Annotated in this window: 42 protein-coding genes; 22 read left to right on the top strand and 20 right to left on the bottom strand. The window is 71.2% G+C overall.

What is annotated here, in order from left to right:
• The first annotated feature begins 46 nt into the window (after positions 1-46).
• From IPI43_07880 to IPI43_07865, 4 genes are all read left to right on the top strand, one after another.
• On the top strand, positions 47-1,141 hold the full coding sequence (locus IPI43_07880) for a hypothetical protein (protein ID MBK7774048.1): 1,095 nt from the start codon (positions 47-49) through the stop codon (positions 1,139-1,141).
• A 221-nt stretch (positions 1,142-1,362) separates the two neighbouring features.
• Entirely contained in the window at positions 1,363-2,610 is a 1,248-nt protein-coding gene (locus IPI43_07875; GenBank protein ID MBK7774047.1) for a hypothetical protein, read from the top strand.
• A 41-nt stretch (positions 2,611-2,651) separates the two neighbouring features.
• Positions 2,652-3,824, top strand: a complete 1,173-nt coding sequence (locus IPI43_07870; protein ID MBK7774046.1) for a hypothetical protein — start codon at positions 2,652-2,654, stop codon at positions 3,822-3,824.
• 63 nt (positions 3,825-3,887) lie between these two features.
• A complete protein-coding gene (locus IPI43_07865; protein MBK7774045.1) occupies positions 3,888-4,382 on the top strand; it encodes a peptidylprolyl isomerase in 495 nt (164 codons plus the stop codon).
• Positions 4,383-4,394: 12 nt separating this feature from the next.
• On the opposite strand, the gene IPI43_07860 is transcribed toward IPI43_07865, so the two are convergent.
• The 4 genes from IPI43_07860 to IPI43_07845 form a co-directional block, all read right to left on the bottom strand.
• A complete protein-coding gene (locus IPI43_07860; GenBank protein ID MBK7774044.1) occupies positions 4,395-5,735 on the bottom strand; it encodes a hypothetical protein in 1,341 nt (446 codons plus the stop codon).
• Between the two features lie 181 nt (positions 5,736-5,916).
• Positions 5,917-7,152 carry a hypothetical protein gene (locus IPI43_07855; protein MBK7774043.1) on the bottom strand — a complete coding sequence of 412 codons (1,236 nt, stop codon included), beginning with the start codon at positions 7,150-7,152 and terminating at the stop codon, positions 5,917-5,919.
• Between the two features lie 87 nt (positions 7,153-7,239).
• A complete protein-coding gene (locus tag IPI43_07850) occupies positions 7,240-8,772 on the bottom strand; it encodes an HTTM domain-containing protein (protein MBK7774042.1) in 1,533 nt (510 codons plus the stop codon).
• A complete protein-coding gene (locus tag IPI43_07845) occupies positions 8,769-9,212 on the bottom strand; it encodes a hypothetical protein (GenBank protein MBK7774041.1) in 444 nt (147 codons plus the stop codon). Before IPI43_07845 ends, IPI43_07850 begins: the two co-directional genes overlap by 4 nt.
• A 103-nt stretch (positions 9,213-9,315) precedes the next feature.
• On the opposite strand from IPI43_07845, the gene IPI43_07840 reads away from it, so the two are divergent.
• On the top strand, positions 9,316-10,737 hold the full coding sequence (locus IPI43_07840; protein ID MBK7774040.1) for an OmpA family protein: 1,422 nt from the start codon (positions 9,316-9,318) through the stop codon (positions 10,735-10,737).
• A gap of 17 nt (positions 10,738-10,754) precedes the next feature.
• Here IPI43_07840 and IPI43_07835 read toward each other — a convergent pair whose 3' ends face one another.
• Both IPI43_07835 and IPI43_07830 read right to left on the bottom strand, forming a co-directional pair.
• On the bottom strand, positions 10,755-11,651 hold the full coding sequence (locus tag IPI43_07835; protein ID MBK7774039.1) for a serine/threonine protein kinase: 897 nt from the start codon (positions 11,649-11,651) through the stop codon (positions 10,755-10,757).
• Complete coding sequence (locus IPI43_07830) at positions 11,648-13,003, bottom strand: sigma 54-interacting transcriptional regulator (GenBank protein MBK7774038.1); 1,356 nt, start codon at positions 13,001-13,003, stop codon at positions 11,648-11,650. Before IPI43_07830 ends, IPI43_07835 begins: the two co-directional genes overlap by 4 nt.
• Positions 13,004-13,148: 145 nt before the next feature.
• Between IPI43_07830 and IPI43_07825 the strand changes: the two genes are divergently transcribed.
• From IPI43_07825 to IPI43_07795, 7 genes are all read left to right on the top strand, one after another.
• A complete protein-coding gene (locus IPI43_07825; GenBank protein MBK7774037.1) occupies positions 13,149-14,087 on the top strand; it encodes a hypothetical protein in 939 nt (312 codons plus the stop codon).
• Entirely contained in the window at positions 14,084-15,934 is a 1,851-nt protein-coding gene (locus IPI43_07820; protein MBK7774036.1) for a hypothetical protein, read from the top strand. Before IPI43_07825 ends, IPI43_07820 begins: the two co-directional genes overlap by 4 nt.
• The gene (locus tag IPI43_07815; protein ID MBK7774035.1) at positions 15,931-17,256 is read left to right on the top strand and encodes a serine/threonine protein kinase; all 1,326 of its coding nucleotides are present in this window, start codon (positions 15,931-15,933) and stop codon (positions 17,254-17,256) included. Before IPI43_07820 ends, IPI43_07815 begins: the two co-directional genes overlap by 4 nt.
• Before the next feature lie 41 nt (positions 17,257-17,297).
• Entirely contained in the window at positions 17,298-19,760 is a 2,463-nt protein-coding gene (locus IPI43_07810; protein MBK7774034.1) for a LysM peptidoglycan-binding domain-containing protein, read from the top strand.
• Positions 19,761-19,824: 64 nt separating this feature from the next.
• Positions 19,825-20,445 (top strand): signal peptidase I, encoded by a 621-nt coding sequence (lepB, locus tag IPI43_07805; GenBank protein MBK7774033.1) that lies wholly within the window; start codon positions 19,825-19,827, stop codon positions 20,443-20,445.
• Between the two features lie 9 nt (positions 20,446-20,454).
• Positions 20,455-20,994, top strand: a complete 540-nt coding sequence (gene cobU, locus IPI43_07800) for a bifunctional adenosylcobinamide kinase/adenosylcobinamide-phosphate guanylyltransferase (GenBank protein MBK7774032.1) — start codon at positions 20,455-20,457, stop codon at positions 20,992-20,994.
• Positions 20,995-21,040: 46 nt separating this feature from the next.
• On the top strand, positions 21,041-21,907 hold the full coding sequence (locus tag IPI43_07795) for a rhomboid family intramembrane serine protease (protein MBK7774031.1): 867 nt from the start codon (positions 21,041-21,043) through the stop codon (positions 21,905-21,907).
• 17 nt (positions 21,908-21,924) lie between these two features.
• Here the strand turns inward: IPI43_07795 and IPI43_07790 are convergent, their stop codons facing one another.
• Positions 21,925-22,620 (bottom strand): DUF1415 family protein, encoded by a 696-nt coding sequence (locus IPI43_07790; protein ID MBK7774030.1) that lies wholly within the window; start codon positions 22,618-22,620, stop codon positions 21,925-21,927.
• A gap of 170 nt (positions 22,621-22,790) precedes the next feature.
• On the opposite strand from IPI43_07790, the gene IPI43_07785 reads away from it, so the two are divergent.
• Positions 22,791-24,491, top strand: a complete 1,701-nt coding sequence (locus IPI43_07785; GenBank protein ID MBK7774029.1) for a protein kinase — start codon at positions 22,791-22,793, stop codon at positions 24,489-24,491.
• 1 nt (position 24,492) lies between these two features.
• Here the strand turns inward: IPI43_07785 and IPI43_07780 are convergent, their stop codons facing one another.
• Positions 24,493-25,428 (bottom strand): NAD-dependent epimerase/dehydratase family protein, encoded by a 936-nt coding sequence (locus IPI43_07780; GenBank protein ID MBK7774028.1) that lies wholly within the window; start codon positions 25,426-25,428, stop codon positions 24,493-24,495.
• 142 nt (positions 25,429-25,570) lie between these two features.
• On the opposite strand from IPI43_07780, the gene IPI43_07775 reads away from it, so the two are divergent.
• The 5 genes from IPI43_07775 to IPI43_07755 are packed head-to-tail and all read left to right on the top strand — an operon-like array spanning position 25,571 to position 31,161.
• Positions 25,571-27,049: a ferredoxin--NADP reductase gene (locus tag IPI43_07775; protein MBK7774027.1), complete on the top strand. Its 1,479-nt coding sequence runs from the start codon at positions 25,571-25,573 to the stop codon at positions 27,047-27,049.
• Positions 27,046-27,792 (top strand): MerR family transcriptional regulator, encoded by a 747-nt coding sequence (locus IPI43_07770; GenBank protein ID MBK7774026.1) that lies wholly within the window; start codon positions 27,046-27,048, stop codon positions 27,790-27,792. Before IPI43_07775 ends, IPI43_07770 begins: the two co-directional genes overlap by 4 nt.
• A 30-nt stretch (positions 27,793-27,822) precedes the next feature.
• Complete coding sequence (locus IPI43_07765) at positions 27,823-29,010, top strand: ferritin-like domain-containing protein (protein ID MBK7774025.1); 1,188 nt, start codon at positions 27,823-27,825, stop codon at positions 29,008-29,010.
• Between the two features lie 19 nt (positions 29,011-29,029).
• Positions 29,030-29,716 (top strand): response regulator transcription factor, encoded by a 687-nt coding sequence (locus IPI43_07760; GenBank protein ID MBK7774024.1) that lies wholly within the window; start codon positions 29,030-29,032, stop codon positions 29,714-29,716.
• A complete protein-coding gene (locus IPI43_07755) occupies positions 29,713-31,161 on the top strand; it encodes a sensor histidine kinase (GenBank protein ID MBK7774023.1) in 1,449 nt (482 codons plus the stop codon). The genes IPI43_07760 and IPI43_07755 overlap by 4 nt, the downstream gene beginning before the upstream one ends.
• A 52-nt stretch (positions 31,162-31,213) precedes the next feature.
• Here the strand turns inward: IPI43_07755 and IPI43_07750 are convergent, their stop codons facing one another.
• From IPI43_07750 to IPI43_07740, 3 genes are all read right to left on the bottom strand, one after another.
• Positions 31,214-33,001, bottom strand: a complete 1,788-nt coding sequence (locus IPI43_07750; GenBank protein ID MBK7774022.1) for a hypothetical protein — start codon at positions 32,999-33,001, stop codon at positions 31,214-31,216.
• Positions 33,002-33,069: 68 nt separating this feature from the next.
• Positions 33,070-35,655, bottom strand: a complete 2,586-nt coding sequence (locus tag IPI43_07745) for a thrombospondin type 3 repeat-containing protein (protein ID MBK7774021.1) — start codon at positions 35,653-35,655, stop codon at positions 33,070-33,072.
• Between the two features lie 54 nt (positions 35,656-35,709).
• Positions 35,710-36,792: a hypothetical protein gene (locus IPI43_07740; protein MBK7774020.1), complete on the bottom strand. Its 1,083-nt coding sequence runs from the start codon at positions 36,790-36,792 to the stop codon at positions 35,710-35,712.
• Between the two features lie 111 nt (positions 36,793-36,903).
• On the opposite strand from IPI43_07740, the gene IPI43_07735 reads away from it, so the two are divergent.
• Positions 36,904-37,809 carry an FHA domain-containing protein gene (locus tag IPI43_07735; GenBank protein MBK7774019.1) on the top strand — a complete coding sequence of 302 codons (906 nt, stop codon included), beginning with the start codon at positions 36,904-36,906 and terminating at the stop codon, positions 37,807-37,809.
• A gap of 8 nt (positions 37,810-37,817) precedes the next feature.
• Here IPI43_07735 and IPI43_07730 read toward each other — a convergent pair whose 3' ends face one another.
• The 3 genes from IPI43_07730 to IPI43_07720 all read right to left on the bottom strand — a co-directional run bounded on the left by IPI43_07730 (position 37,818) and on the right by IPI43_07720 (position 41,076).
• Positions 37,818-39,332 carry a serine/threonine protein kinase gene (locus IPI43_07730; protein MBK7774018.1) on the bottom strand — a complete coding sequence of 505 codons (1,515 nt, stop codon included), beginning with the start codon at positions 39,330-39,332 and terminating at the stop codon, positions 37,818-37,820.
• Positions 39,333-39,407: 75 nt separating this feature from the next.
• Positions 39,408-39,911, bottom strand: coding sequence for an endonuclease V (locus IPI43_07725; protein ID MBK7774017.1), 504 nt, complete (start codon positions 39,909-39,911; stop codon positions 39,408-39,410).
• 58 nt (positions 39,912-39,969) lie between these two features.
• Complete coding sequence (locus IPI43_07720) at positions 39,970-41,076, bottom strand: tetratricopeptide repeat protein (GenBank protein MBK7774016.1); 1,107 nt, start codon at positions 41,074-41,076, stop codon at positions 39,970-39,972.
• A 178-nt stretch (positions 41,077-41,254) separates the two neighbouring features.
• Here IPI43_07720 and IPI43_07715 point away from each other — a divergent pair, with 178 nt between their 5' ends.
• From IPI43_07715 to IPI43_07705, 3 genes are all read left to right on the top strand, one after another.
• Positions 41,255-41,593: a Rieske 2Fe-2S domain-containing protein gene (locus IPI43_07715; protein MBK7774015.1), complete on the top strand. Its 339-nt coding sequence runs from the start codon at positions 41,255-41,257 to the stop codon at positions 41,591-41,593.
• Positions 41,563-41,985 (top strand): hypothetical protein, encoded by a 423-nt coding sequence (locus tag IPI43_07710; protein MBK7774014.1) that lies wholly within the window; start codon positions 41,563-41,565, stop codon positions 41,983-41,985. The genes IPI43_07715 and IPI43_07710 overlap by 31 nt, the downstream gene beginning before the upstream one ends.
• A 625-nt stretch (positions 41,986-42,610) precedes the next feature.
• Positions 42,611-43,003, top strand: coding sequence for a hypothetical protein (locus IPI43_07705; protein MBK7774013.1), 393 nt, complete (start codon positions 42,611-42,613; stop codon positions 43,001-43,003).
• 17 nt (positions 43,004-43,020) lie between these two features.
• Here IPI43_07705 and IPI43_07700 read toward each other — a convergent pair whose 3' ends face one another.
• The 6 genes from IPI43_07700 to IPI43_07675 form a co-directional block, all read right to left on the bottom strand.
• A complete protein-coding gene (locus IPI43_07700) occupies positions 43,021-43,221 on the bottom strand; it encodes a hypothetical protein (GenBank protein MBK7774012.1) in 201 nt (66 codons plus the stop codon).
• Positions 43,222-43,487: 266 nt separating this feature from the next.
• Positions 43,488-45,320 (bottom strand): glutamine--fructose-6-phosphate transaminase (isomerizing), encoded by a 1,833-nt coding sequence (gene glmS, locus IPI43_07695; GenBank protein MBK7774011.1) that lies wholly within the window; start codon positions 45,318-45,320, stop codon positions 43,488-43,490.
• A 74-nt stretch (positions 45,321-45,394) separates the two neighbouring features.
• Positions 45,395-45,844 carry a hypothetical protein gene (locus IPI43_07690; protein ID MBK7774010.1) on the bottom strand — a complete coding sequence of 150 codons (450 nt, stop codon included), beginning with the start codon at positions 45,842-45,844 and terminating at the stop codon, positions 45,395-45,397.
• A 4-nt stretch (positions 45,845-45,848) separates the two neighbouring features.
• Positions 45,849-46,625: a methyltransferase domain-containing protein gene (locus tag IPI43_07685; protein MBK7774009.1), complete on the bottom strand. Its 777-nt coding sequence runs from the start codon at positions 46,623-46,625 to the stop codon at positions 45,849-45,851.
• 36 nt (positions 46,626-46,661) lie between these two features.
• Complete coding sequence (locus tag IPI43_07680; GenBank protein MBK7774008.1) at positions 46,662-47,078, bottom strand: hypothetical protein; 417 nt, start codon at positions 47,076-47,078, stop codon at positions 46,662-46,664.
• Positions 47,079-47,117: 39 nt separating this feature from the next.
• Positions 47,118-47,417, bottom strand: coding sequence for a hypothetical protein (locus IPI43_07675; GenBank protein ID MBK7774007.1), 300 nt, complete (start codon positions 47,415-47,417; stop codon positions 47,118-47,120).
• Between the last annotated feature and the right edge of the window lie 72 nt (positions 47,418-47,489).

Raw genomic sequence — 47,489 nt, 5'->3', positions numbered from 1 at the left:
GCCGAGCGTGCGCGTCACGCGTGGCGCATGTCGCGGCACGTATCCGATGCTGGCAGACCCCGCGTGCCAGACCAGCGACGGGCTGTGTGAGGCGGCGGAGGTGGCCAGCTACGAGAGCGCTGCCGCGGACTGCGTGCAGGTGGGGGAGCAGCGCGGCGGCGTCTTGCTGTACCGCACGGGCCCGTCCACGGCGGGGCTCCCACTGCGCGTGTCGGTCGACGAGGCGGGGCAGGTGACCGTCACGCGCGCGACGGCCGCGCCCGAAGGCGAGGCGCCGCCATCGGCAGGCTGGGTCATGCGCATCACGCGTGGCGACACGCGCTTGCTCACTCGGGTGCAGATCGTCCCGCTCGGGGCCGACGGGTCTGCGAGTGTCCCGCCTGCCGAGACTGTCGCGCCGGGCGCTGACGCGGGCCGCGCGCACCTGCGGGATGCGCTCACCGCTGCAGGCCTCGATGACGCCGAGCGCGACGCGTTCCTGACCGCTTGGGACGAAGCGCTCTTCGGTGAGGACCCGCTGGGCCGCGGCGCGGGTGGCCTCGACGGGACCCTTGGAGTCGGCCCCGGTGGCAGCGCCATCCCGCCCGGTGGGGCCGGCTATGCGCCGCCGCATCTGCGCCCCCCGCCGCGTGGGGTCGGCTCGGGCGAGGCTGGTCTGGTGGGCACCATCGGGGGTGGCGGTGGGCTCGGCTTTCACCACGCGCTCGGGTCCGTGGCTGACGCGCTCGTCTTCCTGGTGCCACGAGCCGACGTGGACGCGCTGCTGCCGCTGGACCTCGATCCCCCGCCCCGCCTCGTGCGCCGCGTCTTTTTGGCACGTGTCGAGATCGTGCCCGCGCGTCTGAACTTGAGGGTCCCAGCCGTCACGGTTCGGGGAGGCCTCGACGCCCAAGTGACGCGCCGGATGATGCTCCGCTCCACGCCCCTCGTCCGTCAGTGCCTGTCCCCGACGGGGCCTGTGGGCGTGCTCACCGTGGAGTTGCGCATCCTGACCACCGGCGCCGTGGAGCGTGCGTCGATCACCGGGCTCGAGCTCGACCCGCAGCAGACCGCCTGCGTGCTCGAGCATCTGCGCGCCATTCGGTTCCCCGAGCACGACTCGGTCACGGAGCTGACTGCCCCCATCATGGTGAGCCGATGACCCTTCGCGCCGGTACATCCCCATCCCCGTCCGACCTTCACGTCGTGCGAGTCACGCTCGCGTCCATGCTGCTCCTCGGAGCATGTGGGAGCAGTACCGCGCCTGCGCCACAGGAGAGGCAGAACTCGCGGACGGCCGACCCCGCGTCTCAACCCAGCCCGGCGGCCGGTACGTACACTCTCCACGAGTGGGGCTTCATTGCGGCCGGCGATGACGGCAGCGTGCGCGCAGTCTCGGGGCCCCACGGGCTGTCGTCCATCTCGCCCTCCTCGCTGGGTATGGGCTCCGTGCATGCCGTGGGCGCCGGCGGCAAGCCCGTGCTGTACTTCCACCTCGATGAAGGTGTGACCGAGCTCGCGCTGAACGTGGGTGTGCGGCCAGCCGGCGAGGGCCAGCTGCTCGAGCACTTTCCGCCCGGCGAGCTGAGCGACGATCACCGCACCCTGCGCTGGCCCAGCGTGCGCATCACGCGCGGAAGCTGCCGTGGCACCTATCCGGGGCTCACCGATGCGCGGTGCCAGACCAGCGACGGCCTCTGCGAGCTGGCCGAGCTCGCGGGATACGAGAGCGCGGGCGCGGACTGCGTGAACGTGGGCGAGCAGCGCACCGGCGTGTTGTTCTACCGCTCGGGTCCTGCGCAGGCGACGCTGCCGTTGACGGTGACGCGCGATGCGGAGGATGTGGTGCAGGTGGCCCACGCAGGCGCCGCGGATTCGGCACGCGTGACGGGTTGGGTGATGCGCATCGCCCGCGGCGCCGATCGGACCCAGACGCGCGTGCGCGTGGTGCCGCTCGCGGCCCAGGAGCCCATGCGGGTGGGGCCAGCCCGTGGTGACGGGAGTGTTGCTGCCGACGAAGGCATCGCACAGCTGCGAGCCGCCGTCCTCGCGGGCGGCCTCGACGAGCCCGAGGCGAACGCTTTCATGACGGCTTGGACCGATGCGCTCTTCGGCGCCGAGCCACCACCGCCGCCCCCACCCCAGCCGCCCGGCACCATCGGCTTGGGCATGCTCGGCGGTCGCCGGCACCCGCTCGGGTCGGTGGCCGACGCCGTCGTCTACTTGCTGCCACAGCCCAGCGTGGACGCGCTCTTGCCGCTCGAGCTGAGCCCTGCGCCACGCAGCGTGCGGCGTGTGTTCCTGGCGCGCGTCTCGGTGTCCATCGAGGGGCTGCGCGTGCGTCTCCAGGCGCCCACCGTGCAGGGGCCGCTGTCGCTCGAGGTGAGTCGACGAGTCTTGCGGAGACACTTCAACGCGCTGCGCCATTGCATCGCGGCCGACGTGGCCCTCGGCCAGTTCACCCTCAACGTGCGGGTGCTACCGGCCGGTACCGTGGAGCGCGTGTCCTTCGAGGGCCTCGACATGGGGGACGACGCGCGTGCGTGCTTGTCGGCTGCGGTGCAACGCATCACGTTCCCAGCGGCCGACGCGTCCACGAGCATCGCTCAGCCGATCACGATCAGCCCCTGATCCCGGCCGCGAACGTCACTGACGATGCTACGCTCGTGCGGATGGTGCATCGTCTCGAACGGTTGGCTCTCGCGCTCTCCGGCGTCACGCTCGCGTCCTGTGCACTGGGCGCGCCGCCGGAGCCCGTGGCTGGAAACGGCTCGCAAGCGCGGCAGGCCGCGCTCGAGGCGCCCGTCGATGAGCCCCAGGCCGCCGAGCTTCGTATGGCGGAGCCCGCTACCAACCCCGCCGAGGGTCGCTTTCGCGTGCACGAGTGGGGCCTGGTGGTCACGGAGGCCAGCGGCGCGCTCGCCATTGCCACGGGCTCCCCACAGGCTCCCACGCCGGAGCAGCGCCCGGTGCTGCCCAACGGTCGCGAAGGCATCGCGGCCCCAGCCAAGCCGGTCTTCTACGTGCACCTCGACGACGGCCTCGACGAGGCGCGGTTTACCCTGGGCGTGCGCTCGGTGTCGCGCGGTCGGGTCATCGAGCACTTCCCCATCGCGGTTCGGCAGGAGCGCAACACCGCCATCGTGTGGGAGGACGTCATCGCGCGCCGTGGGTCGTGCCAGGGCGTGTATCCCGGCCTCGCGGATCCGCTCTGCGCCACGCCCGACGGCCTCTGTGAGCTGGCCGAGCTGAGCGACTACGAGACTCGAGAGGCAGCCTGCCTGAGCTTCGGCGAGCAGCGCGTGGGGCTGCTCTTCTATCGCATGGACGGTGCCCGCGACACGCTGCCCATCGACGTGCGGCGCGGGGCGGCCGACACGGTGCGGCTGCGCAGCGTGGGAGCGCCGCCGGGGGGTCTGGTCATGCGCATCCACCGCGAGCCCACCTTCTCCATGACCCGCGTGCGTACCGTCACGCTGGACGCCGATGGGCGCGCCGTGATCCCGGCTCGCGCGCAAGCGAGTGGGCTCTTGCCCGCCACCACGGGCCTCACGCTGCTGTCGGCGGCGCTCGATGGTGCGGGCCTCACCGAGCAGGAGCGCGACGCCTTCCTGCGTGCCTGGCGTGTCCCTCTCTTCGGCGTGGGCGACGAGCGGACGCTGGGCGCCGCCACCCCTCCGCCCGTGAATCATCCGCTGGGCCCGGTGGCGGACGCGCTGGTCTATTTCTGGCCCGCCGAGAACGTGGATGCCGCGCTGCCGCTGACCATCTCGCCCACCCCGCGCGAGGTGCGGCGCGTCTTCGTGGTGCGCGTGGACCTCGGTCCCCTGCCGGTCACCGAGTGAGGCCCACCGCTGCTGGGCGGTGCCAACTTTACGCGGGCGCGGTTCCGCGTCACCCTCCGGCCGATGAGCGACACCATCCAGAACGACACGGTCGTCCACCTCCACTACGTGCTCACGGACGGCGACGGCAAAGAGCTCGACCGCTCGCACGGCGACGAGCCGCTCACCTATCTCCACGGCCACGGAAACATCGTGCCGGGCCTCGAAGAGGCGCTGCTCGGCAAGCAGGTGGGTGACGCCCTCGACGTGGTGGTGCCGCCCGAGAAGGCCTACGGCCCGCGCAACGGCAAGCAGCAGAAGGTGCCGCGCTCGGCGTTCTCGGCGGGCGCCGATCTGCGCGTGGGCATGCAGGTCATGAGCCGCGACGAGCAGGGCCGCTCGTTCCCCATGTGGATCGCCAAGCTGCAGGGCAGCACCGTGGTGCTGGACGCGAACCACCCGCTGGCCGGCGTGACGCTGCACTTCAGCGTGAAGGTCGACGGCATGCGTGAGGCCACCGAGGACGAGAAGAAGCACGGTCACGCGCATGGCCGTGACGGCCACGGCCACCACCACTGAGGCGGGCGGCCTCTAGGGCTCGCTGGCCGCCTCTCGCTGCTCACGCCTCTCGGCCACGAAGCCACCGAGGCGGAACGAGAGCGTGAGGCTCAGCGTGGTCAGCTCGTTCCACACCACGTGGTCGCGCGCCCCGTCGAAGTCGGGGTGATAGGCCAACGTCACGTAAGCCAACGTGAGCGTCAGGTAGTCGCGAAAGTCGTAGCCCACGCTGGCGCTGAACTCGGTGAGCGTGCGGATGTGGTTGCGCGCCGCGTCGCCGAAGCACACGGGCTCGGGGCTGGTGTCCACCGTGACGCAGGCCTCGGACAGGCGGTGCGCGTGGCTGACGTCGAGTGCGAGCGCCAGCGTGAGCGTCCAGCGCGGCTTCGGGATCAGCAGCGCCTGCCCCACGAGCGACAGCGTGCCGATGGTGGTGGTGACGCCGCCAGCCTGCTCGCACGCGCTGGTGCTGCCCACGCCGCTGAGATCGCACGCGTAGGCGTCCCGCCGGCGGGTGCGCACCACGTCACTGCTCGACAGCCAGGCGCGGTAGGTGACCAGCCCATAGAAGACCAGCCCCGAGAGCACGTCCACCGGACGGATGGCCAGGAGCCCACCGCCCAGGTTGACCGAGCGCTTCGCACCCTGTGACACCAACGAGGTGGGCAGGCGCAGCAAACCCAGCCACGTGAGCGTGACGTCCCTCGGGCGTGCCTCCATCGTGTAGCGCACGTCGAGGCGCGTGTCGTCGAGCCACACCTGACGCTGCCGGCTGGTGATGTCCGACTCGGTGAGCTCGAGCGTCATGTCCTGGCGCGCACCCAGCGACACGCGCTCACGTACGTTCCAGCGCGGGCTCACGCTCAGCGTCCACGTGTAGGTGGGGTCGTAGGTCAGCTGCGAGTCGCGCCGGAACCCGCGCAGGTTGTAGCTCTGCGCGAAGGAGACCGGCACCTCCCAGGACAGCCCCTCGGCGGTGGGGTTCACCGACTGCGCTCGTGAGGCGGCGCTCAGCCCGCTGCCCTGCGGCGTGGGCTCGGCCTCGCCTGCGGAGGGCGGCTCGGGAGACCCGGGTGGAGACGCCGTGGTCGGTGGGCTCGGCTCGGCCAGCGCAACGGCACGGCCCCCTGGCGTCACCGGCTCTGGCTCGGGCGGCGCGTTGGCGGGTTCACCAAACCCACTCACGTCCAGCTCGGGCTGCGCTTCGGCAGCAGCTTGGTCGCCCGGCTGGCTACGACGCGCGGGCAGTCGCGGCGCGGGCGCGCTGGGCGAGGCCACCACACCGGCGGGGTCTCCATGAGCGCGCGCGGTGCTGGTCGCCCCGGAGGTGCTCACGAGGAGCCCCACCACGAGCGCGCCCAGCGAGCGCCTCACAGCCCCGCCACCGCGCTCACCAGACCTGCGTGCCGAGGTACACCGTGATTCCCCAGATGATCACGTGGGACACGGGGATCCACAGGAAGTAGAGCATGGCGGTGTCGTCAGAGTGCTTTGTCGGCTCCATGCGCCATGGGCTAACACAGGTCCGCCCCGGAAGCACGCCCGAAGTCTCGCGTCAGGGCAGCTCCATGCGGGGCGTCCGCGAACACTCCACGTCCTCCATGGACTCCACGTCGTCGAGATCGCTCACCACCGCGAAGTCGGTCCAGGCCATGCCCGCGTCGCGCAGGTCGTCGGGGCCCAGGTCGATGTCCGCGTCCCCCCACGAGGCTCCGGCGTACACGTCGTTGCTGGCGATGAAGGTCACGTTTCCGCCGTCCGCGTGGAACATGCCGTACTCCTTGAGCGCCTCGGCCATGGCCTGCGCACCGGGGGACAGGCCGCTGGTGTCGAAGTCTGCCCGCAGGCGCAGCCGTACGCCGTAGGGTGGCGGCATGGTGCCTTGTGGGCCGCTGGTGGGCTGGCCATGGCGCTCCACCGTCAGCGGGTTGTGAGTGGCCGGGCGCACGTAGACGAAGCGCTGCACAGCCTCGTTCGGCAGGATGAAGCGCAGCGCGTGGCGGATGGTGCCCGACCTCACCTGGAGCGGCGTGACCAGCATGGGCACGATTGGCAGGCCCGCGGCGTCGGCGCTGGTGCAGCTCAGGCCGCGCAGGTCGCTCGGCAGGGTGGTGGCGTCCCAGACCGCCAGGCAGCCGCCCTCGAAGGTGCCCAGCACGTCGTTGGCGCGCCACATCTCGAACAGCTCGCAGCCCTCGGTCTCCAGCACGGTCAGGTGGCAGTCGCCGTCGCCCGCGCAGGTGTAGTTGGCCTCGCCTTCCAAGCGCCCCGTGCTGGGCACCGGGATGGGCACCTCGTCGCAGTGCGGGCTGTAGAACTCGTCGGTGGGCGCAAAGCCGTACGTGGTGGTGCTGGCGTCGGCGGCCAGGGGCTGGAAGCCGTAGTCGTTGTCCGAGTCGCCCAGGTCGATGCGGAAGGTCTGAGAGCCGTCCACCACCGCCGCGAGGTACTGGATGATGGTGTTCGAGCGGGGGTCCACACAGGTCTCGCGCACCGACTGGTTCCACGGCGCCGAGGGCGGGAAGAGCTGACCCACGGCGGCGCCACAGCGCCCGTCGAAGAGGGTTGCGGGTGTGGTGCTGGCGCCCGGCGGCGAGGGGTTGACCGTGGCGGTGGTGACCGGGCCGGGCTGGCACATGCCCTGGTCGCCGATGCTCAGGTCCGGCAGCGCACCGTCGGTGGAGGCGTCGCCACCCAGGTTCGAGCCACCGCTACCACACCCAGGAGTGAGCGCGAGCAGCAAGCCGAGGCACTCGAGCGGACCAAACCCACGACGTCGGATGAAAAACATGACCAATTGGTATCGAACATTCCCCCGAGTGTCGAGGGTCATTCCAATCAGGGAGGAACGCCGTCGCGATCACCGCCAGCCGCGACGTTATGGACGGCTCCCCTCGTCGGGTGGGAGCAGGCCGCGCGAGCGCAGGTCCTCCACCGTGCTCTCGAGCTCGGCCAGCTGGCGGTCACGGTTTCGCGGCGGCGCACCGCTGGCATGCGCGCGTTGCTCGTCGGGCGGGGCCTCGCCACGGGCCACCCGGGCGGCCGCGTCGCGATCCCAGTCCATCCAGAATTCGCGGTAGGCCGGCGGGTAGTAGCGCTTGGCCTTGGTGTAGTGCTCGAGCGCGTCCAGGTAGAGCTGCGGTTGCTCCGCCGAGGCGAGCCGGCGCGCGTCGCCGCCCGCGTTGCGGTAGTAGTCGAAGCGCACGTCGCTCTCCACCAGCGCCAACAGCAAGAGGCCCCCCGCCAACAGCCCCGAGAGCGCAGCGGACAGCGCGCGCGCGCGGTGCCCATGGACGTGCAGCCCCAGCGCGAGCACGAGCGCGACGGCGGCGACCGCGGCCAGCACCCCGGCGCCCATCCCTCCGGGCAGGTCGGTCAGCGCGAAGACGCCCAGCACACCCGCTGCGGTCACGACGGCGCTGGCCACGATCAAGGCGCGCGTGGGCTCCTCCGCCGTGAGCCACGCATCGAGCGCACGTGCCGGCGCGCTGAGCGCGTACAGCAGCCCCGCCAACAGCTCGCGCGGCAGGAACACGATGCTGGCCACCAGCAGCATGTACTCCGTGAACCACCCGATTTTGAGGTCCATGTGCGCTGCGCCGGCATGGAACGACAGCGGGGCCAGCACCCAGAAGGCCAGCACGCGGCGCGCGCGCACGCGCGGCAAGCGGTCGAACACCGGCGCCAACACGAAGCCCACCGCGATGACCAGCTGAATGGCGATGGCGCTCTTCGCGAACCCGCTCCAGAAGACCGCAGGGGTGACGTCGTGCTCGGCCGCGAACGCCAGCATGGAGCGCGCAGCGTCGGTGTGGCCGGCCAAGCGCGCGATCGCGTGGCCGTCACGCCAGTCCGCGTTGGTCTTGGTCACCGCCGTGTAGAAGTAGACGATGGCGCAGCTCACGCAGAACGACACGAACCCCCAGCTCTCGTGCGGGACTCGCGCGCTCGGGTCGTCCGGGTCGTCGTGCAGGCTGCCGCCGAGCGCGTCTCGGAGCGTGATGGACGGGAAGCACGTCATGGCGAGCAGCAGCAGCGAGAGCAGGTAGTGGTGCTGGTAGGTGTCGAGGAGGCTGCTCGACCAAGCCAGCGTGTAGAGCGTGGTCAGCGCGGCCATGCCCACACGCGTGGGGCCCACCAGCGCCATGGTGAGCGCCAGCCAACCCGCCAGCAGCACGCTGCCCACGTAGAGTGGGGCCGTAGGCAGCGGCAAGAGCGCGTCGAGGAACGCGAAGTGCGCCACGTTGAAGCCACCCACGCCGTAGCGCGCGCCGTGCGGCACCAGTTCGAGCCAGCAGTCGAACGCCAGCAACGCCAGCAGCGCGCGCGTCAGCAGGTAGGGCCGCAGCAGGTCCACGGGCCCGAAGAAGTAGCGGTCGAAGGCGCCGCTCGGTGTGCTGGGCGCGCTCACGGGGAGGTCTCCCCACCGGCACAGTCGCGCGCCACCTCGATGGGGGGCAGCGGCGTGCCGTCCACTTCCACGCAGCGGTTCTCGACGCGCACGTGGGTCGTGCCCTCGCGCTCGCAGCGCAGCGTCAGGTAGCGCTCCACCACACGGCGGCGGTTGCGCTTGAGCCCCTCCACCCAGCCGGCGGGCACCACCTGATACGGGTTCACGCCCACTTCGCTCCCGCCGCGTGTCTCGAACACGCCCAGCTCGCACTCCTGGAGCCGCACCCCCGAGAACATGCGCCATGCGAAGCGCTCGTCGTACGGGTCGTCGCGCAGGTAGTACGTCAGCGGGATCAGCAGCTGCGCCAGCACCACGACCACGATGAAGGCCCGCGCACGCCCGCGGCGGGCAGACGCGGTGGTGTCGGCGGGGACGGGCAGCTCGGCGGCGGAACTCACGCGGCGCATGGTCGTCTCCACGCGCGCCCACGTCAAACCCGCGCCGCGGGCATGCGTGCCCGAATCTGGTGAGCCGTGCGCCGGTCGTGCTACTTGTACTCCGATGAAGGTGGACATCAGCCGTATCCCATCCTTGCCTCGCGCGTATCCGGCGAAGGCGCTGGTGCTCGTCATCGCGCTCGCTGCGCTGGGGGTGGCCGCGCCCGCACGGGCAGACCACGGCCGCTTCAACCTGCACCTCGACATCGGCGGGGGTCTGGTGGTCGCGGGGGACACGCGCCCCGGTGACGGAATCGGCGCGGGCGGCGGCGCGGGCTACCTGGGCGCAGACCTGGTGCTGGCCCAGCCCATCGCGCTCGAGGTGCTGTTCGGCATGGGGCGCTTCAACAAGCCGTTCCCGGGCACGCTCGACGGCTCTCCCAGCTACCGGGCCGTTCTGGCCGGCATCCGCTACCGCGTGCTCGAAGACAGCTCCGGCTACGCCACGGGCGGAGGCAGCGTGGCGGGTGGCCTGTGGCTCTCCGCGCACGTGGGGTGGCACGACTTCGACGGGCCGCAGTTCGGCTTCGACGTCGGCATCGGCTACGAACTCTCCGTCGCGCGGCCGCTGTCGCTCGGCGTGTTCGCTCGCCTCACCACCATGATGGCCGGCAACACCGCCGGGGCGGACGCCATCCTCCTCATCGGCATCACGGGCTCCGTGGCCATCCAGGTCTACGGCGGCCCGGCCGACGCCGACCGCGACGGCCTATCGGACTCCCAAGAAGCCAGCCGCGGCACGGACCCCAACCGCTCCGACTCGGACGGCGACGGCATCCTCGACGGCGTCGAGGTGGACGCGGGCTACGACCCGCTGCTCACCGACACCGACCACGACGGCCTGAACGACGGCGTGGAGGATGCCGACCACGACGGCGAGCTGGACCCCGGTGAGAGCGACCCGTTGCTGGTGGACACCGACGGCGGCGGCGTGAACGACCTGGACGAAGCCACCACGGCCGGCATGAGCTCGCAGGACCCGCGCGACGACGACACCGATCAGGACGGCGTGGCCAATCCCTACGACCGCTGCCCGGAGACTCCGACCGACCGTGCGGTGGACACCACGGGCTGCCCCACCGGCCGCACGCGCACCACGCCCATCCCCACGCCCGTCCCTGCGACCGGGGGCCCCGCGCCCATCGCCGCCGTCATGGAGTTCGAAGGCATCCGCTTCGCGACCGGCAGCGCGCGCATCCTGGACGAGTCCGAGCCCACCCTGCAGCAGGCGCTCGCCGTGCTGGAGGGGAGCCCCACCGTGCGCGTGGAGGTGGCCGGGCACACCGACGACCAGGGCCGCGAGGCCACCAACATGCGCCTGTCCCAAGAGCGCGCGCAGGCCGTGCACGACTGGTTGGTGGAGCACGGCATCGACGCCGCGCGCCTCACCGTGCGGGGCTACGGGCCGCGCGAGCCCATCGCCCCCAACGACACGGCCGAGGGCCGCGCGCGCAACCGGCGCATCGAGTTCCGCCGCATCGACTGACGGGCCCGCGCCCGCCGTCAGCCTCCCTGGGCAGAGCTGCCGTGGCGCGCCACGTGCTCTGCCAGGGCCTCTTCGAGCGCCACGCGCAGCGCCTGTGCCGACTGGAAGCGCTGCTCGGGAGACTTCGCCAGCGCGCGCAGCACCACCGCCTCCACGTGCTCGGGCACGCGCGGGTTGTGCTGACGCGGCGGGATGATGGGCTGGTGCACGATCGCGTCGAAGACCTCCGTGATCTCGCGCAGCCCGTCGGGCACATGGCGCTGCCCCGTGAGCGCCCGGTAGGCCACGGTGCCGGCGCCGAACACGTCGGCGCGCGCGTCCACGAAGCGCCCGAGCACCTGCTCCGGGGCCATGTAGGCGGGCGTGCCCACCACCACGCCCTGGTCCGTGATGCGCGTGCGCCGCGACGCATCGAGGCTGAGGCCGAAGTCGAAGAGCACCACGCGCTCGCCGGGCGGCGCGGTGAGGAACACGTTGGCGGGCTTCACGTCACGGTGCAGGACCTCCCGCGCGTGCGCCGCCTCGAGCGCTGCGCAGACGCCCACGGTGACCCGCAGCGACCCGCTGACCGACAGCGGCCCGTGCGCCTTCACCTGCTTCCCGAGCGTGGTGCCCTCGAGGCGCTCCATGACCAGATACGGGACGCGCTCTTCGTGGAACCCGGCGTCGTAGATGGGGATGACGTTGGGGTGGTGCACGCTGGCCGTCAGCCGACACTCGCGCAGGAACCGCGTGTGCGCCTGGTCGGCCCGCGCGAACGGCGGCAGCACCTTCACGGCCACGCGCCGGCCGAGCCCCTCGTCGAGCGCCTCGTAGACCACCCCCATGCCGCCGCGGGCGAGCGCGCGCTCGATGCGGTAGCGCTCCCCCAAGAGCTCCCCCACCCGCGGCAGGCGTGGGTTAGCGGAGGTCATGCCGACACAAGAGGTGGAACAGGTGCGAGCGATCCATCTTGGCCTCGCGCGCGGCCTTGGCCACGTTCCCGCCCGACTTCTCGAGCCAGTGCTTGAGGTAGTGCCCCTCGAAGTCCTGCAGGACCAGCGCGCGCGCCTCTTTGTACGCGAGGTCGAGCGCCGGCCGCACGTCCAGCAGGTAGCCCGTAACGGGCCTCACGCTGCTGCGCGTGGCGCTGAGCTCTTCTTCGCCGTCGAGCGGCTCGAAGGTCTCGGGCAGGTGCGCCTCGCCCATGGCCAGCGTGGCCTCCACCAGGTTGCGCAGCTCGCGCACGTTCCCGGGCCAGCGATGCGCCCGCAGGCTGGCCATGAGCGCGTCGTCGAACACCTCTTCCACCGGCCCGTTGTGCCCGCACTCCACCAGGAAGTGCTCGATCAGCAGCGGCAGATCTTCGAGCCGCTCGCGGCAGGGGCGCCACACGCAGCGTCACCACGGCCAGGCGGTAGTAGAGGTCCAGCCGGAAGCGCCCCTCGTTCACCTCGGCCCGCAGGTCGCGGTTGGTGGCCGCCACGATGCGCACGTCCACGTCGATGTCGGTGCGGCCGCCCACACGCCGGAAGCGCTTGCGCTCGAGGGCCCCCAGCAGGTTGGGCTGCAGCTCGGGCGGCAGCTCGCCGATCTCGTCCAGGAAGATGGTGCCGCCGTTGGCGCGCTCGAACGCCCCGATGTGCTGGCGGTCTGCCCCGGTGAACGCGCCGCGCTCGTGGCCGAAGAGCTCGCTGGCCACCAGGTTGGGCGACATGGCGCCGCAGTCCACCGTGACGAACGGGCCCTTGGTGCGCGGCCCGAGGTCGTGGATGGCGCTGGCGATGAGCTCCTTGCCGGTGCCGCTCTCGCCCACGATCAAGCTGGGCGCCTCGGTGCGGGCCACCTTGCGCACCTGCAGCATGAGCCGCCGCATGCTCTCGCTGCGGCCCAGCAGGTGGCCCAGGCGGTCCTCGGGCAGCAGCTCGATGTCCACGCTCTTGCCGGCCCCCACACGCAGGGTGGTGCGGCCCACGCGCAGCACGGTGCCCGGCGGGAGCACGGCGTCGTGGATGCGCACGGGCCCCACGAAGGTGCCGTTGGTAGACGCGTGGTCGCGCACCACGATGCCCTCGTCGCTCAGCTTCAGCTCGGCGTGGTAGCGCGAGACGGTGGGGTCCGTGAGCACCAGCCCGTTGCCCTTGGCGCTCCCGATGGTCAGCTCGTCGGTCTCGGTGACGAAGGTGACACCCTCGTCGGGGCCGTCCATGACGCCCACCTCGATGGTCCGGACGGTGAGCCGCGAGCGCCCTTCGTCATCGAATTTGACTGTTCTCTTTTCTGCCACGACACGGCACGCTAACACGAACGGGCGACGTCCAGGTGCTGACTCCTGAGCCAATTCCCGGACTTGCGCGTGGGGGAGTGGTCCGCCCCCATGCTCCCGGTGGCGGCTCGCCCTTGTCCCTGAATGAGGTATGTACTTACCCCTGATGCCTACGCTGTCGTCACCCCGCCCCCGCGCCCCTCATCCGGCGCCGCGCCGCACCCTGCTGGGTGTGTGCCTGCTGGTGGGTGGCTTGTTGCAGCCCGCGGGGGTGAGCGCGCAGCAGCCCTTCCAGATCGAGACGCACGCCACCCCCACGGGGCCCGATGACGGTGTCCTGCTGCAGCGGCCCGCCACCCTGCGTGCCCGCACGGTCCACGTCCAGCTTCGCGGGGACTACACCAACGACTCGCTCGTGGTCGCTCTGCGTGGCTCCACCGTCACGGAGATCTCGGTCCTCCAGCACCGGCTCGTCGGGTCGGTCTCCGTGGCCTACGGGGTGGTCGACCGGCTGTCGCTGTACATCACGCTGCCGCTCGTGCTGCACCAGGTGGGCGCCTCCGTGCTGGGGCTGCCGGAGCCGGCTGCGCGTGGCTTCGGCGACCTGACGCTGGGCCTGCACGCCCAGCTCTTCGGGGGCAGTGAGGGCGCGCAGCTGGGCGTTGGGCTCGCGCTGGTGGAGCCCACGGGCAGCGTGCAGGCCTTCGCCAGCGACGACCGCATCGGTGGCGTGGTGCAGCTGCGCTTCGCCTATGTGGGTCACCGCTGGTCGTTGGGCGCCACCACGGGCGTGTCGCTGCGCCCGGACCGCGAGTGGCTCACGCACCAGACCGGCGCCGACCTCACGCTGGTGCTGGGCGGCTTCGTGCACCCGGCGGAGGGCCTACGCCTGGGTCTCGAGCTGGCCACGGCCACGGGCCTGACCGACGGCGCGTTCTTCGACCGCAACCGCACCCCGCTCGAGGTGGACCTGAGCGGCCGCCTCACCATGGACCATGGGCTGTTCGTGCAGGCCTCGGCGGGCCTCGGCTTCGTGAATGGCGTGGGCAACCCACGCGTCCGTGCCACCTTGGCGCTGGGCTTCACCAGCGCGCAGATCCGATGAGCAACCCCTTCGAAAGCGACCCCGCCCGGCAGGGGGCCTTCTCGTCGCGACCCGATGGTGACCCGCTGGCGTCATCGTCCAGCAGCGTGCGGCGCGCCCGCACGGTGGAGCGGGCCAAGCTGCCCTTTCGGGCGAAGCTCACGTTCCTGGCCGCGCTGCTCACCGTCATCCCGCTCACGGTGGTGGGCATCCTGGTCATCCGCGACGCCACCAGCACGGTGGAGAAGCTGAACCGCGAGTACCGCGCGCAGGTGGTCGGCAACATCCAGGCGATGATCGAGGGGGAGCTGCGCGCCGCGCAAGATGGCCTCGACCTGGTGGGTCGCACCATCACGGACCCCAGCATCGACGAGGCGGTGGTGGAGTCGCTCGCCACCAACGTGGTGGCCGCGTGGGAGTCGCTCGATCACGTCGCCATCTACGACCCGAGCGGCGCGCGCATCGCCGTCATCCGTGAGCCAGGCGCCCGTGTGGAGCCGCCCGAGCAGCTGCCGGCGGCGGTGCGCGCCGAGGCCGAGGGTCAAGAGGTGGGCACCGGCGAGTCCGTGGTGGACGAGGGCCACGCGCCGCGCGTGCTCTTGGCCATCCCGCTGCGCGTGGGCGAGCAGGTCAGCGGCTTCGCGGCCAGCCTGGTGTCGCTCGAGCCCGTCCAGGCCCGCGTGGAAGAGCTGGCCAGCTCCGACTTCGGTGGCGACGACGTGTTCGTGGCCGACGCCAACGGGCGGCTCATCGTGCACCTAGACCGAGCGCGCGCCGCCGCGCTCGACGCCGCGCCCGAGCTGGAACAGCTGGTGGGCCCCAATGCCCGCAGCGAGGTGCGGGACTTCATCGGCGTGGGGCCCAACATCAACTCGGACGGCGTGCCCACCATCAGCACGGCGTTCTGGTCCCACCAGCGGCGCTTCACCATCGTGGTGCAGGTGCCCGAGGAGAAGGCCTATGCCGCTCCGCGCGAGATGCGCGCCGTGATCCTGGTGGTGGTGGGCGTGGCCATCGCGCTCGCGCTGATCGCGGCGTTCATCGTGGCGCGCCAGGTCACGCGGCCCATCCGCGCGCTCTCCATGTTCGCCGAAGACCTGGCCGCGCGGCGCTGGGACAAGCGCGTCACGCTGCGCACGCTGGACGAGTTCGGCGTGCTGGGCGACGTCATGAGCAACGCGGCGGCCGACCTCCAGGCCAGCGAGCGCCGCATCCGGCGGGAAGAGGCCATCCGCGGGGACCTCGGGCGCTACCTGCCGGCCGAGATCGTGGACTGCGTGGTCAAGCGGGAGCAGGACATGCACCTCGGCGGCTCGCGCCGCGAGATCTCGGTGCTGTTCGCCGACGTGGTGGCCTTCACGCCCATGACCGACCAGCTGGGCGCCGAGCAGGTGGTGGGCCTCTTGAACGAGCTCTTCACGGTGCTCACCGAGGTGGTCTTCAAGCACGGTGGCACCATCGACAAGTTCATCGGTGACTGCGTGATGGCCGTGTGGGGCGCCGCCACGCCCGCCGATGATCATGCCGACCGCGCGCTGGCCGCCGCCGAAGACATGCTGCGCTTCGTGGAGGTGGGCAACGAGGGCTGGTACACGAAGTACGGCGTGCGCATCGAGCTGGCCATCGGCGTGAACTCGGGGCCCGCCATCGTGGGCAACGTGGGCTCCGAGAGCCGCATGGAGTACACGGCCATCGGCGACACGGTGAACGTGGCCGCGCGCCTCGAGGCCATCGCCCGGCCGCAGCAGATCCTGGCCACGCAGGCCACCAAGAACCTGTCGGACGGCGGCTACGACTTCGTCGACATGGGCGAGCGCGTCATGACCGGGCGCGCCCTGCCGGTGCACGTGTACGAGGTGCGCCTGTGAGCACCGACAGCACGGTGCTGAAGGCCGGAGACGTCATCGCGGGGCGCTTCGAGCTCGAGCGCAAGCTGGGCGAGGGCGGCATGGGCGTGGTCTTCCTCGCCACGCAGATCCAGCTGCGCCGCAAGGTGGCGCTCAAGCTCATCCTGCCGGAGCACGCAGCCCGGAAGGGTGCCCGAGCGCGCTTCGAGCGCGAGGCCCGCGTGGCCTCGGCGCTGCGGCACCCGAACGCGGTGGAGGTCTACGACTTCGGCGAGCACCAGGGCGCGCTCTACATGGCGATGGAGCTGCTGACGGGCGCCACGCTGCGCAGCCTGGTGGACCTCGACCGGCCGCCGCTGCCACTGGTGCGCGCGCTGCGCTACGCGCGTCAGATCGCCGACGTGCTCACCGCCGCTGCGGCCATCGGCCTGGTGCACCGCGACCTCAAGCCCGAGAACGTGATGATCGAGACCGCCGCGGACGGGAGCGAGCGCGTGGTGGTGGTGGACTTCGGACTCGCGTTCATGGCCGAGCAGGGCGACATGGGTCGCCTCACGCGCGAGGGGGTGGTCACCGGCACGCCCGACTACATGTCCCCGGAACAGGCCCGCGGCATCGAGGTCACGCCCGCCACGGACGTCTACTCGCTGGGCTGCATGCTCTACGAGATGTTGACGTCCACCCCGCCCTTCCAGGGGGACACCGCCATCTTGATTTCGCGCCACCTCTTCGTGGCGCCCACCCCCATACGCGAGGCCTTCCCCGAGTTGGACGTCCCCGGCTCCGTGGACGACCTCATCCAGCGCATGATGGACAAGACCCCCGAGGCTCGGCCCTCCGCGCAGAGCGTGCGCGACGTGCTGCTGGCGGTGGACCCGGCGGCCCCCTCGCGGCACGGCGCTACCCAAGGCGGTCGTTTGCTCGGTCGCGCCGCGCGCATGGTCTCGCAGGCGCCCATCTCCACCAACGCGCCCACCATGATGTCGGAGAGCGACAACGTGCTCATTCCAGGGCCGGGTCCCACCGGTGGCTTGGACGTGGCCTACATCGGCCCGAACGACGAGGCGTTGTTGCTGGGACTCGCGGCCAACGGCCTCTTCCTGCGCGCCTACGACGCCACCCCCGCCCGCGCCGTGTTCGCCCCGGGTCTCGCGCCCGAGGAGATCGCCACGCTGGCGCGCGCGGGCGAGCCCGTGATCACCGACGCCCCCAAGGGGGACATGGAGCGGCTCTCGCAGCTGCTCCGCGCAGGCGCCGCCGACGTGGTGGTGACCCCCTACGACCCGGAAGAGGTGGCGCGCAAGGTCGCGCGTGCCATCCGCAAGAGCGAGCGAAAGAAATGATGCCAAGGACCTCTCAGCGCGCCGTACTCGGTGCCCTCCTCGTGACCGCGCTCGCGCTCGTGCTGCGCGCGCCGGCCGCTGCCCAGGACGGCGGCGGCGAAGACACCATCCTCTACACCATCCAGGTGGGCGACACCTGCTACGGCATCGCGCAGCGCTTCTTCGGGAACCCGCGGCAGTGCCACGAGGTCATCTATCGCTACAACCCCCATATGGGCTCGGACGCCAGTAACATCCGGCCCGGGGTGACCATCACCATCCCGGTGCGCAACCCCAACGCGCCCGACGCGCGCGTCACCCGCACCGCACGAGACGTCCAGGCGCGCTCGTCCAGCTCGGCCGACTGGCGGTCCGCCCGCAGAGGGCTCGGTCTCTACCGTGGCTGGCACGTGAGCACCGAAGAGTCGGCCAGCGCCGAGGTGACCTTCCGCGACGAGTCGGCGATCCAGATGCGCGAGAACACGCTGGTGATCATCTACGGTGGCACGGCCGAGAGCACGGCGCGGCGCCGGACCAGCCAGGCCACCCTGGAGCGCGGCACGCTGCGCAGCCGCCTGGGGGACCTGCGCCTGCAAGTGGCCACCCCCAGCGGCGAGACCGAGCTCAACGGCGGCTCCTCCGTGGTCACAGTGGACCAAGAGGGCAGCAGCGTGGTGTCCAACCACAGCGGTGGCTCGGCGCGCGTGCGCGGTGCCACGGGAGCCCCTGTCACGGTGCGCCCGGGCTACGGCTCCACCGTGGTGCGTGGTGAGCGGCCCGCTCGGCCGCGCCCGCTGCCCGCCACCCCCACCCTCACCGGCGAGACGCGCCGCAGCGTCATCGGTGTGGTGGGCGCCGGCGGCACCCTCGTCGGCGAGTGGGCCGAGGTGCCCGGCGCAGCCTACTACCGCGTGGAGCTGTCCACCGAGGAGGACGGCGGCGGGCTGATCGCGGCGGTGCAAGCGCCCGCCACCATCCATCGCTTCGAGGTGCACCGGCTGCCCGCCGGCACCTACTACTTGGCGCTGGCCACCATCGACGCCTCGCGCCTCGAGAGCCGGCCCAGCGAGCGCATCCCGCTCACGGTGTCGCTGGTGGGCCTGCAGCCGCCCGGCGCGCCCGAGCCCGACCGCACCAGCGTGGTGGAGGGGGACTGGGGCCGCCCTGCCACCGCCCCTGCCGTGCTGCGCGGGACCCGCTTCTTCAGCCCGGACGGGTTTCTCTGTGGGTTGGCCGACGGCCCCGCGGCAGCCGAGGGCGTGTTCACGCGGCCGGGGCTGGCCGAGCTCACCTGCACCGCCACGGGCGGCGGCTCGCAGCCCGCGCTCGCCGTCCAGGTGGAGCAGCCCGCCATCACGGTGGAGGGCCTCGAGCCCGGCGCGCCGGCCTCCGTTACGCGCGGCAACCCGCAAGAGGTGACCTTCACGCTGGACGCCACGCAGCCCCTGCCGGAGCTGCGGGTCATCGCGCCCGAGGGCGTCGAGATCCAGCACGTGGAGCAGGACGAGGGCCGGCTGGTGGTCACGCTCGTGGCGAGCCCCAGCGCGCCCGCCAACTTCGAGCTGACGGTGGTGGCGGTCGAGCCGCTGCCCGAAGAGCCCGCGACGCCAACGGAGCCCACGGAGCCTACCGAGCCCACGGAGCCCACGGAGCCTCCCACCGGCACCGAGCCCGAGCCGCAGCCCCAGCCGGTCAGCGTGCCGCCCTCGCCCATCGCCGAGCTGACCGTCAACGTGCAAGAGCCCGACGCGCCTGCGCCCGCGGTCACGCCGCCTCCGCCCGTGGTGACCGAGGCCCCCACGCACGTCGCCGCGGCACGCCCGCAAGAGGCCTTCGGACTCGCCGCGCACCCCAGCTTGATGGGCCTCGTGAACGACCGGCGTGTGGGCAGCGGTGGCTTCACCATGCTCAGCCATCAGGGCCGCATGGCGCAGGACCAGGGCTACTGGCGCGCGACCGTGGGCATCGAGGCCGCACCCACCGATCAGCTGCGCCTCGGCATCGCGCACGCCATCGACGTGGCGGAGAGCGGCGTGGTGCCGGCCGAGCGCGGCGACCGAGACCTCCAGGCGTGGGTGGGCTACCGCCTGCTCACGCGCCATGACCTGTCGCTCTATGTAGACCTGAGCGCGTGGTTCCCGACGGGTGGCGAGCGTGAGGGCATCGAGCGCGTGCGCCTCGGCCCGTCGGTGGCGCTCAGCTACCGGCTGGGCGACCGTTTCCTGCTGCGCACGCGTCAGGGCGCGCTGCTCGGCATGGACGGCGCTGGCCCGTTCCTGTGGGCCTCCGCCTACGGCGCCGACGTCCAGCTGCTGGACGCGCTCTACCTGGGCCTCGAGGTGGACAGCAGCATCGGGCGCGCCGATGGCGGCCTCTTCACGGCGCTGGGCGCGGGCCTGGGCCTGAGCGCGCTGGTGGGCCCCGCCACGTTCAGCCTCGGCTTCCGCTATGGCTTCACCAACGACTTCCAAGACGCCATCGGGCGCTTCACCCTGAGCGCGGGCGTCCGCGTCGCGCTCGACTGACGCTCGCTGTGGCCCACTTGCTCGAAGTTGGCCGAACGCCCGAAAGGGCTCATCCTCCCACCTCGTGACCAAAGCCTCCCTCAAGTTCCTCCTCGGCGTCCTCGCCGTCTGCGGCGCCATCGCGGGCGTCCTGCGGGCCTTCTTCGTGACGCCCGTCATGATCTCCGATGACGGCATGGCTCCCACGCTGCTCGCGGGCGAGACCGTCCTCATGTGGAACAGCAAGGGCGGCACGCCCGAGTTCGGGGACCTCTTGGTGTGCCGTCATCCAGCGGGCGCGGGCTACGTGGTGGGGCGCTTCATCGCGCGCCCCGGCGCCACCATCTCGGCAGACCGCGGCTTCATGAAGATCGACGGACACTCCCCCGACCGCAACATCGACCGCACGGTGTCCTTCACCATGAACGGGGAGACGCAAGCGTACTCGGTGATCATCGGCCGCGAGGCACGCAGCGGTGAAGAACACCTCTTCATGCAGGACTCGCGCGTGGGTTTCCGCACGCGCAACATCGTGGTGCGCGACGGCATCTTCCTGATGGGCGACAACCGGCTGCCGCATCGCTTCGACAGCCGCACGTTCGGGCCCGTGAACCCCAGCAACTGCGTGGGCCGCATCTTCATGCGCTGGACCACCGCGCCGCACCGCATCGAGTTCGACCACAGCGTGCTCGACACCATCAACTGAGCGGGGCGGGTGGCACACCTGGTCGTCATCGGCGGTGGAGCGCGCTCGGGGAAGAGCCGCTACGCCGAGGAACGCGCCGCCTTGCACGAGGGTGAGCGCCGCTTCCTGGCCACGGCCGTGGCGTTCGACGACGAGATGCGCGCGCGCGTGGCTGCACACCAGAACGACCGGGGCGGGCGCTTCGTCACCGTGGAGGTGCCGGAGGCTCTCGAAGAGGCGTTGCGCCACTGCGCTGGGGCGTCGGTGGTGGTGATCGACTGCCTCACGCTGTGGCTGTCCAACTTGCTCCTGGCGGGGCTGACCGACGTGCAGATCGAGGCGCGTGTGGAGCAGCTGGTGGCCGCACTCGGGGCACTGCCGTGTGAAGTCCTGATCGTGACCAACGAGGTAGGCATGGGCATCGTGCCGGAGCACGCCCTCGCGCGGCGCTTTCGGGACATCGCGGGGCGTGCCCACCAGCGCCTGGGTCGCGAGGCCGACGAGCTGATCTTCGCACAGCTCGGGGTCCTGCTCCGGCTGCGGCCGGCTCCCATCGCGCTCGTCACGTAGCCCCTCCAAATGCGCGCTCGGCTTCGGCCTGCTAGGCTGACCGCCCATGCGAAAGCTCACGAGCCGCGAAGAACGCCGCGAGGCACAGTTCCTGCGTGACGCGCTCGTGGGCGGTGACGTCGCGGCCTCGGTGAAGCTCGAGGCGGACGGCAGCTTTGGCGTGTGGGTCCACGCGCAGTCCGACATGGACTTCGCGGAAGAGCTGCTCGAGGCCTACGTCACGGATCCTCGGGACCCACGCATCGCCGACCTGGCCGCCCGGGCCGGGGCCACGCGTCGCACCCGCACGGCCGAGGAGCGCGAGGCGCATCGTCGCACGGAACGTGCACAGGCCGAGCAGGCGCGCGCTCACGAGGCCCCGGCCATCGGCACGGTCAGCCTGGGGCTCATCGTCCTGAGCGGCATCGTCGCCTACTTCACCAAGGTGGGGGACCTCTACACCGAGCTCTTCGGCTTCGATTGGAACGCCATCACCACCCGCGGGGAGTGGTGGCGCCTGTTCTTGCCGGCGGTCTTCCACATCGGCTGGCTCCACCTGATCTTCAACATGATGTGGGTGCACCAGCTGGGGAGCGCCATCGAGTACCACTTCCGCTCGCGCTACCTGCTCATGCAGGTGCTGGTCTTCGGCGTGGGTGGCATCCTGGCGGAGGGCTTCATCACGCGGCACAGCGCCATGGGCCTGAGCGGCGTGGTCTACGGCCTCTTGGGCTTCGTGTGGGTCCGTGGGCGGCTGGACCCACGCAGCCCCATCATGCCCGCGCAGAGCACCATCATCTTCATGCTGTTCTGGATGCTGCTGGGCTTCCTGGGCGTCATGAACATGGCCAACTGGGCGCACGCCGGTGGGCTGGTCCTGGGCATGCTGTGGGGCGCCGTGAGCGCCGGCTTCGCGCGTCGGCGGGCCGCGTAGGCAACGCCCTCCTGCCCTCAGGCAGGCGGAGCGTTTGGCCAGAGCCCCACAGCCGGGTGGTCTGCTCCCAGCACCTCGGCGTAGGCGCGCGCGCGGTCGGCGCGGATGTCGCTCAGCACCTGCTCCACGGGCGCCACGCCCACGCGCTCGATCTGCTCGAGGTTGGCCTGGGCCACGCGCTCGTGCAGCGGCGGCTTCGGCGGGTTCTTGAAGAACGCCACCAGGTCGGTGATGGAGCTCGGGTCGATGTACCCGGTGCCGCCATCGCCTGGCCGGCGCACGGACTCGAGCACGCTGCGACGAATGAGCTGGATGGTGGGGTCCGGCGAGCGGCGGATGAACGGCACCAGGCGATAGGGGTCGCTCAGATCGGCCGGCGCGTCGGGGTGGAACGCCGCCGCAGCAAAGGCAGCCCCGCGCTGCTGGTCGCGGTCGCGCAGCCCCGACACGAAGCGCTCGAACGCCACGCGCGGCAGGGTGCAGCAGGGGAACAGCAGGAAGCCCACCTCCACGCGTGCGTCGGCGGCCAGCACGTCGATGGCGGCCAGCACCCGGTCGGCGTCGAGTGGCTCGTCCAGCACCAGCTGGCGCGTGTGCCCCTCGCGGCGTGAGCGCTCGGCCCACGGGCACAGCGTGTAGGCCTCGATGACCTCTACCTCGTAGCGGCCGTACACGCGGATGGCCTCGCGGGCGAGCGGGGACGTCTCGCTCACGCCTTCGGGCAAGGGCAGCCCTCGGGTGCCTTGGCTCGGCTCTCTCTCGTGGCGCACATCGTTCACGGGCCGCGAGCGTAGCAACAAACCCGCGGGTCATCCCGTGTCATATGAAGTGGGCTGGTGTAGTCGGTTGGCTGACTTTACCCACCTCTGCTAGAGGCGCGGTCGTGAGCGAGACGGACGCGCGCCTGTTCGGGCCCTACCAAATCGTGCGGCGGCTCGGCGTGGGTGGCATGGCCGAGACGTTTCTGGCGCTGCGCCGTGGGCTGCACGGGGTGGAGCAGCGCGTGTGCCTCAAGCGGGTACTGCCCGCGTTCGCGGGGGACCCGAGCTTCCTGCGCCAGTTCCACCGCGAGGCCAGCATCGCCTCCACGTTGCGCCACTCGGGCATCGTCAGCGTGGTGGAGTTCGGCGACGTCTTGGGCACCCAGTACCTGGCCCTCGAGCTCATCGACGGCGTGGACCTGCGCGACTACCTGACGTCCCGGCCGGGGCGTGTGCTGCCGCCCACGCTGGTGGCGCGGCTGGCTCTCGACCTGGGCTACGCGCTTCGCTACGCGCACGGGGTCGAGCACGGCGTGGTGCATCGCGACGTCTCGCCCGCCAACGTGATGCTCAGCCGCACGGGCGAGATCAAGCTCACCGACTTCGGCGTGGCGCGCGTGATGAGCAGCGCGGCGCCCACCACCAGCACGGGGGTGCGCGGGAAGATCGCGTACATGTCGCCCGAGCAGATCCGCGGCGAAGAGCTGGATGGGCGCGCAGACCTGTTTGCGCTGGGGGTGCTGCTGTTCGAGTGCCTGTGCGGGCAGCGCCCTTTCCATGGCGGGCACGACGTGGAGATCATGCGGCGCATCGCCGAGGGCGAGCGGCCCCACGTGCGGGAGCTGGCGCCGGCCGACACGCCGCCCGCGCTGCTGGGCGCCATCGAGGGGCTGCTGCATACGGACCGCGAGGCGCGCACGCCCAGCGCCACCGCGCTCATCGAGCAGCTGGCGCTGCTGCCCGGGCTGCACCAAGCGCGGCGGCGGCTGGGGCGTGAGGTGGACGAGCTGCGCGGCGGCCTCGACACACGCGAGCACGTGGCGGCGCAGCGCGAGGAGGTTGGCGACACGCGCCTCGACCACGTGCCGGCCATGGCGCTGGGCTTGCAGGCTGCGTCGGAGACCGTGGTGCTGCCGCCGCGCACGGCCGAGCCTGCGCCACCGCGGCGTCGTGGGCTGGGGTTGGCGCTGCTCGTCACGGCGCTCTCGGCCGTGCTGCTGGGTGCGACGTGGCTCGCGACGGGTCCGCTCCGCGCGGCGCCCCGTGCGGGTGATGCGCCCCCGAACAGCGCCGCGCTCGCGCGGGGCCCCCGCGGCGCCACCTCAGCACCAGCTGTGACGGCCAGCGCAGCGGTCTCCGCGCCGGGCACGGTCGGGCGCACGCAGACGACGGTGGTACCGGGTCTCCCCACGGCCTCGCTTCCCGTCACGGCCAGCGCCGCAGTGGCAGGTCGGCCTCTCGGCGCCCCGTCTGTCCAGGCCACCGCGCCTCCCTCGCTGCGTCCTGCGCCGGCCGCTGCGCCAACTCTCGGTCCAGACACGGCGCCCGCCGAGGCCCCCGAGCCCGACGCGAGCGCTCCGCCCACGCCGGACGACAACACCGCGCCCCCCGACGACGCCCGCCCCGGCACGCTGCGCGTGACCGTGGTCCCTTGGGGCGACGTCTGGGTGGACGGTCGCTACATGGGTCGCGCTCCCACCGAAGTCAGCCTGCGCCCTGGTCGCCACACGGTGGCCGCAGGGACCGAGGGCCCCACCGCGCGCCGCATCGTGCAGATCATGGCGGGTCAGTCGCGGCGCGTGGAGCTCGAGCTCGAGCCGTGACTCACTTCACCGAGCGGTACCACTCCGCCGTGGCACCCAGCCCCTCGGGAAGCCCCACCAGCTGCATGTCCGCCAGTTCTGCGCTCGGAGCCAGCACCGAGCGCAGCAGGTCACCCTCGCGCCGCTCGCCGAACGTCAGGTTGGGCGCCACCCCGAAGGCGCGTGACAGCGTCTCGGCCAGCTGCTGGGTGTCGCACTCCTCGCCGGTGCCCACGTTCAGCACCTTGGCGGTGAGCCGCCCCTCCACGGCGCGCACGTTGGCCTCCACCACGTTCGCCACGTACACGTAGTCGCGCACGCAGCCGCGGTCGCCCAGCTGGTGCATGGCGTTCACGCGCAGCGCCTGCCCGGCCCGCAGGCGATCGCAGAAGATGGCCACCACGCCGGCCTCGCCGTGCGGGTCCTGACGCGGGCCGTACACGTTCGCGTAGCGCAGCACGGTGGACTCGAAGCCGTACTCCACGCGCGCGCCCGACAGGTAGCTCTCGAACGCGTACTTGGAGCACGCATATGGGCTCACGGGCTTCGGCACCCAGGTGGTCTCGGCGCGCTCGGGCGCAGGCACCTCGCCGTAGATGGCGCCGCCGGTGCTGGCGAACACCAGCCGATCGATGCCCAGCTTGCGGGCCGCGCCCAGGATGTTGAGGCTGCCCAGGATGTTGATGGAGGCATCGCGCAGCGGCTCGCGCGTGCTGACGCTCACGCTGGTCTGCGCGGCCTGGTGGCAGATCACGGCCGGGGCGAACTCGGTCAGGCAGCGCTCCACACCCTCACCGTCGCGGATGTCGAGCTCCTGGAAGCGTGCGTCGGTCGGGACGTTGTGGCGCCGTCCAGAGCTGAGGTCGTCTACCACGAGCACCTCGTGGCCTCGCGCCAGCAAGGCGTCCGCGATGTGGCTCCCGATGAAGCCTGCTCCCCCAGTGACCAGTACGCGCATGTGATCTCCTTCGGCGCCAAGGGTGCAAGCGGGGGGGTGGTGGCGCAAGGTTGCCCAGCGATTTCAGCGGGATCCGTGTTTCCATGTGGAAAGTGTTTGGTGTCTCTTGACACTTTCACCCAGTGGCCGCTATGTTCTCTCCATGCTGGTTCGCGCCCCCGAGTCCCGTCCTGCCCGCCCTCTCGACTACGCCGCTCGCGTGCTGACGCTGGCGCTGCCCCACGGCGCCGCCAAGAAGGTGGACCAGGCGCGCCGTGACCTGCACGTGCTGGCCGGCGCCGTGCGCGGTGAGCGCCCGGCGCCCGTGGCCACCCTGCAGCAGGCTGTCACCCGGGCCGTAGCGCTCGAGGAGTTGGACGCGCTGGACGCGCTGCCGGAGTTCATGGGCAACCCCGTGAAGGCCGCGCGCCGCGACGCGCAGGTGCTCTTCGACGCGCTGGTGCATGGCCGCCGCCCGAGCCCGCTGGTGAAGCGTGGCGCCCGGCACGGCGACGCGTCTCAGGCGCAGGTGGTGGCCCTCGCGGGCGCGCCCTCGCTCACCGTGAGCCGTCGCGTGAAGGTGGCCCGTGTGGTGCGCGAGACGCCCGACGCGGTGTCGCTGTACCTCGAGGAGCTCAACGGGCAGCCGCTCCGCTTCCGCGCCGGGCAGTTCATGAGCGTGGACGTGGTGGTGGACGGCGTGCGCCTGCGCCGCGCCTACTCTCTGGCGGCGCCTGCCGCGGGCCCGGGCAGCGAGGCCCCGCACATCACCATCAAGCGCGTGCCGGATGGGCGCGTCAGCAACCTGCTCAACCAGACCGCGCACGAGGGCATGCCGCTGGACGTGCTGGGGCCCTCGGGCAGCTTCGTGCTCGAGCCCGGCGTCGCGGGGGCTGCGCGCCACGTGCTGTTGGTGGCCGGTGGCAGCGGCATCACGCCCATCATGAGCTTGGTGGCCACCACGCTGCACCAGGAGCCCAGCGCGCGCGTCACGCTGGTGTACGGCAACCGCGCCGAGGGGGACGTCATCTTCCGTGAGCGCCTGGGCGCGCTGGTGGCCGCGAGCGAAGGGCGCCTCACCGTGGACCACGTGCTGAGCGACGCCGACGCGAACTGGCAGGGCGCGCGCGGGCTGCTGGACGGCGCCACGCTCGGCGGTCGCCTGGATGCGCTCGGGGTGACCCTCGACGCCGTGGACGAGTGCTTCGTGTGCGGACCCACGCCCATGATGGACGCCGCGCGCGAGCTGCTGTTGGGCCGCGGTCTGCCCAAGGGGCGCCTGCACGAGGAGCGCTTCGGCTCGCCCGAGGCCCGCACGGAGGCGCGCGGCGCGGACACGCCGCAGCCCATGACGCTCAAGCGCGGGCAGACCTCCCGCACGCTAGTGGTGCAGCCCGGCCAGAGCCTGCTGGACGCCGCCATCGCGGGCGGTGAGGCCATGCCCTTCAGCTGCGCCATGGGCGGCTGCGGCGCCTGCAAGATGCTGTGCGTGGACGGCGAGGTGGCCATGGAAGAGCCCAACTGCCTGAGCGACAAAGAGCGCGCCGAGGGCTACGTGCTCACCTGCGTGGGCCACCCTGTGGGCCCGGTCACGCTGCGCCCGGGAGCCTCTTCGGCAGAGCGCGAGCGAGGCTCGCGATGAGCACGAGCGCCGGCGCCAAGGTCCTGCCCATCGACCGGGACCGCTACCGCTACAAGATGAAAGACCTGGCCGACGCCACCGGGCTCGACCGTCAGGGCATCCACTTCTACATCCAGCAGGGGCTCCTGCCGCCGGGCCACAAGACCGGCCGCAACATGGCCTGGTACACCGAGGCCCACATGGAGCGCCTGCGGCTCATCAAGAAGCTGCAGCACGAGCGCTTCCTGCCCCTCAAGGCCATCAAGGCCTTGCTGGACGGGCGCGAAGAGGCGTTTGCCCCAGAGCAGCAGCAGTTCCTGCTGGACGTGCGCGACAACCTCGACGAGTCGCTATCGAGCCGTGGCCCCGCTGAGCGCGTGACCGTGGCGGAGCTCATGCGGCGTGCCGGCGTGGACCTCGACGACGTCACGCAGGCCGAGGCGCTGGGCCTTGCCACCGTGATTCGCGGCGATGGCGAGCCCTCGCTCAGCGCCGGCGAGGCGTGGCTGTTCGACGCCCTCGGTGAGCTGCGCCAGCTGGGCTTCAGCAAGGAGCGCGGCTTCACGGTGGCCGACGTGGCCTTCTACCACGAGGCCATGAGCAACCTGTTCCGCCAAGAGGTGGGGCTGCTCTCGTCGCGCCTCGCACACCTCCCGCCTCCGCAGGCGGCGCGCATGATCGAGCGCGCCATGCCCATCGTGAACCAGACCCTCTCCCGCCTTCACACGCAGCTCGTCCGCGAGTTCTTCGGTGACAGCTTCTAGACCCTGCCCCCAAGCACCACGAGGCCCACTATGGATATGAACCAGCTCCTGACCATCCTCCCGAACAACGTGCGTCACCGTGTGGAGCCGTACTTCGACGCGGTCGAGGTCTTGACCGCCGTGAAGGACCCGCGCGTCATGGCGTCGCTCGGCCCCTCCGGCGTGCGCGGGCTGCTCCTGCAGCGCGGCAAGCAGGGCGTGCCCACCCTGATTCAAGCCACGCACAGCGCGTTCTTCGACTGGACGTATCCGAGCGACCAGCCCGAGATGCAGGACCTCTACCGCCGCGCGAAGCTGGGCCAGTGGAACGGCGACACGTACCTGGCCTGGCACACCGACGTGGACCCCCACAACATGGAGAAGGCCATCCTCCCGAAGGAGTTCCTCAACCTCCAGCTGCTGCGCGAGTTCGGCGTGAAGCTCACGTCCGCCGAGGAAGAGAAGCTCACCCGCGACGTGGCCGCGTGGATGCTCAGCCAGTTCCTGCACGGTGAGCAGGGCGCGCTCTTGGCGGCGGCGCAGGTCACCGAGGCCGTGCAGTTCTTCGACGGCAAGCTCTACGGCGCCACGCAGGTGATGGACGAGGGCCGCCACGTCGAGGTCTTCCACCGCTACCTCGACACCAAGCTGAACAAGCTCTACCAGATCAACGACAACCTCTTCGTGATCATCGACGCGCTCATGACGGACTCGCGCTGGGACATGAAGTTCCTGGGCATGCAGATCATGGTGGAGGGCCTGGCGCTCGGCGCCTTCGGCACGCTCTACAAGCTCACCAAGGAGCCGCTGCTCAAGGAGCTGCTCAAGATGGTCATCCAGGACGAGGCGCGGCACGTGCACTACGGCGTGGTGGCCCTGCGCGAGCACTTCAACACGCAGCTCACGCCGCGCGAGCGCAACGAGCGCGAGGACTGGGCCTTCGAGGTGGCGCTGCTCATGCGCAACCGCTTCCTGGCGTGGGAGGTCTACGAAGAGCACTTCGAGGGCCTGCTCACCCGCGCGCAGTGGCGCGAGGTGGTGAGCACGTCGCCGGGGCTCGAGGAGTTCCGCCGCGTGATGTTCGGTCGCATGGTGCCGAACCTGCGCGAGATCGGCATCTTGAGCGACCGCATCAAGCCGCACTACGAGCAGGTGGGCCTGGCCCGGTACTTCGGTGGGAAGAGCGCCGACGAGATCACCGGCGACGAGATGATCGCCGAGCTAGACAAGGCCGCCTGAGGCCGCATTCTAGGGGCGCATGAGCACCCCTCGCATCCTCCTCGTCGAAGACGACGCGCAGCTCGGAGCCCAGATCGTCTCGCACCTCGAGCGAGCGGGCTTCGACTGCGTGTGGGTGCGCGATGGCGACGAGGCGCGCCGCGCGCCCATCACCGAGGTGGACCTGGTGGTGCTGGACCTCATGCTGCCGGGCACCTACGGCATGGACCTGCTGAAGCTCTATCGGCAGCGGTCCGAGGTGCCCGTCATGATCTTGAGCGCGCGCGACGACGCCGCCGACAAGGTGCGCGCGCTCAAGCTGGGGGCCGACGACTACGTGACCAAGCCCTTCTGGCCGGAGGAGCTGATTGCGCGCGTGACCGCGCGGCTGCGGCGACCGACCATGGAGCGGAGTGACGTGGTGCGCGTGGGGGCGCTCGGCATTGACCTCACGGCGCGGCGCGTGGAGGTGGACGGCGCGCTGGTGGAGCTCACGCCGGCCGAGTGGAGCGTGCTGGCTGCGCTGGCCAAGCGGCCGGGGGCGGCCGTGTCGCGCGAGTCCCTGGTGGAGCAGGCGCTCGACAGTGAGCGCGAGGGGGCGGCGCGCGCGCTGGACGTGCACGTGTCGCGGCTGCGCAAGAAGCTGGGCCGCGCCGGGGCGCAGGTGGCCACCGTGTGGGGCGTGGGCTACCGGCTTGCCGAGCTCGAGGGCGAGGCGGGCGCGTGAGGCTGCGCACGCGGCTGGCGCTGACGCTGGGGCTAGCCGTCATCCCGCTGGCCGTGGCGCTGGCCCTGCTGCAGCAGTGGCGCCGGCACGAGGCCGAGGTGGAGCTGGTGCGCGAGAGCGTGGTGGCGCGCATGGAGGCGGGCGGGCGCGAGGTGTGCGAGGCCGCCCCCGAGCGCTTTCGCGGGCGTGCGCGCGGGCCCGGCGCGGGGCCGGGCCAGGGGACCGAGGGGCGTCGCGGCGCGCGACGGGCTGCCATGGAGCGCAGGGCGGCGCGGGGCATGGCGGCGCTCGAGCCCTATGCGCAAGACGGGATCAGCGCGCGCGGAGGGCCTCCGCTGCCGGCCGAGCTGCTCGCGGCGGTGCGCGGGGGCGAGACGGTGGCCAGCCACCGCGTGCCTGGCCGCGACGGGCTGCCTCAGTACGAAGTGCTGGTGGCCATGCCCTGGAGCGATGGGCCCTGTGCGCTGATCCTGACGCACGCGCCCGTGCATCGCGACGCCGCGGTGGCCAGCGCCCTCACTGGCGTGGGTGTGGGCTTCGCCGCGGTGTTGGTGGCGTGGCTCGCCGCGGTGCCTCTCGTGCGCAGGCTGCGTCGCCTCGAGGACGCCGCCGCCCGCGGGCCCGGCAAGTCCGCGGTCGCGATGGTGGGCGGCAGCGACGAGGTCACCGCCGTGGCGCGCGCGCTCGACGCCGACCGCGAGCGCATCGACGCGCAGGTGACGCAGCTGCAGCAGCGCGACGCTGCGCTGGTGGCCTACATCGCGAACACCACCCATGACGTGATGCTGCCGCTGACCGTGCTGCAGGGGCACCTGGTGGCGGCGCGCGAGCAGCTGGCGAAGGCGGCCACGGGCAGCACCGCGGTGGACGAGACGCTGCGCCTCGCCGTGGAAGAGTCCGACTACCTGGGCTCGCTGCTGCGCAACCTGAACGCGCGCGCGCGCCTCGACGCTGCCAGCGACGCCCGCGTCCGCGAGCCCGTGGACCTGGTGGCGCTGGTGGAGCGGGTCATCGCCCGGCACCGCATGATCGCGCGCGACCGACGTGTCTCCCTCGACTTCGCCGTACCAGACCAGCCCACCCTCGCGCTGGGCGACGTGACCCTCCTGGAGCGCGCGCTCAGCAACGTGGTGCACAACGCCGTGCGCTACAACGACGCGGGCGGCCACGTGGCCGTGGTGCTCGCGCGCCGAGGCGCCACCTTCACCCTGCGCGTCACCGACGACGGTCCTGGCCTCGACCCCGAAGACCTCCCGCGCCTCACCGAGCGCGGCTTCCGCGGCAACGTGGCCCGCACCCGCCACCCCCACGGCATGGGCCTCGGCCTGCACATCACCGAGGACGTGCTCACCCAGCACGGCTTCACGCTGCGCATCGCCCGCCCCGACGGCGCCGAGCGCGGCCTCGAGGTGCTCATCAGCGGGCCCACCACCGAAGCCCGCTGACCCTCTCCGGCTCGTCGACGGAGAGGATGGCAAGCGGCGCGAGTGAGGTCGCCTAGAGCGTGACCCCCAGGAACGAGAGCGGGTCGCCCTCCGCACGTGCTCGCAGCGTGAAGGGAACGGCGAACGTGTCGGTGTCCGAGCCACGAGACGCTTCGAGGAACGAGCCCACCGCGATGCCGCTCGCCAGCGACGAGTGAACCACCACGGGCTCCATCTGCCCGTCGACCAGCTCGCTCCCGATCACGCGGCAGTTGCGCTCGTAGTGAACCACGCCGTCGTTGTCGATACGGGAGATCCGGTTGGTCTCGACGCACTCGATGATGGGGACGCTCACCCTCTCGCGCCGGAACACGACCGACACCAGGTCACCCTGGCGTTGCACGGTGGCCACCACGCCGCGGACGCTCAGGTGACTGCCGGACCCCTCACTCTGCCAGTCGTCATCGGCCTCCACGTCCTGAATCACGTTGAAGGTCTGCGGGAGGATGGCGTACCCCGCGCGGGCCGCGCTCCGCTCCGCGGCGGTGCGCTGCAGAGACTGGATCATGAAGGTCAGACGCCCCCGGGCGCGCGAGTACTCGGCCAGCAGGTCCGCCATGGCGTCCGCCAAGCCGAGGTGTCCCGCGTCGTGCTCGCAGCGCCGCCAGGCCTGCGCCAAGAGGTGGCCAGCGGGTGACGCCACCGCCGCGCGGACGTCCGCCTCACTGTGTGGGTTCCTCGACCTGACGTAGGCGTTGAAGGCGCTGCGCGTATCGTTCGCGCAGGTCGTGAGCAGCTGGCGGTTGCCGCGCAGCCACGCCTCTTCGACCGCGGACACCCTCAGCAACGCGGCGGTGTGGGGGCGCGTCTCGGTGTCCCAGCGCTGCAGCGCGGCGGTGCGCAGCGGTCCCATGAACTCCGCGACGGCGGGGTCCGACGCGCCGGCTCGCTCCATGGCGGCCAGCGCCCCCGCGAGGCGAGCGCGCGCGATGTACAGGTAGCCACGCGCCACGCGCAGCTCCGTCTCCGTGAGCCCGAGGCGTCCGAGCTCGGTGAGCGCCGCCCGCACGTCGAAGGCCTCGAACTCGCTCTTGCTGAGCACGTAGTCCAAGAGGCCGCTCCCCGAGACGAGCGACGCGGGCGTGTCGAACCGGCTGCGGGCGTTCACGAAGTTCTCCACGAAGGCCAGCCGCTCGAGGTTTGGCAGGGACGCCTCGGGCCCCAGCACGCCACCCACCCGGTCGTACCAGTAGATCGCCTGATGGTCCGGCATCCCCACGCCTCGGTTCTCACAGATGCCGCGGAGCAGCCGCGCTCGTGCCTGCTCGTGTCGAGCCATCGAGGGCGTCTGCTGGAGGGAGGCGCATGGGAGCCGGATCTGTCGGTCCGTCGTCGAGAGGGCAGCGGCGATGAGGCCGTCGATGGTCGCGTCGTCCATGTCGGTCTGGTTGACGATCAGCTGCCGGTACGCGCGCAGCCAGTCGCGCGTGGCCGGCTCGCTGGCGTGAGCGCAGGCCAGCTGCCCCATGGTGCGGAAGCCAGGGGCTTCGAACGCGAACGCCTCGCGCCCGGCCAGCACCTGGCGCAGCGAGATCACGTCGCGGAGTGACGACGCCCGCAGGTACGACGGGCGCAGCGGCTCGACGGAAGTGCCCGCGCAGAACGTCGCGCCCCCGACGCTGACCGTTCGCCGACCCGGCGCGGGCGCCACCTGCAGCTCCGCAGGCAAGGGCTCGACGGTGGCCGGCGCGGGCTGGGCCTCGGCGCGCCCGGAGGCGAGCACGAGGGTGGTGAGGCCCGCGAGCCACAGGGCTCGAAGCGGCGAGCGCTGCTCGCGGCGACTCAGAGGCAGAAATGACATGGAGCGATCCGGATGGTGGTCAGACATGAGTGGTTCCAAAGGATGGTGTGCGAGCCATGGCGTCTCGATCACGGGAGGAGAATCGGAGCGGCGTCCGTGCGGTACCCGGTGACGTACCCGAGCTGCCCCGAGATGTTGTCGCCCCAGCAGGTGAGTGCGCCGTCGGTCGCCACAGCGCAGGCATGAGTGCTACCCACCTCCAGCGACGCGGCAGCCTGGGTCCCGACGAACTCAGGGATCTGCACGGGAGCGAGCGCGTCCGCGAAGCCTCCATTCCCGAGCTGGCCCGAGTCGTTCTGCCCGAAGCAGTAGGTGCGGCCGTCGGCCTTGATGGCGCACGTGTTCTGCCCCGTGCCTGCGACAACCCGCGCCCAGTCGCTGTCGCCTCCAACGCGCGTTGGGGTGGCGCGCCCCGTCGTGGTTCCGTCGCCGAGCTGACCGCGCGTGTTGTGGCCGAAGCAGTAGAGCTCCCCGGCCGTGGTGACGGCGCACGTGTGGTTGTAGCCGCAGCTCACATCCACGAACGAGGCGACGAGGTCGACTTCGGTCGGCGCGCTGCGGTGCCCCGTGCCGACGACGCCAAGCTGACCGACCACGCCCTGACCCCAGCAGAAGAGCCGCTGGTCGCTCGTCACGCCACACGTGTGGTTGCCGCCGGCCGAGAGGTGAGTCCAACGAATGGTGTCCGACACGAGGGTCGGGGTCAGCTGAGGCGAGACGAAGTCGTTCGAACCCACCTGTCCGTACGCGTTGTACCCAATGCAGTAGCCGTCGCCCACCGCGTTGCGCATGCAGGTGTGCAGCCCACCCACCGTGACCTGTACCCAATCCGTCGCCGACCCCACCTGCGTCGGGGCCGTGCGGTTCGTGGTGGTTCCGTCGCCCACGCTCCCGTTGGAGTTCTCGCCCCAACAAAACACGCGCCCGCTCTCGATCCCACATCCCCGGTAGGAGTTGAGGCTCACGTGGGTCCAGCCGGCCAGGCTGCCCACCCGCGTCGGCGTCTCATAGTCGCGCTCGAAGAACGCCGGATCCCCGTCGGGTACGTTCACGCCCCAGCAGTACAGCGCACCACCGCGCAGGCCGCAGGACGAGTTGCCGCCCGCCGACACCTGGTCCCATACCAGCTCGTCCACTTCACCCGGGCTCGGTCGGTCCGAGAGGCTGCCGTCGCCGAGCTGGCCGTTCGACCGCCCGCCGAAGCACGACACGACCCCCAGCTGCGACACGCACGTGTGCTCACCACCGGCCCAGACGCCCTCGTAGTTGCTCAGGGAGCCCACGCGGGTGGGCACCAACGCGTCGCCGCTCGCGTCACCGCGCCGCCCGGTGCTCCCCTCGCCCCAGCAGTAGAGCGCGCCGCTGCGGTTGACCGCGCATGTGTGGATCGAGCCCGCCGATACCATCGCCCAGTCGGAGTCCGAGCCGCTCGCGACCGGCAGCGTGCTCTGCGTGGTGACCGCGCCGTCGCCGAGCTGTCCGTCTTCGTTGCTCCCCATGCAGAAGATGGTTCCGCCCTCGCGCAACGCGCAGGTATGGAGCGCTCCAGCGTCCACATCCACGTAGTCGCTGGCGCTCCCCACCTGCGTGGGCGTCAGCGTGGCGTCGTTGTGCCCTTGGCCGGTGGCACCGTCGGTGCCGTCACCGAAGCAGAAGAGTCGTCCGTCGCGCTTGAGCGCGCACGTGTGGCGCGACCCAACGCTCACGTCGGCCCAGTCGAGGTCCACTCCCACGCGCACCGGCAGCTGTGAATCCATGCCGCTTCCGTCGCCCAGCTGCCCCTGCGTCCCAGAGCCCCAGCAGTACAGCGCGCCGGTGGTCTTGATGGCGCAGGCGTGAAACGCGAACGTGTCGACGGCGCCCCAGTCCGAGTCGGACCCCACTCGAGCCGGAACCCCCGCCGTGCTGCTGCGCCAGCAGAAGAGCTCGCCCTCGCTCACGCCACACGACTCCACGGTACCCGCGCTCGCCATGCTCCACGCTCGTGACGTGCCCACGGGCGCAGGCACGCTCACGTCCACGGTTCCACCCACTCCGACGGCGCCGTTGCCGTTGTCACCCCAGCAGAAGAGGTCGGAGGACGCATCGACCAGGCAGTTCGCACGCGCGCCGGCGGAGTACGCCAGGCGGGCGTTCTCGAACGCGGCGCTCGCACGCGCCGTGACCGACCCGATCGCGGCCTCGATGAGCACCACGTGTTCACCTGCTGCGAGACCGTCCAGCGCGAGGGGCGAGGTGCAGGGCGAAGGCGTGGCTCCATCGACGCTGCAGGTGGTCTCGCATGGCGCGGGGGCACAGGAGAACGCGACCTCTACCTGATCGCCGACGAACGGCATGCGCGCTACCGGGGCACGCTCGAGGCTCACGCGGAGGGCTGCGGTGACGACCGTGGGGTCGGGGTCGTCATCGTTGGGATACCCGTCGCCGTCGATGTCGTCGTCGCACGCGTCGCCCACATCGTCGGTGTCGAGGTCGTCTTGGTCCGCGTTGAGCAGCTCGGGGCAGTTGTCGGCGTCGTCCACCACGCCGTCGCCGTCGGTGTCCGCGTCGACCACGGGAGGGTCGTCCGGTGAACAGCCCATCAGGCTGGCGCAGACGCACGCTTGCAGCGCTAGGGCCCAGAGAAGTATCAGCTTCGAAGTGTGTAGGTGCATGAGGTCCTCGTCTTTTCGATGGGCATGTCGGTCAGGAGCGAGTGTCGGGGCGCGCTACGGGCGGCACGCCCACACCCCGCTCAACACTCGGCAGGTGAAGGGACCGCAGCCCTGGCCGCAGCGACCACAGTTGGCGTTCGTGTTGAGTGGGGTCTCGCAGCCGGGGGCCGAGTCGCAGTCCCCCCAGTACGCGGAGCTACACGTGTAGGTGCACTCTCCGACGACGCAGCTGGCGCTGCTGTTGGGAGCCACGGGGCAGGTCATCGGGGCCGTGACGTCGGCCGGGCATGCGGGGTCGGACCCTCCGCAGGTCTCCACCACGTCGCAGGAGCCCGCCGAAGGCCGACACACCGTGCCCGGGAGCGCGTAGTCGTCGGCCGGGCAGCTGGGCGCGCTGCCGGTGCAGAGCTCGGGTACGTCGCAGGCGGCGCTCGCAGCGCGACACGTCGAACCGAGCGGAGCCAGCGCATCGGCTGGGCACACCGCGCTCACGCCGTCGCAGTGCTCCTCCGGGTCACAGCCACCCGCGGAGTCACGGCAGCGCATGGTGGCGTCCACGAACGCGTCCACGGGGCACACCGCGTCGACGCCGTCGCAGTGCTCTGCGGCATCGCACGGGCCCTCCGCCATGCGGCACTCGAAGCCGTCCGGCTGCACTTCATCGGGTGGACAGACACCGCCGGCGCAGACCTCCGCGACGTCGCACGCTCCTTGCCCTGGCCGACACACCGAGCCGTTGGCGCCGAGGGCACAGGCCCCTGCGCCGTCGCACGTGCCCGGCGCGCACGAGGCCTCGTCGAGCAGACACTCGCTGGCCGGGTCGGTGAGCGCGGTGACCGGCTGGCAGAGGCCGTCGAGTCCGCCGGTGTCCGCCCCGCGACACGACACACAGAGGCCCTCGCAGGCTGCCTCGCAGCACACGCCGTCGACGCAGTGGCCGCTCGCACACCCGTCGGGCCCGTCGCACGGCGCACCGTCGGCTCCGGGGCCGGCGTCGAGGCCACCGCCGTCCGCCGTGCTCCCGTCGAACGGTCCTGCGTCGACGCTGGCGTCCTGTCCGGTCGAGGCCCCGCCGCAGCCTGCCACGAAGGTCAGCCCGGCGACGAAAACGGCCCACATCACTCGTGTGTTGGTCATGCGGGAATCTACGCCGCGCCCTAGAGAGGGGCGTCACACGCGGATCCCACGCGGGTCGGCCTCCCCTCGCTTGGCCTCGCGCTCCGCCCGGGAATCGCCCTACAGTGGGCCATGCGCGCGTTCGTTCGCTTCCGAGCTCCCGATGGGAAGACCGTGGACGTGGATCCCGGCGGCCTGATCGGGCGGCTCCCCACCGCGGCCTTCTGCATCGATGACCCCAGGATCTCCGAGGCACACGCGCTCGTCAGCGTGCGCCGCGGAGAGGTCATGCTGCTCTCGCTGCGACGGCTCTTCGCGGTGCGCGGCAAGCCGATGGCCGAGGTCGCCCTCGAAGCGGGAATGGACGTGGAGCTGGCGCCCGGCCTCGTGGTTCGCGTGCAGGAGGTCCACGGCCCGCGCACCGTCCTCGCGATCGAGGGTGCGGCGCTCGGCCGGCGGGTCCTGCCGGGGACCGCGAGCCTCATGGCGGGCAAGCCTCCTCAGCTGGTGCCGCGCTTCGAGCCCGACGCCGCGCTGCACATCTGGTGGAACGGCGACGGCTGGCGAGCATGCGCAGGAGAGCTCGCTCCCGCCCAGGCGAGGACGGTCACCGACGGCACTCGCGTGCGGGTGGCGGGCATCGACGTGCGCTTCGTCGCGGTGGCGCTGACGGGCACCGTGACCACCTCGGGCGGCCTGATGGACGAACCGCTGCGCATGGTCGCCTGGTACGACAGCGTGGAGATCCACCGCCATGGGCAGGCGGAGATCGTGGTCATCGCAGGGATCGGCGCGCGCATCCTCAGCGAGCTCATCGTCTTCGAAGGGCCGGTGGAGTGGCAGGTGCTCGCGAACGAGGTGTGGAGCGACACGGGCGGCGATCCCGGGGAGCTCCGCCATCGCTGGGACGCTGCGCTCGCGCGACTCCGGGCCAAGCTCAAGGAGTCGGGAGTGCGTCCGGACTTGATCCGCTCCACCGGGGCCGGCTTCGTTCAGCTCGTTCGCCGCCCCGAGGACGTGTTCGAGAACCGTGGCTGAGCGGCGCTTCAGTACGCGGGCGTGAGGATGACCATCGCCGGGTCCCGCGTCGAGAGGCGTGGCGGCCAGCGCGAGGCCATGAGCGCCCGTTCGATGCACGTGGCCTCTGCGGGCGACGCTGCGCCATACATGAGCTCGAGACGGTTCGGCGTGCCATCGACGTTGATGTAGACGGCGTAGGTGATCCCTACACCCAGAGGGCGCTCGGCGAGGTTGATGCACGCACGAAGCAGGGGGTCGAGCGTTGGTGCCAACTGGCGATTCGTCTCGAGCGCATCCGTGCCGCTGTGGATGATCTCGAGGCGGCTCGGCATCGGCTGACTTGCGGGGGTGGCTGGCGCTGCGGCGGGCGTCGCGAGCCCGGGCGGAGCAGTGCCTGCCGCGCGCTGCGCCACGAGAAACAGGGCGACGCCGGCAATGCCCAAGGCCAAGACAGCGAGCACCCCCACGAGAGCCACCGCCGCGACCGGGAGGCGTGGGCCCTGCGTGTGGGGCGACGCGTGTGCGGGACCGGGCGGGGGCGCCTGCGCTGTGGCTCCGTGCAACGACGGCCCACCTCCGGACGCGAGCGGGCTGCCCATGGGTGGCGTGGCGGACGCGCTGGGCGTGGGACGGAACTCGACCGCTCCCACGGAGAGATCCCAACGCGCTTGTGCCGCTACGCCTTGGGGGGCGACCTCCGGCATGGGGTTGTCCAGGCAGCGGGAGAGCGTGTTCTGAGTGGCGGCCGCGCTGACGGGACGCTGCGCCGGGTCCTTCGACAGCAGGCTCATCACGAGCGCTTCGAGCGGCTCGGGGGTCTCTGGGGCCACCGCGTGGAGCGGCGTCGGCGACTCGTGGGCGATCAGGAACAGCAGGCGCGAGAGGTCGGCTGCCGCAAACGGGCGTTGCCCAGACAGCACGTAGTAGAGCAGCACACCGAGCGCCCAGAGGTCGGTGCGGTCGGTGACGGTGCCGCCCGCCAGCTGCTCGGGGGCCATGTAGCCCGGCGTGCCCACGATCGCGCCGCTCTGCGTGAGGCGCTCGTAGCTCCTGCCCGTGCGCAGCTGCGCGACACCGAGGTCGATGAGCTTCGCGCGACCGCTGGTCTCGATGAGGACGTTCGAGGGCTTGATGTCTCGATGCACGATCCCCGCCCCGTGGAGGCACGCGAGGGCTGCGCTGAGCTCCATGCCGATGCGCGCCGCCACGCGCCAAGGCAGCCGCCCCTCTCGGGCCAAGGTGGCCTCGAGGGTCACCCCTTCGAGCAGCTCCATCACCAAGTAGGCGGGCGTCGCGTCGAGCGCGAGATCATAGAGCGCGACCAGGTTCGGGTGCGTGGTTCGGGCCGCCGCCTCCGCTTCCCGACGAAACCGCTCCCGACAGCTCGCGTCGTTGGCGAGCCCCTCGAGGAGGACCTTGACCGCGACGCGGCGTCCGAGCCGCAGGTCTTCCGCCTCGTATACGGTCCCCATGCCCCCGCGCGCGATCGACCCGATGATGCGGTAGCGCTGATCAAGTAGCTGGCCGCTCACGATCGACATGCAGGAGCAGGCACTCTCACCGTGCCGCCAGAGCACGTCAAGCCGGAACCCGAGAGGGTGCTCGACGCGGCCCGCTCAGCCCCGCCGGCACGCGTTGTCCACCCACCGCAGCAGCGTCGGCACGCGGTGCTCGCCGTGCATGTCCGCGATGTCTGCCCGCGCTTCGAGCGGGTCCATGCCCACCGCCGTCACATAGAGCGGCTTCTGGCTCGTGCCGCGCAGCAACGGCAGCGCGACGTCGTTGTTCGCGAAGGCGTTCTTGGCCACACCGATCACGGGGACTCGCGTCGCCTCGAAGAGGTGATGCCCCATGCCTGCTTGCTCCCGCCCGAGCCACACGTAGCCGTCGACCACCAGCGCCGTGAGCGCGCTCACCGGGAACGGCAGCTTGTCGAGCACCGCGAGGAGCGCCGGGAGCTCCCGCTCGTAGAACGCGCCCGGGACGTACCCGGCCACATCCGACGGGTCGAGGCGCGCCGAGAGCTCCGCCGTGGGCTGGCTGCTGTTCCAGCGCGCGAACAGGACGCACGCGGCGCAGGTGCGCGCGGGGCTGTAGTCGACGTCGAGGCAGGCGAACACGGTTCGTTCATCCTACGCGACGATGCTCGCCGAAGGCGCGGGTCACGCCGTCGCTCGATCAGTTGGGCTCGACGCGCGCCGGCCCAGGCGGCTGGACATCGGGGAGCGAGTCGGAACCCCGGAAGCGCGCCACCCGTCCTTCCGTCTGGATCAGGCGTGTGGAGCACCGGGCTCGATAGTCGAAATTGCATCGCACCACCTGGATCTCGTTGGGTCGGTCGGTGAGGTAGTGACGGCTGCGGTAGCGCGGATCCCCCAGCGCCGAGCAATACTCGTGGCACGCCGGCTCGAATGCGGAGCCATTCCAATGCAGCACCAGGATCCCTTCGAGCACCTCCCGCCCCGGGATGGTGAACGGGATGACCAAGAAGACCTGGCCGCGCTCGGGGCGAAAATAGCCGGCGCTGTCCAGCGGCACCCGCGCGTCGAGCGAAGGGTGTCGGATCTCGTAGGGCTCGATGGGCTGCATGCCTCGTTGCCCGCTCAGGGATGGCGAAGCGCTCAGGATCCTGCGCAGCACGTCCCAGGGGACCGAGGTGAGCGGCTCGAACACTGGGCCGGTGATGGCGGGTACAGGCAACCCGCGCGGCGCGGGGAACGGCGTGTGGGCGGTTACCCCGTAGGTCTGTCCCGACACGTACTCCTGCAGCGTTGTGTCGCCGCGAACCGACTCGAGGTCGGGTTCCGTCGCGACCCGTTGCAGCCACGGCTGAGCGAGACGCCGCGCGCTCGCGAGGAATCCGATCTCCGCGATGGCGGCGCGCGGGTTCCCGAGTCGAGCCAGCGCGCAGGCGAAGTTGAAGCGCGCCTCGAGGTAGCTCGGGTCGGCGATCACGGCTTGCTCGAACGACGCAGCGGAGGCGGCGAAGTCACCGGCGCGATGCCGCACGAGACCGCCCTCGTTGAACGCCTCGGCGATCGAGTGCCTCGTGACCGCACACGTCGCGGCGAGCTCGAGCGCGGTGCGCGGAAAGCCGCCCGCGCGGGTCGCCGTGAGGTCGTCCTCGAGCGAGCTCGTGGACGAGGTAGGCGTGGGAACGCAGACGACCGAGCGCTCCGGCACCCACGGCACGGGGTGGCGGAAGTCCTGAGCGTGCACCTGGGCCGCACCAAGGACGAGGAAGGAGGCCAGCAGGAGACCCGCGGGACGATTTAGGTTCGGCATCGGCGCATTCTACTTGTCGCGGCGCGGATTCGTTCCCCTTTCGGGCGCCGTTGCCGGCTGCACTCGACACTCACCCGAGGGCAGCCGCAGCGGTCTCGATGGCGAGAACATCGGCAGCGGCTCCTAGGAACCATGAATCATTTGAAGCAAGTGTTCGAAACATCTCGGCCAGGGCACCGTGGAAGGCGGTTGCATCCGCTGCCCGTTCCATGCCTGGAAGTTCAGTGGTGCTGGCGACTGCGTGGAGGTGCCGTACGCCACGCGCCTCCCCAAGCGGGCCCCGCTGCGCAGCCACCGCGTGGTGGAGCGCAACGGCTTCGTGTTCGTGCACTTCGACCCGCGCGGCCGCGAGCCCGCATACGAGATCCCCGTCAGTCCGCAGTTCGGCCACCCGGAGTGGACCACCTGGCAGCACGGCAAGCTGCGACTCCGTACGCACTCGCGCGAGATCCTCGAAAACGTGGTGGACGTGGCGCACTTCAAGCCGTGCACAAGAACGACCCCGCCGAGTTCGTGAACGAGTTCGTGGGCCATCAGGCGATTCAGCGCTCGAAGGGGCGCGGCACGGGCCAGCACGCCACCACGGGCTACACGCTCGAGGCCATCTACCACGGGCCCTCGTTCCAGATCACCGACATGCACTCGGTGGCGGAGACCGTGCTCTACAACACCCACACCACGGTGGACGAAGAGCACGTGGACCTGCGCTTGGGCCTGATGATGCAGCCCGGCAGTCAGGGCACGCGCTTCTCCGAGGACTACGTTCGGGAGTACGTGCGCGTGGTCATGCACGGCTTCCGCCAGGAACGCGCATCTGGGAGAACAAGCGCTGGCGCGAGCGGCCCGCGCTGTGCGACGGCGATAGGCCCATCATGCAGCCGCGACTGGTACGCGCAGTATTTCGACTGAGGGGTTTGCACGGTGTGGTGATACCGTCCCGCCGTGGGTCTCTTCGTTGAACCTGGTGGAATGGAGGCGCTCGCATGAATCGGACACTCGCTCACCCTGGCTTCGCGCTCCTTCTGTTGGTGGGGGCGGGGTGCGCGCATCCAGACCCGACCGATCGGGTTCAATCCAGCGTGGCAGAGCCGACCGAACCGGCCAGCACCACCGCCGAGCCTGTCCCGCCTGCGGAGACGCGCTCGCCCGTCGAGATCGCGGTGGCCGCAGACCTCTCTTCGCGCGGCATCACGGCCACTCCCACGCTGGCCGAGACGGTGGACGTGGACGGGGACGGCTCTCCTGACTCCATCTTTCATGCTGGCACCGACGTGGGCTGCGTCCTGGCGCGCACCAGCGGGGATGCTGTGCGCGTGGACGTGCTCCCCGCACCTCTCGGAACTGCCCCGGGGCTCACTCGCTGCGGCCCGGCGTTGCCCCTGCCAACGGGCGCGTTGCTCGTCGTGTTCGCCGACAACGGCATGGCCCAGATGCGACAGGGCGTGCTCCAGCTCTTTGCGGTGGCGCCCGGAGGGATCCGCAGCTCGTGTTCCAGGAGATGTCTCCGTTCGCGGCTCGCTACACGCTTCGCGTCGTGGATCCGCGAGGCATCGAGGTCGTCGCTGCGGGCGCTGACCCTGCATTGGTGCCGGGCGAGATCCGGAAGTTTCTCCGGCTCGACGCGTCGGGCACGTGGGTGTCAGCTAGCTGCTGGTCCGAACAGGCGGCTGCCTTCGTTGCCGACGAAGCGACGTGCTCCGTTGAGGTCCCCTCGTCTGCGCGCGAGCGACGCGTCGAGTCGCAGGCGCCGGGCCCACCGGTCTTTGCTGGCCCCGCGCAAGCGCTCTTCGCGGGTGCGCCGCCCCGCAGCGCGCGAGCACCGCGCACCTGGTGCGTGCGCTTCGGCGGACACACCGCGTGGGTGGAGCTGCCGCACGCGGTGACGGCACGTTGCCCCGCCAACCTGGGCAGCCCAGTCACGCCGTGAATACCCGCGTAGCGGTGCTACTTGCTGCTCGACACGAACACGCCCGTCAACGAGTCCGGAGGAGGCTCCGCCGGGAGCGCGAGCCGCATGCGCAGGGCCACGCGATCCCGCGGCGCGCGCTCGGGCACTTCGCCCCACCCGGCGGCCAGCTTGGGCCCGCCCAGCCAGCAGCGGGCCCGCGCTCGGGTCCCGGCGCTCGTAGTTGAGAGCGAAGGCACGCGGTGCAGCGACGGCGGCGGCGGGCACCGGCGCGGGTGATGCAGCGGCCGGACCGTCCTACGACGCTGCGATGCACGTACTAGCTGCGGCGTTGTGGGTGGCGCCCGCCGGCGCGCCCTCGACGGCGCCGGTCCCGTGACCGCAGTCGTCTAGTGCCTCGCGTCCTCGCCGCAAACCGTTCAGATTCTCTGACGCGACGTAAACGGGGACCCTCAGGCGCCCCGGCAGAGCCGAGCGGCCTGCGACCGCGCGTCTTTGCCCGCGGTCACTCCACCGTGACGGTCTTCGCCAGGTTGCGCGGCTGGTCCACGTCCGTGCCCTTGTAGTCGGCCACGTAGTACGCGTAGAGCTGCAGCGGCAGCACCGTCATGAACGGCGTCAGCTGCGGGTCCACCGCCGCGATCTCGATCAGGTCGTCGGCCGCGTCGCGCGCGTCGGCGTCGCCCTCGTTCGCAATCGCGATGACCATGGCCTCGCGCGCCTTGGCCTCTTGCAGGTTGCTGAGCGAGCGCTCGTAGTTGTCGTCGCGCGGGACCAGCACCAGCACCGGGACGTGCGAGTCGATCAACGCGATGGGGCCGTGCTTCATCTCGCCGGCGGCGTAGCCCTCGGCGTGCACGTAGCTGATTTCCTTGAGCTTGAGCGCGCCCTCGAGCGCGATGGGGAAGCTCAGGCCGCGGCCCAGGAAGAGCACGTCACGCGCCTCCATGTAGCGGCGCGCCAGGTTGGCCACCAGCTGTCGGGTGCCGTTGAGCGTGTCGGCCATGTGCTGCGGGATGCGCGCCAGCGCCTCCACCAGCTCGCGCGTGCGCTCGGGCGACAAGGCCTCGCGCCGCCGCCCCAACCAGATGGCGAACATGACCAGATTCGCCAGCTGGGCGCTGAAGCACTTGGTGGAGGCCACGCCGATCTCGGGGCCGGCGTGCGTGTAGAAGGTGGCGTCGGCCATGCGCGGGATGGCGCTGCCGATGACGTTGGCGATGGCCAGCACCTTGGCGCCCTTCTGCTTGGCCTCCTTGGCGGCCACCAGCGTGTCCAGCGTCTCGCCCGACTGGCTGACGGCGATGATCAGGTCGCCTTCGCCCACCACGGCGTCGCGCCCGCGGAACTCGCTGGCCAGCTCCACCACGGTGGGGATGCGCGCCAGCGACTCGAGCCAGTAGCGCCCCGCCATGGCGGCGTGGTGGCTAGTGCCGCACGCCAAGAGCACCACGCGCTTGATGGCCTTCGCGTCCGCGTCGGTGAGGCCCACCTCGGCGCTGTGGATGTCGCCGGCTTCACGGTCGAGGCGCCCGCGGAAGGTGTCCTCGAGGGCCCGCGGCTGCTCGAAGATCTCTTTCAACATGAAGTGCTTGTAGCCGGCCTTCTCGGCCATGGCGGGCGACCAGTCGATGCGCTGCACGGCGCGGTGCACCGGGGCACCGGCCACCGTGGTGACCGTCACGCCGCTGGCCTCGAGCACGGCCATCTCGCCATCCTCCATGAACAGCATGTTGCGCGTGTAGGGCAGCAGCGCCGGCACGTCGCTGGCGCAGTAGGTGGCGCCCTCGCCAATGCCCAGCACCAGCGGCGACGAGTGCTTGGCCACCACGATGCGCCCGGGCTCGAGGCTGGACAGCACCGCGATGGCGTAGGCCCCGTGCAGGCGCGCGAGCGAGCGGCGCACGGCCGTCTCGAGGTTCTGCCCGCCGTCCACCTCGCGCCGCACCAGGTGGGCCACCAGCTCGGTGTCGGTGTCCGAGAGGATCTCGCAGCCGGCCGCGCGCAGCTCGGCGCGCAGGGCCACGTGGTTCTCGATGATGCCGTTGTGCACCACGGCCACCGGGCCCGCGACGTGCGGGTGCGCGTTCACCTCGCTCGGGCGCCCGTGCGTGGCCCAGCGCGTGTGGCCGATGCCCACCGTGCCCGCGAGCGGCCGCTCTTCGAGGGCCCGCTCCAGGTTGCGCAGCTTGCCCACGGCGCGCACCACCTGGATCCCGCTCGGGCTGTGGATGGCCAGGCCCGCCGAGTCGTAGCCGCGGTACTCGAGGCGCCGCAGGCCGTCGAGCAGGATGGGAGCCGAAGATTCGTCACCGATGTATCCGACAATGCCGCACATGCGCGGGACGCTAGCAGGCCCCGGGAGGGCGCGCATCGTTCCTGCATGATGGCCGCCCGCCGGCGGTGGGAGGTTCAGGCGAGCATGACCACCAGTACCATGGCACGCACGGCGTCCTCGGCCCTCACGGCGAGGGCGAAGCGCCGCGCTAGCTGCGCCCGGGCGTGAGCGGGCAGGGCGTCGAGCGTGGCGCGCGCCCCGACGAGGGCGCCGACGGCGGGGCGGATCAGCACCCTTCCGATGCCGATGGCGACCAACGTGAGCCCCAGGCCGCACCAGATGCGGGCGGGAGTCGCCCAGCCCCGCCCGAGCGTGATCAGCCCGAGGCCCGAGGCGACCGTTCCGTACGCCGAGGCGTTCATCACACGGGCCGTGCGCCGTAGCCGAGGCATGAGCGCGTCGATGCCCGAGGCGCCACGCAGAACGCTCTCGCGCACGTCGTCTGGTGCCAGCAGCCCCGCGCCCAGCCACACCGCCATGGACGCGAGGTGCAGCAGCCGGACCGTTCCGTACAGGCTCAGCATGGCCTCAGCTCAGGGGCCTCTGGGCGCGCACCTGCATCATCATGCTCAGCCCGTAGGCGCACTCGTCATCCAGCGTCGCCGCGCGCAGCGCGTCCACCACGGCCTGCCCACGCGCTCGTGTCACGGCCGACGCATCGCGCCAGTGGGTCAGCGCCTCGGCAAAGCTGGCCACCTCCAGCTGCTTCTCGGGGCCGCTCACGTAGACCGGCTGGTGGGCGCTGGGCACCACTCGGATGAAGCCGGCGGCGTGCACCAGGGAGGCCAGGCGCCGCGCCACGTTGAAGTCACAGCCCCGGCCGCACGCCATCTGGTTGGCCAGGGTGTGTAGCTCGCGCTGCTCGGGCACGGGTGGGTCCGTGAAGGTGCTGTCCACGGCGGCCTCCTCGCAGACGATCACGCCACCGGGGCGCAGCAAGTCGTGCGCGTGCAGCAACACGCGCAACGGCTCGGGCACGTGCATGAGCAGGAGCCGCAGGTAGACCACGTCGAAGGCGCCGTGGGGCAGGTCCGTGTCGCTGGCGTCGCCGCGCAACCACTCCACGTTGGGCAGGTCGGCGCAGCGCGCGCGTGCGGCGCTCAGCTGGGCCTCGCTCGAGTCCAGGCCCACCACACAGCCGTTGGGGCCCACCTCTTTAGCCAGGAAGCGCGTCATGGTGCCGGTCCCGCAGGCCAGCTCCAGCACGCGCTTGCCGCGCAGATCCACCTGCGAGAGCACGCGCCGGCTCGTGGGTCCGTAGATGTCGTGGATGAGCGCGAGGCGGTCGGCCCCGCGCGCACCCACTCCAGCAGGTAGGTAGGGGTCGTCACCGAGGCCTCGTCAGGCGGCGATGCCCGCCGTGAGAAACCGCTTGAGCGAGGCCACCTCGAGGGGCGTGAGCGCAGGCTCCAGCCAGCCACGCGCCAGGTCGGCCGACTCGAACACGGCGCGCGTCTCGCCACCCGCGTCCTTGAACAGCCGCCGCACCTGCAGGCCCATCACGGCCGACGGGTCCATCACCAACATCTGCCGCTCGATGCGGTCGTTCTTGGACCGCATGATGCCCAGCAGGGCCTCCGAGGTCTTCGCGTCCAGCACGCGCATGCCGCGCCAGTCGGTGGCCATGACGTAGCGCTGAGGGGAGGACGACAGGATGCGCTGGAAAACGGGGAAGCTCTCCTGCAGTTCCTCGATCGTGACCTTGCCCGTCTGGCGGACCTCGATCAGGCGTCCGATTCTGTTCTCTACCGTCACCATGGGTGCTTGTTCCCTTCTTCCGTTGGGTTGGTCATGGGCCTAGCCGGTCACCAGGGCGCCGCTTTGCGTGCGTCGAATGACGGGCTCGGCCCCGAGGGTGTGGTCGCTCTCGTGCACGTAGACCCACGCCACGCCGCCCGGCTTGTCCACCGCCCGCCGCATGAGGGCCGTGTCCACCTTCTTCTTGAGCACGCCGCGCTTGAACAGGTCGAACGTCACCAGCACGTGGTCCCGCTCCACGCGCACCATCTCGAGGTTCACGATCTGGGACGGAGGGTCACCGCGCCTGACACCATGTAAGGAGAGAAGCCTCTCCCAGTACTCTGACTTGTTCATCATGATTCCGCTCGTGAGCAGCACGCGAAAGTCGTCAGAAAGTGAATTGAAGATGGGGATCGCTCCACTGTCTTC

This window comes from Sandaracinaceae bacterium, assembly GCA_016706685.1.
Classification (GTDB): domain Bacteria; phylum Myxococcota_A; class Polyangia; order Polyangiales; family Houyiibacteriaceae; genus JADJJE01.
The sequence above is the reverse complement of the archived record's forward strand: the minus strand, read 5'-3'. Positions and strand labels throughout refer to the sequence as shown.

Excerpts from the sequence above, each read along its gene's own strand:
- IPI43_07775 (MBK7774027.1), top strand. The coding sequence starts at position 25,571 with ATGCTGGTTCGCGCCCCCGAGTCCCGTCCTGCCCGCCCTCTCGACTAC.
- IPI43_07735 (MBK7774019.1), top strand. The coding sequence starts at position 36,904 with ATGCGCGCGTTCGTTCGCTTCCGAGCTCCCGATGGGAAGACCGTGGAC.
- IPI43_07680 (MBK7774008.1), bottom strand. The coding sequence starts at position 47,078 with ATGGTGACGGTAGAGAACAGAATCGGACGCCTGATCGAGGTCCGCCAG.
- glmS (MBK7774011.1), bottom strand. The coding sequence starts at position 45,320 with ATGTGCGGCATTGTCGGATACATCGGTGACGAATCTTCGGCTCCCATC.
- IPI43_07870 (MBK7774046.1), top strand. The coding sequence starts at position 2,652 with ATGGTGCATCGTCTCGAACGGTTGGCTCTCGCGCTCTCCGGCGTCACG.
- IPI43_07825 (MBK7774037.1), top strand. The coding sequence starts at position 13,149 with ATGCCTACGCTGTCGTCACCCCGCCCCCGCGCCCCTCATCCGGCGCCG.
- IPI43_07820 (MBK7774036.1), top strand. The coding sequence starts at position 14,084 with ATGAGCAACCCCTTCGAAAGCGACCCCGCCCGGCAGGGGGCCTTCTCG.
- IPI43_07855 (MBK7774043.1), bottom strand. The coding sequence starts at position 7,152 with ATGTTTTTCATCCGACGTCGTGGGTTTGGTCCGCTCGAGTGCCTCGGC.
- IPI43_07740 (MBK7774020.1), bottom strand. The coding sequence starts at position 36,792 with ATGACCAACACACGAGTGATGTGGGCCGTTTTCGTCGCCGGGCTGACC.
- IPI43_07880 (MBK7774048.1), top strand. The coding sequence starts at position 47 with ATGCTGGCAGACCCCGCGTGCCAGACCAGCGACGGGCTGTGTGAGGCG.
- IPI43_07745 (MBK7774021.1), bottom strand. The coding sequence starts at position 35,655 with ATGCACCTACACACTTCGAAGCTGATACTTCTCTGGGCCCTAGCGCTG.
- IPI43_07730 (MBK7774018.1), bottom strand. The coding sequence starts at position 39,332 with ATGTCGATCGTGAGCGGCCAGCTACTTGATCAGCGCTACCGCATCATC.
- IPI43_07690 (MBK7774010.1), bottom strand. The coding sequence starts at position 45,844 with ATGCTGAGCCTGTACGGAACGGTCCGGCTGCTGCACCTCGCGTCCATG.
- IPI43_07675 (MBK7774007.1), bottom strand. The coding sequence starts at position 47,417 with ATGATGAACAAGTCAGAGTACTGGGAGAGGCTTCTCTCCTTACATGGT.
- IPI43_07865 (MBK7774045.1), top strand. The coding sequence starts at position 3,888 with ATGAGCGACACCATCCAGAACGACACGGTCGTCCACCTCCACTACGTG.
- IPI43_07780 (MBK7774028.1), bottom strand. The coding sequence starts at position 25,428 with ATGCGCGTACTGGTCACTGGGGGAGCAGGCTTCATCGGGAGCCACATC.
- IPI43_07795 (MBK7774031.1), top strand. The coding sequence starts at position 21,041 with ATGCGAAAGCTCACGAGCCGCGAAGAACGCCGCGAGGCACAGTTCCTG.
- IPI43_07750 (MBK7774022.1), bottom strand. The coding sequence starts at position 33,001 with ATGTCATTTCTGCCTCTGAGTCGCCGCGAGCAGCGCTCGCCGCTTCGA.
- IPI43_07720 (MBK7774016.1), bottom strand. The coding sequence starts at position 41,076 with ATGCCGAACCTAAATCGTCCCGCGGGTCTCCTGCTGGCCTCCTTCCTC.
- IPI43_07770 (MBK7774026.1), top strand. The coding sequence starts at position 27,046 with ATGAGCACGAGCGCCGGCGCCAAGGTCCTGCCCATCGACCGGGACCGC.
- IPI43_07765 (MBK7774025.1), top strand. The coding sequence starts at position 27,823 with ATGGATATGAACCAGCTCCTGACCATCCTCCCGAACAACGTGCGTCAC.
- IPI43_07760 (MBK7774024.1), top strand. The coding sequence starts at position 29,030 with ATGAGCACCCCTCGCATCCTCCTCGTCGAAGACGACGCGCAGCTCGGA.
- IPI43_07840 (MBK7774040.1), top strand. The coding sequence starts at position 9,316 with ATGAAGGTGGACATCAGCCGTATCCCATCCTTGCCTCGCGCGTATCCG.
- IPI43_07835 (MBK7774039.1), bottom strand. The coding sequence starts at position 11,651 with ATGACCTCCGCTAACCCACGCCTGCCGCGGGTGGGGGAGCTCTTGGGG.